This is a genomic window from Brevundimonas sp. (assembly GCF_041919755.1).
Classification (GTDB): Bacteria; Pseudomonadota; Alphaproteobacteria; order Caulobacterales; family Caulobacteraceae; genus Brevundimonas.
The window spans coordinates 1-57671 of the sequence record NZ_JAYRTD010000007.1 but is presented as its reverse complement, the minus strand read 5'-3'; the positions used below and the strand labels follow the sequence as shown (position 1 = coordinate 57671).

General features: G+C 66.4%; 49 protein-coding genes and 1 riboswitch (1 of these 50 running past the window's edge). Of the genes, 26 read left to right on the top strand and 23 right to left on the bottom strand.

The features are described 5' to 3' along the window. Positions 1-941, top strand: partial view of a DEAD/DEAH box helicase gene (locus ACE3TH_RS10160; protein WP_374599638.1) — the 3' portion only. 574 nt of this gene lie to the left of the window's left edge; 941 of the gene's 1515 nt are visible here — the last part of the coding sequence; the start codon falls outside the window, past its left edge; its stop codon occupies positions 939-941. 152 nt (positions 942-1093) lie between these two features. Then, the gene (locus ACE3TH_RS10155; RefSeq protein ID WP_374599637.1) at positions 1094-1720 is read left to right on the top strand and encodes a tetratricopeptide repeat protein; all 627 of its coding nucleotides are present in this window, start codon (positions 1094-1096) and stop codon (positions 1718-1720) included. Positions 1721-1836: 116 nt separating this feature from the next. On the opposite strand, the gene ACE3TH_RS10150 is transcribed toward ACE3TH_RS10155, so the two are convergent. Further along, positions 1837-3126, bottom strand: a complete 1290-nt coding sequence (locus ACE3TH_RS10150) for an OmpP1/FadL family transporter (RefSeq protein WP_374599636.1) — start codon at positions 3124-3126, stop codon at positions 1837-1839. Between the two features lie 1027 nt (positions 3127-4153). Continuing rightward, positions 4154-4861: a response regulator transcription factor CtrA gene (gene ctrA, locus ACE3TH_RS10145; protein WP_374599635.1), complete on the bottom strand. Its 708-nt coding sequence runs from the start codon at positions 4859-4861 to the stop codon at positions 4154-4156. Positions 4862-5166: 305 nt separating this feature from the next. Here ctrA and ACE3TH_RS10140 point away from each other — a divergent pair, with 305 nt between their 5' ends. Together ACE3TH_RS10140 and ACE3TH_RS10135 are read left to right on the top strand one after the other, a co-directional pair. Continuing rightward, positions 5167-5523 carry a chromosomal replication initiator DnaA gene (locus ACE3TH_RS10140; RefSeq protein WP_374599634.1) on the top strand — a complete coding sequence of 119 codons (357 nt, stop codon included), beginning with the start codon at positions 5167-5169 and terminating at the stop codon, positions 5521-5523. After that, positions 5520-6230: a DUF6456 domain-containing protein gene (locus ACE3TH_RS10135; RefSeq protein WP_374599633.1), complete on the top strand. Its 711-nt coding sequence runs from the start codon at positions 5520-5522 to the stop codon at positions 6228-6230. The genes ACE3TH_RS10140 and ACE3TH_RS10135 overlap by 4 nt, the downstream gene beginning before the upstream one ends. On the opposite strand, the gene ACE3TH_RS10130 is transcribed toward ACE3TH_RS10135, so the two are convergent. Continuing rightward, on the bottom strand, positions 6231-6671 hold the full coding sequence (locus tag ACE3TH_RS10130) for a SufE family protein (protein WP_374599632.1): 441 nt from the start codon (positions 6669-6671) through the stop codon (positions 6231-6233). 173 nt (positions 6672-6844) lie between these two features. On the opposite strand from ACE3TH_RS10130, the gene ACE3TH_RS10125 reads away from it, so the two are divergent. After that, complete coding sequence (locus tag ACE3TH_RS10125) at positions 6845-8548, top strand: ATP-binding protein (protein WP_374599631.1); 1704 nt, start codon at positions 6845-6847, stop codon at positions 8546-8548. Here the strand turns inward: ACE3TH_RS10125 and ACE3TH_RS10120 are convergent. Next, positions 8545-9417: a hypothetical protein gene (locus tag ACE3TH_RS10120; RefSeq protein ID WP_374599630.1), complete on the bottom strand. Its 873-nt coding sequence runs from the start codon at positions 9415-9417 to the stop codon at positions 8545-8547. The genes ACE3TH_RS10125 and ACE3TH_RS10120 overlap by 4 nt on opposite strands. Positions 9418-9474: 57 nt before the next feature. On the opposite strand from ACE3TH_RS10120, the gene ACE3TH_RS10115 reads away from it, so the two are divergent. The 3 genes from ACE3TH_RS10115 to ACE3TH_RS10105 all read left to right on the top strand — a co-directional run bounded on the left by ACE3TH_RS10115 (position 9475) and on the right by ACE3TH_RS10105 (position 12038). Continuing rightward, positions 9475-9813 carry a DUF1491 family protein gene (locus ACE3TH_RS10115; RefSeq protein WP_374599735.1) on the top strand — a complete coding sequence of 113 codons (339 nt, stop codon included), beginning with the start codon at positions 9475-9477 and terminating at the stop codon, positions 9811-9813. Between the two features lie 126 nt (positions 9814-9939). Beyond that, the gene (locus ACE3TH_RS10110) at positions 9940-10320 is read left to right on the top strand and encodes a hypothetical protein (RefSeq protein ID WP_374599629.1); all 381 of its coding nucleotides are present in this window, start codon (positions 9940-9942) and stop codon (positions 10318-10320) included. 53 nt (positions 10321-10373) lie between these two features. Then, positions 10374-12038: a DUF1570 domain-containing protein gene (locus ACE3TH_RS10105; protein ID WP_374599628.1), complete on the top strand. Its 1665-nt coding sequence runs from the start codon at positions 10374-10376 to the stop codon at positions 12036-12038. 55 nt (positions 12039-12093) lie between these two features. Here ACE3TH_RS10105 and ACE3TH_RS10100 read toward each other — a convergent pair whose 3' ends face one another. After that, positions 12094-12231 (bottom strand): hypothetical protein, encoded by a 138-nt coding sequence (locus ACE3TH_RS10100; protein ID WP_374599627.1) that lies wholly within the window; start codon positions 12229-12231, stop codon positions 12094-12096. A gap of 190 nt (positions 12232-12421) precedes the next feature. On the opposite strand from ACE3TH_RS10100, the gene ACE3TH_RS10095 reads away from it, so the two are divergent. From ACE3TH_RS10095 to ACE3TH_RS10080, 4 genes are all read left to right on the top strand, one after another. Then, entirely contained in the window at positions 12422-14068 is a 1647-nt protein-coding gene (locus ACE3TH_RS10095; protein ID WP_374599626.1) for a peptide chain release factor 3, read from the top strand. Between the two features lie 85 nt (positions 14069-14153). Next, entirely contained in the window at positions 14154-14504 is a 351-nt protein-coding gene (locus ACE3TH_RS10090; protein WP_374599625.1) for a hypothetical protein, read from the top strand. 124 nt (positions 14505-14628) lie between these two features. Next, on the top strand, positions 14629-15126 hold the full coding sequence (locus tag ACE3TH_RS10085) for a YbjN domain-containing protein (RefSeq protein ID WP_374599624.1): 498 nt from the start codon (positions 14629-14631) through the stop codon (positions 15124-15126). A gap of 105 nt (positions 15127-15231) precedes the next feature. Then, entirely contained in the window at positions 15232-16473 is a 1242-nt protein-coding gene (locus ACE3TH_RS10080) for a hypothetical protein (protein WP_374599623.1), read from the top strand. Here ACE3TH_RS10080 and cysQ read toward each other — a convergent pair. Next, on the bottom strand, positions 16470-17270 hold the full coding sequence (cysQ, locus tag ACE3TH_RS10075) for a 3'(2'),5'-bisphosphate nucleotidase CysQ (protein WP_374599622.1): 801 nt from the start codon (positions 17268-17270) through the stop codon (positions 16470-16472). The genes ACE3TH_RS10080 and cysQ overlap by 4 nt on opposite strands. A gap of 93 nt (positions 17271-17363) precedes the next feature. Between cysQ and chpT the strand changes: the two genes are divergently transcribed. The 4 genes from chpT to ACE3TH_RS10055 all read left to right on the top strand — a co-directional run bounded on the left by chpT (position 17364) and on the right by ACE3TH_RS10055 (position 21314). Further along, positions 17364-18041: a histidine phosphotransferase ChpT gene (gene chpT / locus ACE3TH_RS10070; protein ID WP_374599621.1), complete on the top strand. Its 678-nt coding sequence runs from the start codon at positions 17364-17366 to the stop codon at positions 18039-18041. A 101-nt stretch (positions 18042-18142) separates the two neighbouring features. Next, entirely contained in the window at positions 18143-18514 is a 372-nt protein-coding gene (locus tag ACE3TH_RS10065) for a response regulator (RefSeq protein ID WP_292170556.1), read from the top strand. A 4-nt stretch (positions 18515-18518) separates the two neighbouring features. Further along, positions 18519-19334 (top strand): protein-glutamate O-methyltransferase CheR, encoded by an 816-nt coding sequence (locus ACE3TH_RS10060; protein ID WP_374599620.1) that lies wholly within the window; start codon positions 18519-18521, stop codon positions 19332-19334. Between the two features lie 81 nt (positions 19335-19415). Then, on the top strand, positions 19416-21314 hold the full coding sequence (locus ACE3TH_RS10055) for a M20/M25/M40 family metallo-hydrolase (protein ID WP_374599619.1): 1899 nt from the start codon (positions 19416-19418) through the stop codon (positions 21312-21314). Here ACE3TH_RS10055 and ACE3TH_RS10050 read toward each other — a convergent pair. Then, on the bottom strand, positions 21284-22834 hold the full coding sequence (locus ACE3TH_RS10050; protein WP_374599618.1) for a GNAT family N-acetyltransferase: 1551 nt from the start codon (positions 22832-22834) through the stop codon (positions 21284-21286). The genes ACE3TH_RS10055 and ACE3TH_RS10050 overlap by 31 nt on opposite strands. Before the next feature lie 225 nt (positions 22835-23059). On the opposite strand from ACE3TH_RS10050, the gene recA reads away from it, so the two are divergent. Continuing rightward, the gene (gene recA, locus ACE3TH_RS10045) at positions 23060-24142 is read left to right on the top strand and encodes a recombinase RecA (RefSeq protein WP_296166533.1); all 1083 of its coding nucleotides are present in this window, start codon (positions 23060-23062) and stop codon (positions 24140-24142) included. A 310-nt stretch (positions 24143-24452) separates the two neighbouring features. Here recA and ACE3TH_RS10040 read toward each other — a convergent pair whose 3' ends face one another. Further along, on the bottom strand, positions 24453-24782 hold the full coding sequence (locus ACE3TH_RS10040; RefSeq protein WP_374599617.1) for a hypothetical protein: 330 nt from the start codon (positions 24780-24782) through the stop codon (positions 24453-24455). 241 nt (positions 24783-25023) lie between these two features. Here ACE3TH_RS10040 and alaS point away from each other — a divergent pair, with 241 nt between their 5' ends. Next, the gene (gene alaS, locus ACE3TH_RS10035) at positions 25024-27669 is read left to right on the top strand and encodes an alanine--tRNA ligase (RefSeq protein WP_374599616.1); all 2646 of its coding nucleotides are present in this window, start codon (positions 25024-25026) and stop codon (positions 27667-27669) included. Between the two features lie 6 nt (positions 27670-27675). On the opposite strand, the gene ACE3TH_RS10030 is transcribed toward alaS, so the two are convergent. The 3 genes from ACE3TH_RS10030 to ACE3TH_RS10020 form a co-directional block, all read right to left on the bottom strand. Further along, positions 27676-28224, bottom strand: coding sequence for a DUF2939 domain-containing protein (locus tag ACE3TH_RS10030; RefSeq protein WP_374599615.1), 549 nt, complete (start codon positions 28222-28224; stop codon positions 27676-27678). Positions 28225-28299: 75 nt separating this feature from the next. Beyond that, complete coding sequence (locus tag ACE3TH_RS10025) at positions 28300-28863, bottom strand: DUF2939 domain-containing protein (RefSeq protein ID WP_374599614.1); 564 nt, start codon at positions 28861-28863, stop codon at positions 28300-28302. Between the two features lie 250 nt (positions 28864-29113). Then, a complete protein-coding gene (locus tag ACE3TH_RS10020; protein ID WP_374599613.1) occupies positions 29114-30328 on the bottom strand; it encodes an NADP-dependent isocitrate dehydrogenase in 1215 nt (404 codons plus the stop codon). Positions 30329-30529: 201 nt separating this feature from the next. Between ACE3TH_RS10020 and ACE3TH_RS10015 the strand changes: the two genes are divergently transcribed. Beyond that, a complete protein-coding gene (locus ACE3TH_RS10015; protein ID WP_374599612.1) occupies positions 30530-30685 on the top strand; it encodes a hypothetical protein in 156 nt (51 codons plus the stop codon). Positions 30686-30739: 54 nt separating this feature from the next. Beyond that, positions 30740-30952 carry a DUF2945 domain-containing protein gene (locus tag ACE3TH_RS10010; RefSeq protein WP_374599611.1) on the top strand — a complete coding sequence of 71 codons (213 nt, stop codon included), beginning with the start codon at positions 30740-30742 and terminating at the stop codon, positions 30950-30952. Positions 30953-31115: 163 nt separating this feature from the next. Here the strand turns inward: ACE3TH_RS10010 and ACE3TH_RS10005 are convergent, their stop codons facing one another. The 7 genes from ACE3TH_RS10005 to ACE3TH_RS09975 form a co-directional block, all read right to left on the bottom strand. Next, complete coding sequence (locus ACE3TH_RS10005; protein WP_374599610.1) at positions 31116-32957, bottom strand: DUF885 family protein; 1842 nt, start codon at positions 32955-32957, stop codon at positions 31116-31118. A 90-nt stretch (positions 32958-33047) separates the two neighbouring features. Next, positions 33048-34094 carry a serine hydrolase domain-containing protein gene (locus tag ACE3TH_RS10000; protein ID WP_374599609.1) on the bottom strand — a complete coding sequence of 349 codons (1047 nt, stop codon included), beginning with the start codon at positions 34092-34094 and terminating at the stop codon, positions 33048-33050. 40 nt (positions 34095-34134) lie between these two features. Next, the gene (gene cckA, locus ACE3TH_RS09995) at positions 34135-36183 is read right to left on the bottom strand and encodes a cell cycle histidine kinase CckA (protein ID WP_374599608.1); all 2049 of its coding nucleotides are present in this window, start codon (positions 36181-36183) and stop codon (positions 34135-34137) included. 86 nt (positions 36184-36269) lie between these two features. After that, positions 36270-37367: a Glu/Leu/Phe/Val dehydrogenase gene (locus ACE3TH_RS09990; protein ID WP_374599607.1), complete on the bottom strand. Its 1098-nt coding sequence runs from the start codon at positions 37365-37367 to the stop codon at positions 36270-36272. Positions 37368-37448: 81 nt separating this feature from the next. Then, positions 37449-38462, bottom strand: a complete 1014-nt coding sequence (locus ACE3TH_RS09985) for an alpha/beta fold hydrolase (RefSeq protein ID WP_374599606.1) — start codon at positions 38460-38462, stop codon at positions 37449-37451. Next, a complete protein-coding gene (locus ACE3TH_RS09980) occupies positions 38459-39070 on the bottom strand; it encodes a uracil-DNA glycosylase family protein (RefSeq protein WP_374599605.1) in 612 nt (203 codons plus the stop codon). Before ACE3TH_RS09980 ends, ACE3TH_RS09985 begins: the two co-directional genes overlap by 4 nt. Next, entirely contained in the window at positions 39054-39374 is a 321-nt protein-coding gene (locus ACE3TH_RS09975) for a DUF3253 domain-containing protein (protein ID WP_374599604.1), read from the bottom strand. Before ACE3TH_RS09975 ends, ACE3TH_RS09980 begins: the two co-directional genes overlap by 17 nt. A gap of 71 nt (positions 39375-39445) precedes the next feature. Between ACE3TH_RS09975 and ACE3TH_RS09970 the strand changes: the two genes are divergently transcribed. After that, on the top strand, positions 39446-39880 hold the full coding sequence (locus ACE3TH_RS09970; RefSeq protein ID WP_374599603.1) for a PaaI family thioesterase: 435 nt from the start codon (positions 39446-39448) through the stop codon (positions 39878-39880). On the opposite strand, the gene ACE3TH_RS09965 is transcribed toward ACE3TH_RS09970, so the two are convergent. Then, entirely contained in the window at positions 39864-40496 is a 633-nt protein-coding gene (locus ACE3TH_RS09965; RefSeq protein WP_374599602.1) for a TetR/AcrR family transcriptional regulator, read from the bottom strand. The two genes, ACE3TH_RS09970 and ACE3TH_RS09965, sit on opposite strands and share 17 nt — an antisense overlap. A gap of 123 nt (positions 40497-40619) precedes the next feature. Here ACE3TH_RS09965 and ACE3TH_RS09960 point away from each other — a divergent pair, with 123 nt between their 5' ends. Genes ACE3TH_RS09960 through ACE3TH_RS09950 form a run of 3 tightly spaced genes read left to right on the top strand, consistent with a single transcriptional unit; the run spans position 40620 to position 46523 of the window. Continuing rightward, positions 40620-41816, top strand: coding sequence for an efflux RND transporter periplasmic adaptor subunit (locus tag ACE3TH_RS09960; RefSeq protein WP_374599601.1), 1197 nt, complete (start codon positions 40620-40622; stop codon positions 41814-41816). 7 nt (positions 41817-41823) lie between these two features. Continuing rightward, a complete protein-coding gene (locus ACE3TH_RS09955) occupies positions 41824-45081 on the top strand; it encodes an efflux RND transporter permease subunit (RefSeq protein WP_374599600.1) in 3258 nt (1085 codons plus the stop codon). Further along, positions 45081-46523 carry an efflux transporter outer membrane subunit gene (locus tag ACE3TH_RS09950; protein WP_374599599.1) on the top strand — a complete coding sequence of 481 codons (1443 nt, stop codon included), beginning with the start codon at positions 45081-45083 and terminating at the stop codon, positions 46521-46523. Before ACE3TH_RS09955 ends, ACE3TH_RS09950 begins: the two co-directional genes overlap by 1 nt. A 35-nt stretch (positions 46524-46558) precedes the next feature. On the opposite strand, the gene gltB is transcribed toward ACE3TH_RS09950, so the two are convergent. The 4 genes from gltB to ACE3TH_RS09930 form a co-directional block, all read right to left on the bottom strand. Then, positions 46559-51037, bottom strand: a complete 4479-nt coding sequence (gltB, locus tag ACE3TH_RS09945) for a glutamate synthase large subunit (RefSeq protein WP_374599598.1) — start codon at positions 51035-51037, stop codon at positions 46559-46561. Continuing rightward, positions 51034-52479: an NAD(P)-dependent oxidoreductase gene (locus tag ACE3TH_RS09940; protein WP_374599597.1), complete on the bottom strand. Its 1446-nt coding sequence runs from the start codon at positions 52477-52479 to the stop codon at positions 51034-51036. Before ACE3TH_RS09940 ends, gltB begins: the two co-directional genes overlap by 4 nt. 173 nt (positions 52480-52652) lie before the next feature. After that, positions 52653-53327 carry a TorF family putative porin gene (locus ACE3TH_RS09935; protein ID WP_374599596.1) on the bottom strand — a complete coding sequence of 225 codons (675 nt, stop codon included), beginning with the start codon at positions 53325-53327 and terminating at the stop codon, positions 52653-52655. Positions 53328-53420: 93 nt separating this feature from the next. Then, complete coding sequence (locus tag ACE3TH_RS09930) at positions 53421-54776, bottom strand: ammonium transporter (protein ID WP_374599595.1); 1356 nt, start codon at positions 54774-54776, stop codon at positions 53421-53423. A gap of 264 nt (positions 54777-55040) precedes the next feature. Then, positions 55041-55163, top strand: a riboswitch (SAM riboswitch). Between the two features lie 101 nt (positions 55164-55264). On the opposite strand from ACE3TH_RS09930, the gene ACE3TH_RS09925 reads away from it, so the two are divergent. Beyond that, a complete protein-coding gene (locus ACE3TH_RS09925) occupies positions 55265-56275 on the top strand; it encodes a homoserine O-succinyltransferase (RefSeq protein ID WP_374599594.1) in 1011 nt (336 codons plus the stop codon). Then, positions 56272-57468 (top strand): cystathionine gamma-synthase, encoded by a 1197-nt coding sequence (gene metB, locus ACE3TH_RS09920; RefSeq protein ID WP_374599593.1) that lies wholly within the window; start codon positions 56272-56274, stop codon positions 57466-57468. The genes ACE3TH_RS09925 and metB overlap by 4 nt, the downstream gene beginning before the upstream one ends. The last annotated feature ends 203 nt before the right edge of the window (positions 57469-57671 follow it).

Here is a 57671-nt window from a genome sequence, read left to right as displayed (position 1 = left end):
TGCCCAGCGAGATCGGCAAGCTGGCGGGCGAACTGCTGAAGGATCCGGTCAAGGTCCAGGTCACGCCCCAGTCCACGACGGTCGAGCGCATCAACCAGTCGATCATCCACATCGAACAGGGCAAGAAGCGCGCCCTGCTGACCGAGATGTTTGCCGATCCGGAATATACGCGCTGCCTGGTCTTCACCAAGACCAAGCACGGGGCCGACAAGGTGGCGGCCTATCTGGAAGCCGGCGGCGTCGAGGCCGGGGCCATCCACGGCAACAAGAGCCAGCCCCAGCGTGAACGCACCCTGGCCGCCTTCAAGGCCGGCAAGCTGCGCGTCCTGGTCGCCACCGACATCGCCGCGCGCGGCATCGACGTGGACGGCGTCTCGCACGTCGTGAACTTCGAGCTGCCGCATGTGCCCGAAAGCTATGTGCACCGCATCGGCCGGACCGCGCGGGCGGGCAAGGACGGCTCGGCCGTCAGCTTCGTGGCCGGCGACGAGATGAAGCTGCTGCGTGACATCGAAAAGGTCACGCGCCAGAAGATCCCGGCCACCGACCGTCGCAACGACAGGTCGCTGGCCCTGCTGGACCAGTCGATCATGGCCTCGGGCGTCAAGTCCAAGGCCTCCATGCCCGACGACGGGCGTGGCGATCGCCAGCAGCAGCACAGGTCCCGCAATCCACGCCGGGATGGCATCAAGCTGGAAGGCGGCGGTCAACCCCACCGCGTCCGCAAGGGCCGCGCCGCCGAGGCCCGCCCGACGCCGGAACGCGCCTTCGATCCGATGGCCAAGGAACGGGGGGCAAGAGAACGCGGCCGCCAGACGAACAATGACCCGCGCCACACCTCGGCCCCCGCCGCCGAGGCCAAGCCCGAGGGCCAGTTCAAGCGCCGCCCCCGCAACCGCCGCCCCTCCAACGGCGGCAAGGGCTATGCCGCCAAGGGCTGATCGCCTTGAAGTGACCTGAGAACAGCAACGCCCGCCGGAGCGACCCGGCGGGCGTTGTCGTGTCTGCGATCAGGAGCCGAGGTCAGCCTTCGACCGATTGCGGACATTCGACGCCACTTGGAAATCTCAAGCGACTATGATCTGAAAGTGTGATGATCGACGCCGTCGAGCTTTATGGTTTGGAAGCACTGAACGATCCCTTTCGCGAGGACTTCGAACGTGCTCGCGCGCTGCTCGACGGCCCAGAGTGGGAGCGTGGTCTAGAAGAGCTCGAGATGCTCGCACACGCCGGTTCGATGCTCAGCACTATTTGTGTGGCGGGCTGTATGACGAAGGGTTGGTACGATCATAAAGATTTTGCCGGTGCCGAAGCTTGGTACCGAGTTGCGGCGGAAGCGGGCTACGCCGCAGGGCACTTCGGGCTGGGCGTCACTTATCATCAGATGGGCCGCTTCTCGGATGCGTCGGTTGAGTTTCAAGAAGCGGCGTCTAGAGATTACGGCCCGGCCTACAACGCGCTCGCGCACCTTTACTCGCGCGGAGAAGGCGTGGCGCTTGATCGACGAAAAGCTTTAGCTCTCTTGAGGACGGGCGCTTCTCGAGGTCATCAGCGAGCCAAGGCCTCCTTGGCCAAGGCGCTTATTCATGGCTACGGAGGAATCCGGGGCCGCTTTGAGGGACTCGCTCGACTATTCCAATTGTTCGCAGAGGTTTGGCGGCAAACTGGTGCCGAAGAGAGCGCGGTAAAGCGGATGACGCCGCTTCCTACCGTTCATTGAACGTCGGCTCCCCACCCACAGCGGACATTCAACACCCCGCTCTCTGCCCCACTCCGCACGCGAAAACGCCCGCCGGAGCGATCCGGCGGGCGTCGTCGCGTCGGGTCTGTGGTCGTCTAGAACGCCCAGCGCGTGCCCAGCGACCAGGCCAGGCCATAGCCTTCGGCGGTGCCGCGCAGGCTGGACAGGGTGGCGGCGGGGGTGCCGGCGTACAGGGTGCGGTCGCTGAAGATGTCGCCATCCTCGAAGGCGACATAGGTCAGGCCCAGGTCCATCGTCAGCCGGTCGGTCGCCTTGACCGAGACGCCTCCCGAAACCAGCCAGCGGTTGGCGTCGGGGATGCGGGCTGTGCGTTCGGTGTCGCGCGTCGGGGTCGGCGTATAGCCCACCCCGCCCCGGAAGGTCAGGGTGTCGGTCGCGGCATAGTCGAAGCCGACCGCGCCGGTCGTGACGTCCTTGTAGTCCTGAACGATGGTCTGGCCGCCGGTCGGATAGACCACGCGAATGGCGTCGAACTCTGACCAGCCGATGCGGTTGACCTGGGCATTCAGGGTCAGCCTGTCCGTCGCGCGATAGCGGACCGAGGCGGCGAGGAAGGACGGCACGCTGAAACCGGCGGTGCCCGCCGTGTCGACATTGGCAGTCTCCAGCGGCCCGACCAGGCCGGAGATCAGGACGTCGCCGTCCAGCTCATGTTCGATGGACGATCGGTAGCTGAGCCCCAGGTCGAAGCGACCAAAGCGGGCTTGCGCCCCCACGTTCCAGCCATAGGCGATGCCGTCGCCTTCCAGCGAGGAGAACCCGTCCGGCAGCGCGGGCGACAGATTGGGCAGGGCCGAGGTCAGCTTGGCCTTGGCATACTGGGCGTCGAAGCCCGCGCCGATATCCAGCCAGTCCGTCACCTTCATCGCCCCGACCAGGCCGATGTTGGCCGAGCGCAGTTCGGACGTCAGGGCGTCGTAGCGGGCGAAGGCCTCCGGCTGATATTTGGTGGTGAAGTTGTAGGGCGCGGCGACGGCCAGGCCGACGGCGAAGCGGTCGCCGACGGGCGTGGCGATGGCGAAGTTGGGCACCAGGCCGCTCTCGATCGGGCTGTTGGCATTGTTGCCCGCGACCGGCACGGTGATGTCGCCGGGATAGGTCAGGGTCGAGCCCGTGTTCTTCACCTCGGAGCCGACGGCCACGGCATGGATGCCGGCCGTGACCTCGCGTCCGCTGCGGGCGATGGCGGCAGGGTTCCACCACAGCGACGACACACCGGTATCGGCCGCCTCGCCCGAATAGGCCCGACCGGCGGCGCGGGCGGACTGTTCCTGCAGATAGTAGGCCTGGGCGGCGGCAGGCGATGCGGCGGCGACGGCGACGACCGAGGCCGCGCCGGCCAGTAGGAGTCGGGACGTTTTCATGGGACTGACTTTCGGAAACGCGGCACCGATCGGATCGGCGGCGGGACTGGAACTGTGCCGGGGAGGCCCGCGTGGAATGAGGGACCGCGCTACAGGCCGCAATGCCTGCGCGGCCGTCTCGCGCGAAGGTGATCGATGTTTAGTGGGTCACCGAACGATGGGCGCTGGGTGGGCGCAAGTTGGCCAAAATGTCTTGCTGCGGAAGGCAACGAAAAGACCGCTTTCGACCCGTTGCGGACATTGCAGTCTGTGATCGGGTCGTGCTCAATCCAACAATGCCGACCACGGTTTCCAGAAGCGTACATCACCACGGCAAGCGCCATCGCTTCGCCGTGACCCCGAAAGACGAAAGTTCTGCGGCCTTTAAAGCTGCTCTAGTCGAGTTGGATGAACAGGTGCGCGCCTTCACTGCGGCCAAGGCGAAGGACGTGGGACGGAAATCCTACCGCAAGCCAAAGAGCGGGTAGCGGGAAGGTCTGTTTTGTTTCCCGTCGCATCCGTCCGCTCTCGACCGTTGCGGACATCTGCTTAAGCGGGGCGTCGCCATTGTAGGGGCAGTTCGACCTCCTGCCCAACGTGCGCGTCATCGGCCACAAATCGTGCTGACATGCACATTCCCCACTCTCCAAGCCTGACGTTGGTGGTGCTGCGAACGACGCATCGTTCCAACTCTCCGCCTTCACCAACTCGACAACGGAGAAGGGCCAAGCCGTCTGGAATGTCGGTGACGAATGGCTGGCAGCGAGCGATTTCGTCAGGCGTGGGAGTGCGTTTCCATCGCGTGGATGCTGGCTGGTCCTGAACCGCAGCCAAGGCAGACCCGCAGCCGGTGAGTAGAACCACCAGAGCCGCGACCCGAACAGGAAAACGCCGTCTCATCGTGAGAGCATAGGCACACCGAAGGTCCACTTTCCACCCTTAGCGGACATTCAGCCCGTCCGCTTTCCGGCCCAACCCGCACACACCAAAACGCCCGCCGGAGCGATCCGGCGGGCGTGGGTCGTTTCTGGTGTTTCGTCCCTGAAGATCAGGCCGCGGCGCTGGTGGGCTGCTGACCTTCCGACGGGTCGCGCAGGACGTAGCCCCGGCCCCAGACAGTCTCGATGTAGTGCTTGCCGCCTGCCGCCGTCGCCAGCTTCTTGCGCAGCTTGCAGATGAAGACGTCGATGATCTTCAGCTCGGGCTCGTCCATGCCGCCGTACAGGTGGTTCAGGAACATTTCCTTGGTCAGGGTGGTGCCTTTGCGGAGCGAGAGCAGCTCCAGCATCTGGTATTCCTTGCCCGTCAGATGGACGCGGTGACCGTTCACCTCGACCGTCTTGCCGTCCAGGTTCACGGCGATCTCGCCGGTGTGGATGATGGCCTGGGCGTGACCCTTGGAGCGGCGGACCACGGCGTGGGTGCGCGCGATCAGCTCGTCCTTGTGGAACGGTTTGGTCATATAGTCGTCGGCACCGCCGCCGAAGGTCTTGACCTTGGTTTCGATCTCGGTCGAGCCCGACAGGATCATGACCGGCGTGTTGACCTTGCCGACGCGCAGCTGGCGCAGAACTTCCAGGCCGTTCATGTCGGGCAGGTTGAGGTCCAGAAGGATCAGGTCGTAGTCATAGATCTTGCCCAGATCGATGCCTTCTTCACCCAGATCGGTCGTGTAGACGTTGAAGCCTTCCGACTTCAGCATCAGCTCGATGCTTTGCGCGGTCGCGTGATCGTCTTCGATAAGCAGAACGCGCATTCAAGCCCCTCCAGGCCAAGCTCAGCCGTATGAATATGGTCCCGCTTAACGGGTAACCTTGTTCGCACGTTAATCTCTCAAAACCTTAAGAAAGGTTAACGGCGTCCCGATATGAGAATCACTAGGCTGATTTGCGAATCGCCGTCGAGACTCCGCGAGTCAATCCAGCGCATATTTTTCGATCCACGCCCCTCCTGCGGCCTGTCGACCGGCTACGTCCGAAACTGACGTAGCAGGACTATATTCCTATTCAAGCGACCGGCGCATGTGAATGACCGGGCGATCAGTGAAAGAGGGGTGTATCGATGACGCAGGCGTATCGGGTTCAGGTGACGGTCGCGGACCGCATCAAGGCAGGGCTGGCCCTGCAGATGGTGGCGGCCACGACGGGCGTGCCGGTGGAGGTCATGACGGCGCGGGCGCGCCTGTCGGGAGCGGCATGCAAGGCGCGGTGGCTGGCCATGTATCTGGCCCATGTGACTTTTAGCTGGACGTTGGATCATGTGGGACATGCGTTCGGCCTGAACCGCACGACGGCGGCGGCGGCCTGTCGCTGGGCCGAGGACGAACGGGACCAGCCTGGCCTGGACCGTCTGATGGACCGGCTGGAACGCAGCCTGCGCGATGTGCTGGAGGCCCCGCGCTGCGAGCTGTCGGCATGAGCGATCTGGCCAGGGCGAGGTGGCTGCTGGGGCGCAAGGGAGCCTGGATCGATGCGGTCAAGGACGGCTATGGCCTGCGCATCGGGGCGACGCGCCGGACGCGGGTGCTGCTGACCTTCAACGAAGCGCTGTTCCGCGCGCTCGTGGTCCAGCCCGGCCTGAGGGTCCGCCCCGGCGGCGGATGGGTGGCGAGAACCGCGCGGGCCGACGTCGACGGCATCGCCCCTGAACCCGGTCGGCCCGGCCTGATCGAGGGTACGACCCTGATCGCCAACAGCGACGGGCGGCTGACCCCTCGCCGCGCCAATCTGGGCCAGTCGCCGATCGCCTGGCTGGCCCGGCGCAAGGATGAGACCGGCCGGCCCTGGCTGTCGCCTGCCCAGGTCGCGGCGGCGGGCCGACTGGCGACGGAGGCGGAGGCGGCGATGCGCGGACCATCCTTGACCATGCGATGGGACGCCCTGCCCAGATCCGGCGGCGGATCGGCGACGCGGGCGGAACCGGGCGATGCCGCCCTGGCCGCCGGTCAGCGGGTCGAGCGGGCCCTGGCGGCCTGTGGTCCGGCCCGCGGCATGGTCGATCGCATCTGTGTGCGGGCATCGTCCCTGCAACTGGCCGAACAGGACCTGGGCCTGCGACGCCGCACGGGCAAGGTCCTGCTGATCCAGGGACTGACGGCCCTGGCGGCGCACTACCGTATCGGGTGATCAGGCCGCCGTCTGCGCCGCCGCGCGGATGCGTCCGACCATATTGTTCAGACCATTGGCACGTTGAGGCGTCAGGGCTTGGGGCAGGCCTAGCCGATCCAAGGCTGCTCGCGCGTCAAAGGCCAGGATTTCGTCCGGGGTCCGATCGGAATAGAGGCTGAGCAACAGGGCGATGTTGCCCTTGGAGATGGCGCTGTCGCTGTCGGCAGTGAAGACCAGGCGGTCGCCGGTTGGATGCACGGCCAGCCAGACCTGGGCCGCGCAGCCAGGCACCTTGTTCGCCTCGATCCGATCCGCATCAGCCAGCGGGGCCAGATCCTTGCCCAGGTCGATGACGTATTCGATCCGCCCCTCCCAGTCTCCCAGCAGATCGAGCTCCTCGACCAGTTCGGCCAGGGTGTCGTCGATGGACTTGCGGTCCCGTGAAGCGGTCGAGGTCATGAGCGGCAGATAGGCTCATCGATCATTAACGACAACCGCCAGAACGCTCCCCGAAAATCGGCACCGGCGGGCTTGAACCAGTCGCCTGTGGCGGGAACCGCCTTGGGGCGACTCACCCCCTTCGCTAACCTGCAAGCACCGGAGATTTCGTCCGGGCACGACATGACGCCGACTTGACCCCACAGCCGAAGCCCGATCTCGCGCCGATACGCCCCCTCGCCGGTTCACTCCGCGCCGAGGATGGACCGGCGCTGGCCGCCTGGCATGCGGCCTGGGCGGTGGCGGCGGCCCTGCTGGCGCTGGGTGGACGCTGGCTGGGGGCGGTCGACGGGGCGATCTTCTACGGCATCGTGGCCATGGTGTTGCCCGGCCTGATCGGAGTGGGCCTGCTGATCCGCAACGGCCAGGCCGAGCGTCTGCTGCTGCTGGCGGCCTGGGGACTGGCGGCGGTCATGGCGGCCGCGTTCTCGGGCGGACTGAGCGGGCCTCTGGCCGGCTTCGCCTTCCTGCCGCTGGCGGCCGGCCTGGCCATGGGCGGGTCGCGGGCGGTTCAGATCGGGGCGCTTGGGGTGGCTCTGGCGGTGCTGTCGGGCCTGTTCTCCAACCTGCTGGTCGCGGTCGGGCCGCACCGGCCCGTGCTAGCGACGGTCGCGGCTCTGCTGACGGCGGGGGCGGCCATACCGGCGGTGCGTTTGTCATGGCGTCAGGGCGAAAGACGGCTGAGCCGCGCCGAAGCCGAGGCGCAGCGTCTGGAGCGTCTGCTGGCGGCGCAGGGCAGTCTGACGCTCGTCGTCTCCCCCGATGGTCAGGTGCGTGCCGCCTATGGCCAGCCGCCGGCGGGGGTGGCGGTTGACCCCCTGTTTGCCGAGGGCTTGATCGCCACGGCCCATGCGCCCGACCGACCCGCCTTGCTGGCGGCGATGTCGAAAGCTCTGGCGGGTCATGACGCGACGGTGCGGATCGCGCCGCGCGGGGCCCTGGACCGCCGTCTGCAACTGCACCTGAGCCGGATGGACGAGACCGATGGCCCGCGCCTGCTCGTCCAGGCTTTCGACGCCACGCCGCAGTATGCCCATGAGCTGGGTCTGGAGGCCGCCCGGTTCGAGGCCGAGACGCGCGAGGCGGGCAAGACGCGCTTCCTGGCCAATATGAGCCACGAACTGCGCACGCCGCTGAATGCCGTACTGGGCTTTGCCGACATGATGCGCCAGCGCCTGTTCGGCCCCCTGCCCGAGCGTTACGGCGAATATGCCGACAACATCCATGAGGCGGGCGGGCATCTGCTGGACCTGATCAACGATGTGCTGGACGTCTCCAAGATCGAGGCAGAACGCTACACCCTGTCGCTGGAGCGGTTCGACGCGCGCGAAATCCTGTCGGCCGCCGTGGCCCTCGTGAGGGTCACCGCCGACGAGCGGGGCGTGAACCTGTCGGCCATCCTGCCGTCCGAGACGATCGAGGTGTCCGCCGACAAGCGGGCGCTGAAGCAGATCACGCTGAACCTGCTGTCCAATGCGGTGAAGTTTACGCCCGCGGGCGGGGCCGTAACCATCACCAGCGAAGCTGTCGGATCTTGGCTGGAACTGGCGGTCGCCGACACCGGCGTGGGTATCGCGCCGGAAGACGTAAAACGGCTGGGCCGTCCGTTCGAACAGGCCGGGGCCATCGAACAGCGCCGTCAGGGCACCGGTCTGGGCCTGTCACTGGTGCGGGCGCTTGCCGAGCTGCATGGCGGACAGATGAGCATCGACAGCACCCTGGGCGAAGGCACTGCTGTGACGGTGCGTATGCCCGTGGCTGTTCCTGCACGTGCGCCGGTGCCAGAAGGCGGTGCTGAGATTATCGCCCTTCCGCTGGCGAATGGCGGATCTGCCTAAAGGCTGCCCATCGCCAGGAACGCCCGCCCGGCGCTGAAATCACCGGCGGTGAACCGCGCCGTGGCCACGCTACCGTCGCGGAAGTGGAACTCGACCAGGAAGGGCTCGCGGGGGTCCAGGGCCGCCAGCGCCAAGGTCGTATGGGCCGGGAAGCGCCAAGCCTCGCCGGAGCGGCGCTCGGCGGCCAGCAGGCCCTCGTCCGCAGGCGACACGCCAGTCGCCCACAGACTGGTGCGCACCGAGACGGGCGGCAGGGCGTCGTTCAACAGCCACGGGCGTGGCAATAGGGTCGCGTCCCGCATGACGACACGCGCGGCGACCGGGCGGGGCTTGCCCGGGAAGGAGACGACCGCGCTGAGCACCGGATCGGTGCCGCCGAACCCGAACTGAACCGGGGCGGCGCCGCTGGCCGAGGCCTGCATCAGACGCCAGGTCGGGGTGGAGTAAACACTACGATTGGCGGACCAGCCCTCGAAATCCATGCGCGGCATACGCGACCAGCCGGCAAAGGCATGGTCGACGCGGGCCCGCACCGTCTTGAGATCGGGATTGGCGCACGAGATCGAGGCCGCGCGCGAGCGCGCCCGGGCGGCGGTCGCGCTGAGATCGGCATGCGCCGCGCCCGAACGCAGGGCCGCGCCCCGGGCCTGATAGGCAGCGGCGATCAGGGCAGCATTGACGCGGGGCTGGAACAGGTCGCAGCGGGCATCGGCGGCCAGAACGAAGCTGCGCTCATAATAGGTCTGCGCCGGATCAGCCCAGGCGGGGCCCGCCATTGCCAGCAGTCCGCCCGCCAGCAGTGTGGCACGTGCAGCGCGCGCCAATGATCCGTCGCGCTTCGTCTTTTCGGCGTTCTGCCCTATCGTCATGGGGCGACCCTTAGACGCCCATGCGTTCCGGTCCGGTTTCCGAGCAGGGTGAACGAATTGCTTCTGTCCAGCGATCTGTGGGTCTCCGCCCTGATCCGTCGCGCCGAACTGGCGGGAGCGTTCGCGACCGTGGCGCGCAAGGGCGACGCGCGCGCCGGCACCGTCATCGTCAAGGCCTTCGACACCTCTACCCGCCGAGCCCGTCTTTACAGCGAGGCTTTCGGCCCCGACGGCGAGCGCTTGTGGATGCAGCCGGTCGAGAGCGAGGTCGAAAGCGACCTGGATGCCTATGTCCAGCGCCAGATCGGCTATGATCCCGACGTCTGGGTGGTCGAGATCGAGGACCGCGAGGGACGGCATTTCATCACGGAAAAGGTGGCGAGTGACGTCGGCTGATCCGGTGGCGGTGTCTTCCCGCCCGGTGCGAAATTCTTAACCGCGTTCGCAAACGGAACCGCAAGTGCATCGCCTTAGGGTCACCCCAACGGGCCAGAACGGTCCGGCCTGTGGTGGTGTGTCCCGATGCTGTTTCTTCTGAACGACGTGGTGTTCGACCTGGACGCGGCCTGCCCGGTCACGCCCGGCGACGCGCGCCGTTTCGAAACGCTGGGGCTGGACTATGTGCTGGAGCTCGGCTGCGAGCTGTTCGCCGAGGACCCGCTGCTGCATCTGAACGACCCGCAGCGCGCACGCCGTCTGGCCTGGCTGATCCACGACCGCAGTCCGGAGGTGAACGCCGCCCTGTTCGCCGCACCAGAGGCCGGATGCGATCCCGACCTGGTCGAGCCGCGCTTCTGCGCCCTGCCCGACGTCGTTCTGGGACAGCTCCAGCGCAAGAACGCGCTTGGCAAGCTGGACGCCGTCACCGCCGACCGCGCCGTCTGGAACCGCCTAGCGGCCTGATCAGTCCTGTCGGCGAATGGCGTAGCGAGGTGGGTTGAACCTCAGCGCGTCAAATGCCTATTCTGACGCAACTTGAGCGCGTTGGGGGCATCGCATTGTCTATTCGGTCTATCGGGATCGCTTTAGTGGCTATTGTAGCCACTACTTTCGGCTTTACGGGCTCAGTTCACGCGGAGTGGCTGAAAGCAGAGACGAAGCACTTCATCATATACGGCGACACCAGCGAAAGATCGATGCGCGCCTATGCCGAGAAGGTCGAACGCTTCGACACCTTCCTTCGGACTTACTATCCGGTGCAGTCAGAATACGAGATTCCCAAGCTGGAAATTTATCTGGCGAACGGCCGACGCGACATGCTGCGGGCTGAACCTCGCATCGGTCCTTCGGTCGCTGGATTCTATTCGCCAAACTCAGGCAGGATTCACGCCGTTGTAAATGCAGAAAGCAGAGGAGGTGATCTCACTCTGTTTCACGAGTACGGCCATCACTTCATGTATCAGATGGCAGCGAATGCCTATCCCTCATGGTTTGTTGAGGGATTTGCCGAATACTATTCTACAGCCGACGTCCGACCCGACCGGATTCAGTTTGGCCGGCATGACGAAGGCAGGATGACTTATTTTGTCCAGCTTCCAGCAAATAGCTGGGCACCAATGGCTGATGTTCTGCAGTGGAAAATCTCGGACTCAGGTCGTTACCGCGCAGGCGACTATTACGCCCAGGCCTGGGGGTTGACGCATTACTTTATGAGCACGCCGGAGCGCACACGCATGCTGGGACTTTACCTGGCGGCTGTGACCAACGGCGAGGATTCGGTTCAGGCTATGGAGCGCATCACTGGACGAAGCACCTCGCAGTTGCAGGACGACATGCGCCTTTATCTGTCCGGGGCCATCCAGATTCACACCCCGCAAATCCAGTTTCCGACTCCAGAGGTGGCAGTCTCACGTCTCTCTCGTGAACAAGCCGAGCTTCTCTGGCTTGATCTCAGGTTGGACCGCGAACCAGTGAAGGTGGAGGTAGCAGACCCACCAGAAGGTGAGACCGACCGCGCTCGCCAACGTAGGGAGATGCTGATCAGAGAAAGCGCCGAGGATCGGGCCCAACTGATACAGGACGCACTCGGAGCAGGCGTTGGCAGCGGAAACGAGTTGCTGCGCCTTCGCGTTGTCGCCAGAGGCCATAGGCTTGCTGGTAATTCTAGGGAAGGGTTCCGCGTGCTGGAGCCGCATCTGACGCGGGATCAAGCTGACCCCGACCTACTCCGCCTTGCGGCGGAACTTCTGATGGATGAGACAGATCAGGATACGGAAGCGTCCGAGGCTCGCGGTAACCGACGTGAGGCCATCACCTATCTCGCCCGCTCTTTGGACGCCGACCCTCTGAACTTTCTGACGTACCGCGCGCTCAACGAAACGCGACGAGGAGAGCCCGGATATCCCAGCGACAATGACATTTCCACGCTGGATGTTGCGTTCAAGCTGGCTCCCCAATCCTTCGACATCCGCATGCGGCTGGCGCAGGCCTACATGTCACGGGCCAGATATGACGAAGCCATCGAAGTACTTCGCCCAGTAGCAAACAGTCCCCACGGGGGATCGTGGTCACGACGGGCCAAGGCACTTGTGGCTACGGCTCAGGCAGAGTCGGGCCAAGCCGTAAATCCCGTTAGCCAGGCTCCCGAGGAAGCAACGGCTATCGAGGCTCCGACCGAGTGATGCGTCCAAACCTACCCTGCTCATCAAAGAGCGGAAGATCCTCTAGCAGGTGACGTCAAAGCACCAGGTTGAAGACGATATGCACGATCACCGCCGCGGCAATGATCACGCCAAAGCCTGCGGCCAGGCAAATTGCGGGATGCGGGCCATCGCGATGGGCTTGAGGGGGTTTGTGGTCGTGGATCAGGGCCATGTCCGTTCCTTCGTTTCCAAAGGCGGCGCCCGATTGCGTGACCGGAACGTCTCGCCTGTCAGGACACTGGACCCGATAACCCTGCCTTGCCAAGGGGTATTCGCTTTAATCGACAGACCGGGCCTGCGTCCGCGCATCGGGTGACTTTTCAGGCAGTCCGCGCTAGGTCGCGCGGCTCCAAGGAACATCCATGTCGAAACTGACCATCGAACAGGAGGCCCTGCGTCGCAGGACCTTCGCCATCATCGCTCACCCGGACGCGGGCAAGACGACCCTGACCGAGCATATCCTGCTGGCGGGAGGGGCGATCCGTGCGGCCGGGGCGGTGCGGGCGCGAGGCGAGAACCGGCGCACCCAGTCCGACTGGATGAAGATCGAAAAGGAGCGCGGCATTTCGGTCAGCGCCTCGGTCATGACGTTCGAACACACCACCTCGGACGGCGTGGCCAAGATGTTCAACCTGCTGGACACGCCTGGGCACGAGGACTTTTCGGAGGATACCTATCGCACCCTGACCGCCGCGGACTGCGCCATCATGGTGCTGGACGCCGCCAAGGGCATCGAGCCGCAGACGCTGAAGCTGTTCGAGGTGTGCCGCCTGCGCGACATCCCGATCATCACCTTCATCAACAAGCTGGACCGCGAAGCCCAGGATCCGATGGCGCTGCTGGACGAGATCGCGTCCCGCCTGCAGCTTGACCCTGCCCCCATCTGGTGGCCGGCCCAGAGCGGCAACCGCCTGCGCGGCATGGTCGAGATGGGCACCGGACTGTTCCAGCCGTATGCCAAGAAGCCTGCGGGATCCAAGGATGACGTGCCTCATCCCGAGGCCCTGCCCCTGGCCGAGGCCGCCCACTTTTTCGAGGAGGGCGAGCATCAGGAGATGATCGAGGCGCAGGAGCTGGTGGAGGCCGGCTATCCCACCTTCGACCGTCAGTCCTTCCTGGAAGGGCATATGACGCCGGTGCTGTGGGGCTCGGCCCTGCGCCATTTCGGCATCGACGAACTGCTGGCCGCCATCGGAGAATGGGCCCCGCCGCCCAAGGTCATGAAGGCCCAGAAGGCGGCCCCGCCCGAGACCCGCAATGCGCCCGCGCCTGTCGATCTGACGGTCGATCCTGGCAGCAGCGAGGTCACCGGCTTCGTCTTCAAGGTGCAGGCCAATATGGACCCCAACCACCGCGACCGCATCGCCATGTTCCGCATGGCCTCGGGCAGCTTCAAGCGCGGCATGAAGCTGAAGGTCCAGAACACTGGCAAGCAGCTGTCGGTCAACGCCCCCATCATGTTCTTCGCCAGCGACCGCGAACTGGCCGAGGACGCCTTTGCCGGCGACGTGATCGGCATTCCGAACCACGGCGTGCTGCGCGTCGGCGACAGCCTGTCCGAAAGCGGCATGATCCGGTTCGCGGGCCTGCCCAACTTTGCGCCTGAGATCCTTCAGCGCGTCCGGGTCAAGGACCCGCTGAAGGCCAAGCACCTGAAGAAGGCTCTGGACGGCCTGGCCGAGGAAGGCGTCACCCAGCTGTTCCGCCCCGAGCTGGGTTCGGACTTCATCGTCGGGGCCGTCGGCCAGTTGCAGTTCGAGGTCATGGCTGACCGACTTGGCGAGGAATACGGCCTGGAAGTCATCTTTGAACCCAGCCCCTACGCCGAAGCCCGCTGGGTCGGCGGACCCAAGGCCGACGTCGAAGACTTCGCCGCCAAATACCGGCCCCAGATGGCCACCGACATCGACAACGACCCCGTCTTCCTGGCCAAGTCCAGCTGGGAAACCGGCTATGTCGGCGAACGGTTTCCGAGGGTGGCGTTCACGCGCACGAAGGAGCGGGGCTAGAGCCCGAACCACTTTCGCCTTTTCCATGCCGCCTCCCTGTGGTGTTGTGCGGCCCGAAGACGCCATCGATGGCGTGGAGTTCTGAATGCTGGTCGCGGCTTTGATAGGCTGGAGCGTTATGCAGACGCAGGCGGCCGCGGCCCCGCGTCCGACACCACCCACCTATGCCGAGGCTCTGCGCTGTTCGGGCCTGACCCAGGCGGCTTCGGAGCTGGAGGGCGGGGAGAGCGACGAAGGTCAGGCGCTGTATGACGCGGCATTGTACTGGTCGCTGACCACCATCCAGTCCGGTCAGGCCGCACGGCGTCCGACGGCGACGGTGGAGGCCGAGATGACGCGCTCGCGCGTGCAGGCGGTGCGTGAGCTGACGGCCCGGAATGAGGCTGCGCTGACCGCCCTGCGCGCTTGCCGCGCCCGCACCCCCTCTCTCGGCTGACGCTTCGAGCTGCCCGGTTCGCTTCGCCCCGGGAGATTGTGTCTGCTCGAAACTCTAGGCTATGTGAAGTCTGGGGCGGGGAACTCGTGGCATGCGATTTTTTGTTACGGCGGCAGGGCTGTCGGTGGTTCTGGTCCTGGCAGCAAACTCGCCAGCGATGAGTGCTCAGGACAAGGCCCCGCCGGCTCGCACAGAGACCGCCACGATCTACAGATCGCTCACGGCTGTGGAACTTAGGGGCGTGCTGGACCGCCAGGGCTACAAGTCGGTCGCCAAGCAGAATGAGACGGATTTCGCCGTCACGACGACAAGCGGGTTTCAATTCAGCGCATTGCTGATGACCTGCAACATCGAGGGCGAGCCTTCGGGCTGCCTTGGACTCATGTTGCGCGCGAGGTGGACGATCGAACCCGGGGATGAAGTAAAGATCATTCCGGTGGTCCAGGATTTCAACAATCGATTCCGAATCGGCAAAGCCTTGATCGAAGAAGACTCTGTCTACCTCGAGCGCTATGCGATCACCGACGGCGGCGTGACTCTGGATCACATCGGTGAAGAGGTGGACGAGTTTCTGGGCTCGGCGGACGCCCTGCAATCCAATATGTTTGACGCTCTGAAATAGACTTCCCTACGGCCAAGCCGAACCGCCGGGTTGGCGTCGCGTTTGCGTGGGACAGCCCGGGGCGCATCCTTCGTCCCGAACCGGGATAACGGAGTCGCATCGCCCATGTTCGAGTTCGGTCGTGATCTGCGCAAGCTGTTCGAAAAGGCGCGCGAGAGCGACGATCTGGGCTGGCTGGAACTGATCGGGGCGGACCTGATCGAGGCCGAGGCCCGGCGCGAGACAACCGATGCGGGCCGGGTATCCTGCGCCCGTCCTTTCGAGGCCTGGATGCGGGCGTCGCATCTCTGGCGGGATCATGCGCGGCGGACCGGGGCGGCGGCTTCGCTGGCCAAAGCCGCATCCTGTGCATCGGATGCGACGAGGCACGCCCGGACGACCGATCAGACAGCGGCTGCGGGGCTGGAAGCGGCAGAGATCCATCTGGCGCGCTTCGATCTGTTCGGCGGACCGGAACGTTTGATCGCGGCCACCAGCGACGTTCAGGCCCTGAACCCGGACCGTACCAGAACCCATGCCTGGGCCGTGGCGCTGAGCGCACGGCTGGCCGCGCGTCGCAGCGAGGTGAGCCCATCGCAGGAAACAGCCACTGCGGCACTCGCGCTATGCGATGCCGGCCGTCGCGAGCAGCGCCACCTGCCCCCCACCGTCGCCGACGAACTGACCTTGGACTGGGCCGGGTTGGGCCTGCGTGTCGGTATCGAGAACCGCGACATCGTCCTGCTGGACCGCGTTGGTCAGGAGCTGCGTGCCCTGGTCGAAGCCTCGGCACCCGAGCAGCGCCCGATCACGCGGGCGCGGGCCCTGACACTGGCGGCGGTCGGGCTGAAGGCGCTGGCCGGCCTGGCAGGAGATACAACGGCTGAGGCGCAGGGTCAGGCCCTGTTCAATGCTGCGGTCGATCAGTTCACGCCTGACCACAGCCCGCTGGACTGGGTGGCGGTGCAGCTGGCGCAGGGGCCGACCCAGACGCCGCTGCTGATCCTGGCTCAGGCCGAGGCGATGACGCGCGAGCCGGGACTGATCCTGGGGGCCATGGCCCGCGAACGTCGGCTGTCCGCCGAGGCGTCGCTGGCCGAGGCCATGGGCGATGTGAAGGCGATCCAAGGTCTGGAGGCGATGGTGCATCGTCGCCTTGCCGCACCCGTCAGCCGACCGCCGCTGGACTGGGCGGCCGACCAGATCGGCATGGCGCATCTGATGCTGGCGCGAGCACGTCTGATCGGTACGACAGCGGGTGCCGTGGGCATGATGCTGGCCGAAGCCGCCACGACCGCTCGGGAATGGGGCGCGACGGCCCTCGCCGAACGCGCCGAGCAGGTGTCGATCAGGATGGCGCGCGCCTAGCCGCCGACCGCCACAAAGCCTCCGTTCAGAAACCCCGGCTTGCCATAGCGAAACGGCGAGCCGTCCTCGGCCATCACCCGCCCGCCGGCCGCTTCCAGCACGGCCTGGCCCGCCGCGGTGTCCCATTCCGAGGTCGGGCCGGTGCGGGGATAGGCGTCATACCGTCCCTCGGCGATCAGACAGAACTTCAGCGATGAATCCGTGCCCTGCCAGTCCATGCAGCCGTGGCGTGAGGCTAGGCGCTGGGCCTCCTCGTCCGTCAGGCTATGGCTCATGACCGCGACGGGTCTGGCGGGGCGGTCGCGGACCCTGATGGCCTGCCAGCCCTCGCCGAAGCGGCGGCGGAAAGCCCCGCCGTCGGGATGCGGTCCGCTGCGCCAGGTGGTCGAGGTCGCGGGTGCTGTCACCACCCCGGCGACCACCGCTTCGCCACGCACCAGGGCGATGTTGACGGTGAAACTCTCCTTGCCCGCCACGAAGCCGCGCGTGCCGTCCAGCGGATCGATCAGCCAGAACCAATCGCCGGTGATGACGGGCGCACCGCCGTCGGCGACCGCTTCCTCGGCCACGGCCTCCACCTCGGGATAGATGTCCTTCAGTCGCGACAGGATCAGGGCTTCCGCCTGCTGATCGGCCAGGGTGACAGGGCTGTCATCGGCCTTGGTGGTCGCCACCGTGCCAGTCCGCCAGTAGGGCAGAATGATCCGCGCGGCGTCCTCGGCGATGTCGGCCAGGGCTTCGGTCAGGGCCCCGGAGGCTAGGTCTGCGATCAGGTCGGGTTTGGCGGCGGCGATCATTCGCGCTGCGATAGAGCATCCGCACGGTTTCATGAACCGGCAAATCAGGGCAGCGTCGCCGCATCTCCTCAAGTGATCCGTTTTCAAGGCCCGATGACCGATACCGATACGCTCGACGCCCCTGCTCGCCCTGCCGCCGACATGCCCGATGGCCAGGCCCTGGCCGCCCTGATCGCGGGCAAGCTGTGCCACGACTTCATCAGCCCGGCGGGGGCGATTTCGTCCGGTCTGGACCTGCTGAAGGATCCCTCGGCCCAGGACATGCGCGACGATGCCATGGGCCTGATCGAGGCTAGTGCGGCCAAGATGGTCGCCCTGGTGGCGTTCGCCCGTGTCGCCTTCGGGGCGGCCACGACGTCTGAGACGTTTTCGGGCGGCGAGCTGGGCGGGATCGTCGACGCCCTGACCGGCGGCGGCCGCGCCAGCCTGGTCTGGAAGGTGCCGGACCAGACCTGGTCCAAGGCCCAGTCGAGAGCGCTGGTCAATCTGGCCTATCTGACCATGGCGGCCCTGCCGTCCGGCGGCATCGCCACGGTGTCCAGCCGCGTCGAGGACGACATGGTCGTGTTCGAGGGCCTGGCCGAGGGCACGCGTGCGCGCCTGAAACCCGAGGCGATCGCCGGCCTGGCGGGTCAACCGCTGACCGAGGGTCTTCAGGGCCAGTGGATCCAGCCCTATTGGTTGTGGCTGACGGCTCACGATGTCGGTGGGAGCCTGACGGTTCAGGCCGAAGAGGGGCGAGTTATCCTCACCGTCACAATACCCGCGTAATGTCTTAACGCGGCTTGCCAAGGTTCCGTTAACCGGCTCCAACGATCATAGAGGCGTCGCACACGCAAACGTTGTGGACACCCTGTCGGAGTGACGCTGTCTTGACCCCCAGAACCTGTCTGATCGTCGACGACAGCCGCATCATCCGCAAGGTGGCGCGCCGCATCGTCGAGGGTCTGGGCTTTGAGGTCGACGAGGCAGGCGACGGTGCGGAGGCCCTGATCTTCTGCTCGTCCTCCATGCCCGAGGTCATCCTGCTGGACTGGTCCATGCCGGTGATGGACGGGATGGCCTTTCTGCGTCGGCTGCGCACCCTGCCCGGCGGTGGTGCGCCAAAGGTCCTGTTCTGTACCATCGAGACCCGCGCCGAGCGCATCGCCGAGGCCCTGTCCGCCGGGGCCGACGACTATGTGATGAAGCCGTTCGACGGCGACATCCTGACCTCCAAATTCGCCGAAGTGGGAGCCGTCTGACCTGATGTCTCCAGACGACTTCGATCGCCTGCAAGCTCTGATGTCCTCGCGTGCGGGGATGCGGCTGACGCGCGAGCGGATGAAGCTGGTCGAGCATCGGCTGGGCCCGGTGGCGCGGGCGCAATCGTTCGAGAGCGTCGAGACCATGCTGGCCGCCCTGTGGGCCAAGCCGGTGGCCTCGCTGGGCTGGGCGGTGATCGAGGCCCTGCTGACACCAGAGACATGGTTTCGGCGTGATCGCACGTCTTTCGACACCTTTTCCGGCGAGCTGTTGCCCGCCCTGTCGGCCGCGCGTGGCGGCGCCCCCGTCACGGTCTGGTCTGCGGGTTGTTCGACGGGTCAGGAAGCCTGGTCCCTGGCCATGCCGGCGCTGGAACAGGGGCTGGCCATCGAGGTCACGGGCACCGACCTGTCACGCCGGGCGCTGGAGAAGGCCAAGTCCGGGGCCTATACCGGTTTTGAGATCCAGCGGGGGCTGAAGGCCCAGACCATGCTGCGCTGGTTCGATCAGGTCGAGGACACATGGGTGGCCAAGCCCCAGCTGAAGGCCGTGGTCCAGTTCGCCCGCTCCAACCTGGTCGAGCCGCCCAAGGACGACTACCGCTTCGACGTCATCTTCTGCCGCCATGTGCTCAGCGATGCCGAGCCGTCGCGGCGGGGCGACATCCTGGACAATCTGGAGCGGCGGCTGGTTGACGACGGTTGCCTGTTCCTGGGTCCGGACGAGCAGCTCGCCGGCGACAGCGTTGCCTTCCGACCGGTGGCGGGCCGCAAGGGACTGTACGTCAAGGCCCCGTCGGCGCTGAGGCGCGCGGCCTAGATTCGACCTGACCGCTCGTCCCGGGATGACGCTGCTTCAATAGCCCGCTACCTTGCGGTCCTCTCGGGGGAGGAACTGCGCATGCGCCTGGTCGCACTGACTGGATCATTGGCTCTGGCCTTGCTGCTAGCCGTGCTGGCCTTGCAGAGCCCGTCGCCGCGCGGGGCCGATGCGCCGGCAGACACATTCTCCGCGTCCCGCGCCATGGTGGACATCCGCGAGATCGCGCAGCGACCCCATCCCATTGGCTCGGCGGACCATGCGCGGGTACAAGCCCTGCTGGTCCGGCGCATGCAGGCGCTGGGCCTGGAAGTCTCGGCCCAGCGCGGGCCGCTGTCGCCCCGGGCGGTGCAGCGGATCGAGCGTTCGGGCATGACCCTGCCGCCCGAGGCCCTGACGGCGACCAATCTGATCGGCGTACTGCCCGGCAGCCGCCCCGAGCTGCCTGCCGTCGCCATGATGGCCCACTATGACACCGTGCCCGACAGCCCCGGTGCGGCGGACGACACCGCGGGCGTGGCCGCCATTCTGGAGAGCGTGCGCGCCATCCGTGCGCGCGGCCCGGCGGAGCGGACGCTGGTGGTCATCCTGACCGACGCCGAGGAGCTGAACCTGGATGGAGCCCGTATCTTCTGGGGCGGGCATCCCTTGCGGGACCGCATCGGAGCCGTGGTCAATCTGGAGGCGCGCGGCGGCGGCGGACGGGCCATGATGTTCGAGACCGGGCGCGGCAATGCCCAGACCGTCGACCTGTTCGCCGATATCGCCAGACGGGTGGATGGCGGCGTCACCTCCAACGCCCTGGCGGTCTTCGTCTACAGCGTTATGCCGAACGGCACCGACTTCACCGTGCCGCGCGAGCGGGGCGTGCAGGGCATCAACCTGGCCTTTATTGGGCGACCGGACCAGTATCACGCCCAGGCCTCCACGCCCGACGCCCTGGATCAGGGCAGCGTCCAGCATATCGGCAGCCAGGCGCTGGAGATGACCGATGCGCTGCTGAGGGCCGAGGCTCTCCCTGTCTCCTCCTACGACACCGTCTACGCCGACGTCTTCGGGCGGGCCGTGATCGGCCATCATCCGGCCTGGGGCTGGAGCCTGCTTCTGCTCGCCATCGGCGCGCTGGGCACCGCAGTCTGGCGGGCGCGGTCGCATGCGGGCCTGACCCTGGCCGACAGCGGGCGGGGCGTCATCGAGGCGATCTGGTTCGTTTCGACCGGCATCGTCCTGACCCAGGCCGTGCGCCTGCTGGCCGGGCCGCTGTCTGCCCGCGCCGAGAGTGCGGAGGCCTATTACATCCTGCTGGCCCGCCTGCCCTGGATCGAGGCGGGAGCGGTGCTGACGGTTCTGGCTGTGGGGCTGGCGGTGCTGGGCGGACGGGCCCGCTCCGACCCGCGCGTGACGGCGGGCGGCATCGCCCTGGCTGCACTGGTGACCATCGGCCTGGGCGGCGTGGACTATGTGGTCATCGGTGCCGCCGCCGTCGCCATCACCCTGTCCTTCCTGCCCAGGCTGGCGGTGAAGACCGTCTGGGGTGGATGGAGCGGCCTGATCGGGCTGGTCGTCGTGCTGGCGGGTCTGGCCCAGTTCGCCGCGCCGCAGACGGCCTTCCTGTTCCTGTGGCCCGCCCTGCTGGCTGGCGTGGTCGCCCTGATCGTCGCCTTCATCGATCCCGGTCTGATCCGGCGGCAGAGCCTGATCCCCATCGCGATCGGAGCCGTTGTCGGGGTCGGCTGGCTGATGACCCTGGCCCATCCCGTCTTCCTGGGCATCGGCATGGACCTGCCGGCCGTGCTGGTTCTGCTAGGCCTGCTGATGCTGATGTTCGTCAGGCCTCTGTCGCCCGAGCAGACGTCCGTGCGTCCGCTGCTTGCGGTGGGCCTGATCGCTCTCATGCTGGGCGGAGCCTTGTCGCTGGCCAGCCGGATCGCCGAGCCCTCACAGGCTCCTCAGCCGCCGTCGGTCCAGACCGTCTTGTAGAGGTCGAAGCGGCGGTCGCGCAGATTGCGCACAGTTCCCTGCGACTTGGCCCAGGCCAGGTCGGACAGGTCCAGATCGGCGACAGTCACCGTCTCCACATTCTCGGACGCTTCGGCCGCGATGCCGTCGCGCGCGAAGGGGAAGTCGCACGGCGTCAGGATGCAGGACTGGGCATACTGGATGTCCATGTTCTCGACATTGGGGAGGTTGCCGACATTGCCCGACATGGTGACATAGCACTGGTTCTCGATGGCCCGAGCCTGCGAACAGTACCGCACGCGCAGATAGCCCTGCCGGTTGTCGGTGCAGAAGGGCACGAAGAGCAGCCGCGCCCCCTCGTCCACCAGCCGCCGCGCCAGCTCCGGAAATTCGCTGTCGTAACAGATCAGCACCCCGATCGGCCCGCAGTCGGTCGGGATGGCATGGACCCGGTCGCCGCCCTTGATGTTCCACCAGTGCCGCTCGTTCGGCGTGGGGTGGATCTTCTCCTGCTCGTGCACCGAGCCGTCGCGCAGGAAGACATAGGCGACGTTCTGAATGTCGCCGTCCTCGGCCCGCGTCGGGTGCGAACCGCCGATGATGTTGATGTTATATTCCACCGCCATCTTCCTCAGGGCCTCGACGAAACGCGGCGTATAGCGGGTCAGGGCCTCGATCGACTCCTGGGGCGTCAGCTTCTTCTTCTCCAGCGACAGCAGCTGGAGGGTGAACAGCTCCGGAAAGACCACGAAGTCCGACCGGTAATCCGAGGTCACATCGACGAAATATTCGACGTTGGCGATGAACTCCTCGAAGCTCTCGACCTTGCGCGCCTGGAGCTGCACGGTCGCGACACGCACCGTCTCCTTGGTGGCGAAGGCCGCACCCTTGCCCCGCGCCTCGACGTGATAGGGATTGCGCCAGACCATATGGGCCGCATGGCCCATCGAGGCGGTGTCGGAGGCCATATAGTTTTCCAGCACCCCGACCGGCTCGAACCCGCCGCGCAGGTGAAAGCCGATGACCGGATCATTCAGCTGGCGCGCCGTCACCGCATCCAGATAATCCCGGGCCTGGGGGTAGGCTCCCTTCTTCTTCGCCAGTCCCGGCATGCGGCCCCCGAACACGATGCCTTTGAGGTTTTCGGCCTCACACAGTTCGCGCCGGGCATCGTAAAGCCTCTGGCCGATACGCAGGCGGCGGCGGCTGGGGTCGACACAGACCTCCATGCCATAGAACCAGTCGCCGTTGGGATCGTGGCGGGCCGCATAGCCGTTGCCTGTGATCTGGTCCCAGGTGTGCGGGGCCATGGCCACGGCCTCGTCGATGCGGAAACCGGCGGCATAGCCGACGATGGCCCCCTCATATTCCACCACGAACTGCCCTTCGGGATAGGTGGCGATCTGTCCGCGCAGCATGCCCGGCGTCAGGGACATGCCACCCTGCCGGTAGACCTTGGTCCCCAGTCGGGTAATGGCCGGCACATCGGCGGGCACGGCGTTGCGGATGCTCAGAACGGGCGGCTTGGCGGTCTTTGTCATGCGCCCCTAACGCTCAGCTTGGCCATTGGATCAGTGCTTTGGACGGAAATCCGATGCGTCAGAAATGGTCGTATCGCTCAGCGCTCCGAAAAGAACATATTGGCAACCGGAACAAACCGTGCACATAGTCCCTCTCACAGGGAGCGGGTCACGATCACAGGATCGAAGGCGGGCCTCTCCCTCTACGGGTACCGAACGGGAATCATGGCAAGGGAGAGTGGTAAGGTGGCAGCACAGGCGGCATTGAAGTTGGTGGGCAAGGACGACGGCGACAAGCAACGCGCCCTGGAGGCGGCGATCGCACAGATCGATCGTGCCTTTGGCAAGGGCTCGGTCATGAAGCTGGGCAAGAACGGCACGACCGAGGCCATTCCCTCGGTCTCGACCGGGTCGCTGGGTCTGGACATGGCCCTAGGCATCGGCGGCCTGCCGCGCGGGCGGGTGATCGAGGTGTTCGGGCCAGAAAGCTCCGGCAAGACCACCCTGGCCCTGCACACGGTGGCCGAGATCCAGAAGGCCGGCGGTGTCGCCGCCTTCGTGGACGCCGAGCACGCGCTGGATCCCGGCTATGCCCAGAAGCTGGGCGTCAATCTGGACGACCTGCTGGTCTCGCAACCCGACACTGGCGAACAGGCGCTGGAGATCGTCGACACCCTGGTGCGCTCGGGTGCCGTGGACATCGTGGTGGTCGATTCGGTCGCGGCGCTGACGCCCCGGGCCGAAATCGAGGGCGAAATGGGCGACAGCCTGCCCGGTCTTCAGGCCCGTCTGATGAGCCAGGCCCTGCGCAAGCTGACCGGCTCGATCAACAAGACCCAGTGCCTCGTGCTGTTCATCAACCAGATCCGGCACAAGATCGGCGTCATGTACGGCAGCCCGGAGACGACGACGGGCGGCAATGCGCTGAAGTTCTACGCCTCAGTCCGTCTCGACATCCGCCGTACGGGCGCGATCAAGGACCGCGACGAGGTCGTGGGCAACACCACCCGCGTCAAGGTGGTCAAGAACAAGGTCGCCCCCCCGTTTCGCGAAGTCATCTTCGACATCATGTATGGCGAGGGCATTTCGAAGCTGGGCGAGATCATCGACCTGGGCGTCAAGGCGGGCGTTGTCGAGAAGTCCGGCAGCTGGTTCTCCTACGACAGCCAGCGGATCGGCCAAGGGCGCGAGAATGTGCGCAACTTCCTGAAGGCCAACCCCGATGTCGCCGAGTCGATCGAAAAGGCCGTGCGCGCCTCCACCAACAAGATCGCCGACGAACTGCTGGGCACGCCCGAGCCGGACGAGGGTCAGGATCTGGAGGGCTGATCAACCGCGCTAAAGTAGCGAGCCGCCGCGCGGCGAGCGATAGCGCATCAATGACGGCGCTCACGTAGCGATCCGCCGCGTGGGAAGCGATAGCGCCAAAAGAATGATCAGCCTGATCTGACTTTGCATTTTTTGGACCCGGTTTTTCGGAGTCCAAACCACCTTCTCCGGTCGGGTCCAGGCGACCCGCCATGACCCTGCCAGGCCAGGCCGGACGAAGCGGCCGCCCGATCTCACGCGGATCGGGCGGCCTTTTTTCTCATGCGGAATTCATATCGCCGAAGATGGTAGGCGATGATGGCGGCCGATCTTACCAGTCGGGCGGCAGATAGGGCCCGAAGCCGCTGCACACATACATCGGTGTCGCGACCTCGAAACCGGTCGGGAGCTGAGGCGATGTGACATAGATCTGGTTGCCAGCTCCCACACAGTTGTCGGACCCCTCCCCGATCAGATTAGTTAGTTCGGGGTCGGAAAAGACCTGCCGCGAATAGGCGATGGGATAGCATTGATCATAGCCGAAACAGTAGACTCCCGGACCCGGGTAATACTGCTGCACAGCCGGCACCGGAGCTGCGGCACCCAGCGAAACAGACATCGTCAGCCCGGCAAGCACTACCCCAAGGACTTTGTTACGCATCACACCCTCCATCGGGACCGGAATGGCCCCAAAGCGATAAGGGCGCGAAACGCGCACCACTAGAAGTCACATTCATGTGTCGTTAAAGCGCGTTAAGGTTGACGCATTGATCGGCAGCAAATCCCTCTCTCTCCGCGCCGCCTTCCGATGCGAACGCCCGATGGCGCGGAGGATGCACCGCCTCGAAAAACCCTGTAAGAGGCGCGACTTCTCCCAATCCCCGCGCGTCAGACGAACACCCATGACCAGCCTGAAACAGATCCGTTCGACCTTCCTCGACTTCTTCGCGGCGGATGCGCACACCAAGGTCCACTCCGCGCCGCTGGTGCCGCAGAACGATCCGACTCTGATGTTCGTCAATGCGGGCATGGTGCCGTTCAAGGACTATTTCACCGGCGCGGCGACCCCTCCCTACCCCCGCGCCACGAGCAGCCAGAAATGCGTCCGCGCCGGGGGCAAGCACAACGACCTGGACAACGTCGGCTATACCGCCCGCCACCTGACCTTCTTCGAGATGCTGGGCAACTTCAGCTTCGGGGACTACTTCAAGGAGCACGCCATCGAGCAGGCGTGGAAGCTGGTGACGCAAGGCTACGGCTTGGATGCCAAGCGCCTGCTGGTCACCGTCTATATCGACGATGACGAGGCCGCCGCGATCTGGAAGAAGGTCACGGGCTTCAGTGACGACAAGATCATCCGCATCGCCGGTGCCGACAACTTCTGGGCCATGGGCGACAGCGGCCCCTGCGGTCCCTGCACCGAGATCTTCTGGGACTACGGCGACCATGTGCCCGGCGGCCCTCCCGGCTCGCCAGACGAGGATGGCGACCGGTTCGTCGAGATCTGGAACAACGTCTTCATGCAGTTCGAGAAGGAGAACGACGAGATCGTCCGTTCCCTGCCCAAGCCCAGCGTCGACACCGGCATGGGCCTGGAGCGCATGACCTCGGTGCTGCAGGGCAAGAACTCGGTCTTCGACACCGATCTGTTCCAGACCCTGATCGCGGCCTCCGAAGACGCCACCTCGACGAAGGCCGAAGGCGACCGCGCCGCCAGCCACCGCGTCATCGCCGACCACCTGCGCAGCTCGTCCTTCCTGATCGCCGATGGCGTCACCCCGTCGAATGAAGGCCGCGGCTATGTCCTGCGCCGCATCATGCGCCGCGCGATGCGCCACGCTCACCTGCTGGGGGCCGGTGATCCCCTGATGCACCGGCTGGTGCCGACGCTGGTCAGCGAAATGGGCGAGGCCTATCCCGAACTGGCCCGCGCCCAGGCAACCATCGAGCACACGCTGAAGCAGGAAGAAATCCGTTTCCGCACCACCCTGGGCCGCGGCATGGGCCTCTTGGAAGACGCCACGCGCGACCTGTCCGAAGGCGGGGTTATCCCCGGCCAGACGGCCTTCACCCTCTATGACACCTATGGCTTCCCGCTGGACCTGACCCAGGACGAGGCCCGCCGTCGCGGCTTCACCGTCGACACCGCCGCCTTCGACGCGGCCATGGAAGAGCAGAAGACGCGCGGCAAGGCCAACTGGAAGGGCTCGGGCCAGACCGCCTCGACCGGCGAATGGCTGGCGCTGAAGGACCGTCTGGGGCCGACCGTCTTCACCGGATATGACGCCGTCGACGGCTCGGGCGAGGTGCTGGCGATCCTGAAGGATGGCAGCCAGGCCGACAGCGTCGAGACCGGCGAAACGGCCGAGGTCCTGTTCGACCAGACCCCCTTCTATGGCGAGGGCGGTGGCCAGGCCGGCGACAAGGGCGAAATCGAATGGGAGGGCGGCAGCGCCCGCGTGCTGGATGTGCAGAAGCCCACCGGCGATCTGTATGCACACACGATCGAGGTTACGTCAGGCATCCTGACCAACGGCACACGCGCCCAGCTTCGCGCCGCGCCGGACGCTCGCCTGACCACCCGCGCCAACCACTCTGCGGCCCACCTCGTGCACGCCGCCCTGAAGAATGTGCTGGGCCCCCACGTGGCGCAGAAGGGCCAGCTGGTCGATGCCGAACGCATGCGTTTCGACTTCAGCCACAACGCCCCGGTAACCCAGGCCCAGATCGAGGCCATCGAGGCCGAGGTCAATGCTGTCATTCGTCAAAATCTGCCCGCCGAAACGAAACTGATGGCCCCGCAGGAGGCCATCGAGGCCGGGGCCGTCGCCCTGTTCGGCGAGAAGTATGGCGAAGAAGTCCGTGTCCTGACGCTCGGCAAATCCCTGACCGACGACAAACCCTATTCGGTCGAGCTGTGCGGCGGCACCCATGTGGCCCGCACCGGCGACATCGGCCTGTTCAAGATCACGTCCGAGACCGGCATCGCCGCCGGCATCCGCCGCGTCGAGGCCCTGACCGGCGAGGCCGCGCGCCAGTATCTGGAAGGCCAGGCCGGGGTCGCGCGCAAGCTGGCTCAGACCTTCAAGATCCAGCCGCTGGACGTCCCTGCCCGTGTCGAGGCCCTGACTACCGAACGCAAGGCGCTGGAGAAACAGGTCGCCGACCTGAAGAAGCAGCTGGCACTCGGTGGCGGCGGATCGGCCAATGCCGCGCCGGAAGAGATCAACGGCATCAAGCTGATCGCCCGCGTCCTCGACGGCGTGGACGGCAAGGGCTTGCGCGGCGTGGCCGAGGATTTCCGCAAACAGGTCGGCTCGGGCGTCGTCGCCCTGATCGGCATCACCGACGGCAAGGCCGCGATTACTGTTGCCGCGACCTCGGACGTGACGGATCGCGTCAACGCCGCCGACCTGGCCCGCGCCGCCGTTCTGGCACTGGGCGGTCAGGGGGCTGGTGGCAAGCCGGACTTCGCCCAAGGCGGAGCGCCGGACGGCGCGCGAGCCGAAGAGGGTCTGGCGGCGGTGCGGGCGGCGCTGGCGGGCTGATCCCGCCTATTCCGTCCGCAGGTCCACCGCCGCCAGTCGCCAGGTGAACAGGCCTCGCCGTTGCAGCAGCAGGGCCAGGCTGTTCTCCGGCCGGTCGCGGTCGGTCAGGGTGACGGCAAAGACATCCAGGCTGCGATAGCCCCAGGCCTTGTGCAGGTCGGGCTCGTCACGCCCCCTAGCGGGCTCTGACGGCGCAGCACCGTCCGCCTCCGGGGCCTTGGCGGTGGTCACCATGGCGGCCACGCCCTGTGGCGTCACCACCGTATCGACCGCGCCCGAGATGAACATCGGGCCCAGCATGGTGGCCAGACCACCCAAATTGTTCTCGACCACGCGCGGGTCGCTGCGCATCTCGGCGACCAGGAGGTCGTTCAGCTCACCCTTCATGCTTTCGCGCAGGGCCGGAAAGTCGACCAGCCGCTCCAGCGCGGCCGCGTCCCCGCGCTCGGCGGCGCGAATGATGGCGTGGCCGGTCAGGACGGGCGCGGCCGCCCAGTAGCCCGCGAGGCCGATGACGGCGGCGATCACGACGCCGGTAAGCAACTTCTTGATCATGCATCCCTCTGGCGTCAAAACGCCCCCTGACGGTCAGGGTTGCCAGAAGTCAGGCTCCTGCGCCAGTGGCGAGGCTCAGGGTGCGGATGCCGTCGGCACGGTGGGCTCGACAGGTGGCAGGCCGATGTGCACCAGCCGCCAGTCGAACGGGCCCTTGCGTTCGAATGTGAAGATGGTCTGGGCCCTGGATGGATCGCGCACCGCCAGTCGCGTGCGATTTACCCCCCAATAAGCCAGGCGCGGCAGGGGATCGCGGCGGTCGGGCGAAACGGCGTCACTACGCGACGCGCCCCGGCCCTCGCCCCGCGTCAGGGCTGCCAGAGCAGCGGGGCTCAGATAGAGGTCGGGATTGGGCCGAGCCGCGACGGGCCGCACCTGCTCGAACTGACGCCGCATGGCCTCGATGGGATTTTCCAGAAAGGACGGCGCGGGCGCGACGATGGCGGCGTTGCCCTCACCCAGTTGCGGCCGCAGGCTGCGGCGCACCTCGGCGAAGTCGATCAGCCGGACCAGTCCCTGTTCGTCGCGCGCATCCGCCGCCGACCGGATGCCATAGAAGGCCACGACCGGGGCGATGAAGAAACTGACCCCTGCCACGATGACGGCCAGCAGCAGCAGATTGCGGATCAGTCGGCCCAAGTGCTCGCCCTCTTCGCCTCCACCAGCGGAAGCGTGACCACAACGCGCCCAATGGTGACCCGTTCAAACACGAACCCCGCCGGACGCGCATCCGGCGGGGTTGAATGACGTCTCGCGCTCAAGCAGCGAGCCACCGCGTGGCGAGCGATAGCGCAAAAAGAGCTCAAGCAGCGAGCCACCGCGTGGCGAGCGATAGCGCAAAAAGAGCTCAAGCAGCGAGCCACCGCGTGGCGAGCGGTAGCGCGCTACATCAAGCCGCCATCGCCTTGGTCAGGTTCTCGGCGACCTTGTCGATGAAGCCTTCGGTCGTCAGCCAGCCTTGCTGATCGCCGACCAGCAGGGCCAGGTCCTTGGTCATGTGACCGGCCTCGACCGTCTCGACCACGACGCGCTCGAGCGTGTCGGCGAAGTCGATCAGGTCCTGATTGCCGTCCAGCTTGCCGCGGTGGGCGAAGCCGCGCGTCCAGGCATAGATGGAGGCGATGGAGTTGGTCGAGGTGGCCTCGCCCTTCTGATGCTGGCGATAGTGGCGGGTCACGGTGCCGTGGGCGGCCTCGGATTCCAGCACCTTGCCGTCCGGCGTCATCAGGACCGACGTCATCAGGCCCAGCGAGCCGAAGCCTTGGGCCACGATATCGGACTGGACGTCGCCGTCGTAATTCTTGCACGCCCAGACGAAGCCACCGGACCACTTGATGGCCGCCGCCACCATGTCGTCGATCAGGCGATGCTCATAGGTCAGGCCCTTGGCCTTGAAGTCGGCGGCGAATTCCTTGTCGAACACGTCCTGGAAGATGTCCTTGAAGCGCCCGTCATAGGCTTTCAGGATGGTGTTCTTAGTCGACAGATAGACCGGATAGTTGCGCTGCAGGCCGAACGAGAAGCTGGCGCGGGCAAACTCGGTGATCGAGTCATCCAGGTTGTACATGCCCATGGCCACGCCGGCCGACGGCGACTTGAACACTTCGTGCTCGATCACCTGGCCGTCGTCGCCGACGAACTTGATCGACAGGGTGCCGGCACCGGGCATCAGGAAGTCGGTGGCCTTGTACTGGTCGCCGAAGGCATGGCGGCCGACGACGATGGGCTGGGTCCAGCCGGGCACCAGGCGCGGCACGTTTGAGCAGATGATCGGCTCACGGAAGACGACGCCGCCCAGAATGTTGCGGATGGTGCCGTTGGGCGACTTCCACATCTTCTTCAGGCCGAACTCCTGAACGCGGGCCTCGTCCGGCGTGATGGTGGCGCATTTGACGCCGACGCCGTGCTTCTGGATCGCCTTGGCCGCGTCGATCGTCACCTGATCGTCGGTGGCGTCGCGGTTCTCCATACCGAGGTCGTAATAGTCGAGTTCCAGATCCAGGAACGGAAAGACCAGCTTGTCCTTGATCATCTGCCAGATGATGCGGGTCATTTCGTCGCCGTCGATGTCGACGATGGGATTGGCGACCTTGATCTTGGCCATGCGCGGATTGCCTCTGACTGATGGGGAGTTAGGCGGGCGGTATAGCGGTCGGGGGCGCGGGCGCAAACCCCGGCGGTTCATCAGGCGAGAACAGCGTTAACCCTGCCCAGAAAAAGCCGCCCACAGCCAAGGTGAACGCCGACAGAGTGGCACCGTTCTACCGCCATGAACGTGCCTGGTGGTCCTCCGATGGACGAAGAGATGCAGCGGCTGGTCGATCGATGGGTCGCGGTTTTCCTGGAAATGCCCGTCCTGCTGGACGCCAGCCTGATGCGGCCCATGCTGGTCGAGGCCGAGCGTCGGCTGGCAGAAGAGTCTGGGGTCGCCGAGCAGAAGATGGCGGCGACAGGTCGCTGAACGCTTGACCTGCATCGGCGTTGATCCGTTTGATCATCACGCAGGACCCCGATCATGACCGAGAAAACCTTCAAGGCCGGCGATGCCGTCAAGTGGGACCACAGCCAGGGCACGACCAAAGGCAAGGTGGTCAAGAAAGTCACCAGCCCCACGGAGATCAAGGGTCACAAGGTCGCCGCCTCCAAGGACAACCCCGAATACGTCGTCAAGAGCGACAAGACCGGATCCAAGGCCGCGCACAAGCCCTCAGAACTGCGCAAGGCCTGACACCGCGACGAGCACCAGGAAGCAGGGTTCCGGGCGGAGCTTGGAGAGGGGGCACAGGCCCCGCCCGGGCCGGTGTTGATGCGGGCCCTCCGTTTTCGAAATGCCCGCAGCGGATACCGACTGAAGATTCTACGAAATGACGAGGCGTGCGGATGCAGCAGACTCAGGCCCGCTGCGTTTCCGTCCACTGCTCGACGACATCGGCCAGCACTTCCAGCGGCATGCCGCCGGAGGCCAGCGCAGTGTCGTGGAAGCCCTTGATGTCAAACCGGTCGCCCAGAGCCGAGCGGGCCTGATCGCGCAGGCGCAGCCATTCGGTGTGACCGATCTTGTAACTGGAGGCTTGGCCTGGCCAGACACAGTAGCGTTCGACCTCGGTGGTCACGCTGGATTCCTGATCGCCCAGGGTATCGACCATATAGCGAATGGCCTGTTCGCGGCTCCAGCGCTTGTGGTGCAGGCCGGAATCGACGACCAGCCGGGTGGCGCGGAACAGCAGGGATTGCAGATAGCCCAGTTGCCCCCAGGGATCGCCCTCATAGACGCCCATCTCGTCGGCCAGTTGTTCGGCATAGAGGGCCCAGCCTTCCGAATAGGCCGAAAAGCCCAAGATGCGCCGGATCATCGGGATGCCTTGCGCCTCGGTCTGGATGGCGATCTGGAAATGGTGACCGGGAATGGCCTCGTGATAGGTCAGGGTCGGCAGGGTCCATTTGGGCCATTCGGCCGTGTCACGCAGGTTGATGTAATAGGCCCCCGGCCGGGTCCCATCCAGGGACGGCCCCTGATAGTAGCCGCCGGGCGCACCGGCCTCGATGGCCGGCGGGACGCGGCGGATGTCGACCGTGGACTTGGGCAGGGTACCGAACATTTCAGGCAGGCGAGCCTGCATGGCCGCGGTCTGGGTATTCAGATCGGCCAGCAGTTCGGCCTTGCCCGCATCGGTGTTGGGATAGACGAACTGCGGCTCCTTACCGAGCGCGGACAGTCGCTCGCCGACCGTCCCTTCGCTGCGGCCGTTGGCCTTCAGGATGGCATCCGCGCGGGCCGTGATCTCGGCCACCTGAGCCAGACCCAGCTCATGGACTTCGTCGCCGGACAGGGACGTCGTCGTATAGTTGCGGATGCCGAAGGCATAGTAGCCGTCGGCATTGGGCAGCCGCCAGACCCCCGCGTCATGCGTGGCCGTCGGACGCTGGGCCTCCAGCAGGGCGATCTGGCGATCCGTCGCGGGATAGATGCGGTCGGTGACAATGGCCGTGGCGCGGGCCGCCCAGTCGCCGGCCAGCCCCTTCTCGCCCGTGCGCCGTACCAGCGAGCCGACCAGGCCGTTTTCCGCCGGAGACGGTTCCTTGAACGACCGCAGTTGCGCCACGGTACGATCCAGCACGAAGTCCGGCGGCACCACGCCCTTGGCGATGTCGGCGGTGACCAGAGCCGTTTCCTGATCCATCAGCTTTGCCATGCCTTCCAGACGCGACAAATAAGCCTCGGCATCCTCGACCGTTTCGATGGTGTGCATGGTGTTGAGAAAGTCGGGGATGTCGCGGTAGGCCCCGCCCAGCTGATGCAGCCAGTACGGATTGGCCCCGGCCCGATTGCCGAAATCATAGCGGTCGTAGCCGATAAGCTGGGTGCCGCCGGCATACAGCAGGGTCGCCAGATTGACGGCATCCATGCCGCTCAGCTTGGAAGCGTCAATGGCCTCCAGATCGGCCTGGGCCTTGCGTGTCATGGCCTCGTTGCGCGCCAATGTCTCAGGGCTGAGGCTGTCGAGCTGTCGCTTGGCCGAAGCGTTCTCGCCCTTGTCCAGACCCAGATAGGTGGCCAGGAATGGAGAGCTGGCCAGGCTTTCGGCAAAGATGCGATCCAGCAGAGCATTCAACTTGGCGGCCTCGGCTGGATCGGAAGCGGACTGCATGCGCGGCGAGGCGGTCGCGATCCCCGATGCTGCCAGCGCGGCCCCGGCGGCGGCGAAGGCAAGAAGGTGGCGGCGATGCAGCATGTTGATCTCCCGAGAATCCTGTCGAGGTAGCAACGACGTCCAGAACGATCTGGCAAGCCATTGCTGCGCGGATGGCCTCCGTACCTGGCGTCAAAGCAGCAGCAGACTCAGGAAGTCGGCGTCCGACCAGGACAATCCCTGCCCTCTCGCCTGGCGCAGGATGCCGTCCGCCTGGCGCACGATCAGCAGGTCACGCTCCGGCACCAGATAGAGCCTCTGGTTGCCTGCACCCGCCGCCATGCGGACATCGGGCAGTCGGGCCAGCTTATCCGGCGCGGCGTCGATCCGTGACGTCGGAGCCGGCGGGATCAGACCGGGACGCAACAGCCACCAGCTCATCCCATAGCCGGGATTGGCCGCCGACGGCTGAAAGTTGTCCGCCAGGGCCGCGGCATCCAGCCTCGCTTGGCCGTCGACGATCCCGCCATCCAGGACGAAGCGCCCAAACCGTGCCCAGTCGCGCGCCGTGAGCTGCGCCCCCGAGGGCAGGGTCGGCTGGCCGTCCCGCCGCCGCCAGTTGCCGATACTGACGCCTGCGGGCTCCAGAATACGCGACTGCATCCAGCCCAGGACGTCGTCGTCCAGACCGGCGGCGATCAGTTTCCTGCGAACAATCTCGCCGAAGATCTGAAACGGCGCAGGCCCATAGCGGAACGTCCCGGCGGGCCCGGCGAAGGGCGCGGCCACCGAGCCGGCATAGGTGTCGGGACGCCCGATGGCACCGCCGCCGGCACCGGACTCCAGCGACAGCAGGCTGCGGATGGTGGCCGTACGTTTCACGGCATCGGCCCGCCATTCCGTCAAGGTGTCGGCACAGGCTTCGTCGAGCGTCAGAAGGCCGTCCTGAACGAGGGCGGCCGCCATGATGCCGCTGAAGCTTTTGGTGCCGCTGGCCAGTTCGTAGAAACGTTCCGGGCCCCCGCGCGGATAGTCCTCGAACAGGGTCTCACGGCCTTGCATGACCAGCAGCGAGACGCCGCTGCGTTCGGCGGAATAGCGAGCGGCAGCGGCAAAATCAGCGACGGCCTCGGCTGGCCGGCTCACGGCCGGAAACGGAATGGCCGACAGTCCGGCCGTGACCAGACTTCCGGTCAGGAGGGCGCGACGATCCAGACGCATGGGATGGTCCTTCGACATGGCGACCTCAATCCAACGCGCCAAAGGCCAAGCTCCGTCGCTAGTCTCCTCGCAGCTGTTGTTTGACCCGTTCGGCCAGGGTCTTGATGTCCAGCGGTTTGGGCAGGAAGGAGACGCCGGTCTCGTCCTGAAGCAGGTCCGAGAAGTCGCTCTCGGCATAGCCGGAGATGAACATGACCGGCGCATCGCCCAAGTACGGACGGGCCTTCTTGAGCAGGCTCGGGCCGTCCAGACCGGGCATGATGACATCCGAGATCATCATGTCGATCGTGCTCGCATGTTCCTCTGCCAGCAGCAGCGCCTCCTCGCCGTCCGACGCCTCGATCACCTCATAGCCACGCTGGCGCAGCAGCTTGGCCGCGATCAGCCGCACTGAAGCCTCATCCTCGACGAACAGAATGCGGCCCGTCCCGGAGACGTCGCGCGGAGCCTTGCCCTTGACCTCGACCGGCGCGATCAGGGCCAGCTCGGCCTCCGCCGCCTCGGGCAGGAAGATGCGGAAGGCCGCACCGGCTCCGTCCAGATTGGTCACAGCGATGTGGCCGCCCGCCTGTTCGACGATGCCGTAGACGGTGGCCAGGCCCATGCCGGTGCCCTCGTTGACGGCCTTGGTCGTGAAGAAGGGCTCGAAGATCTTGTCCAGCAGCTCGGGCGGCACGCCGGGGCCGGTATCCGACACCTCGATCAGGGCGACGGCCTCGGTCGTCGGTGCGGCCCAGCCAAGGGTGCGGGCCGCATCGGCGGTCAGGCGCCGGGTTTTGATGGTCACGACCCCTGCGCCCGGCTCGACCACGCCGCGCATGGCGTCGCGGGCGTTGACGGCCAAGTTCATCACCGCCGTCTCCAGCTGGCTCTTGTCCGCCAGCACTACCGGCAGGTCGCGGCCGTAGTCGGTTTCCAGCCGCACGTCCTCGCGAAGCAGGCGACGCAGCAAAACCGCAAACTCCCCGACCAGTTCACCCAGATCCAGCCGCTCGCGCCGCACGGTCGACTTGCGCGAGAAAGCCAGCAGCTTGCGCACCAGATCGGCGGCGCGGATGCCTGTCTGGCGGATCTGGTTCAGGCCGTCGTAGGAGGGGTCGCCGACCGGGTGCCGCTCCAGCAGTTCCGACAGCTGAAGCTGGATGGCGGTCAGCAGGTTGTTGAAATCGTGGGCCACCCCGCCCGCCAGCTGCCCCACGGCCTGCATCTTCTGGGCCTGGGACAGCTGAAGCTCCATCGACTTCTGAGCCGAGACGTCGAACAGCCAGACCCGACGTCCCTCGCCCTCCGGTGCGACATACAGGTGCAGCATGCGGTCGGGAAAGGCACGGGCCACCAGCTCGATCGGGCCGGACGATCCTTCCTCCAGACGGCTTCGCGCCTCTGCGACACCCGTCGGTTCGAACAGATGGCCGAAGGCGGCGTCCGCGGCACTGGCCGGCCCTGTCAGCAGGGCGAGCGCGGCATTGGCCTGTTCGACCTTGCCGGAGAACAGGTCGTCGGCCGCGATGACCGCCGAGCCAAAGGGAGCGCCTGCCGCCATGGCGCGGCTCTCTGCGGGATTGGACGCGTTGGAGGCAGCTACGGTGCCCTGCGCAGGCGCGGGTGCAGGGATGGCTGTGTCCGGGGCTGCCCTTACGAGGAAACGCCCCTCCCCGGCCTGGGCGATCAGAACCTCCTGCTCGCGCTCGCCGATGACGACGATGGCCCGGCCCTGATGCCCGGCGCGGGCCTGGGCGAAGGCGATGTAGAGGGCTGAGGCGGACTTGCCCTTGGGCAGGGCCGACATCGTGCCGTTGGCCTCGGACCAGGCCCGGTTGCAAGCCAGCACCTGGCCGGTCGCCCAGACGACGACGGCAGGTTCGCTCAGGGCATCCAGCATCTGGCGCAGGGTTTCGTCGGCCGCAGGCTTCCGGTCGGCCCGCGCGAACGCCAGCATGCCCAGAAGCGTCACCGTACCCACCGCCGTGATCAGGATCAGGCCGGGTGCGCTGGCAGGGTCCGCCCTCAAGGCCGGATAGGCCAGGGCCGCCGTGGCCAGCACAAAGCCCACCACCATCAGCGGCAGAAGGATATCCAGCCTGGGCTTGGGTTCGGTCCGGGTCATGTCGGCTCTGGCAGTCTCCGGCCCGAATCAGAAGGCCGCAGGCGATAGTGAGCCGTCAGGTCGCCGGTTGCGAATCCGGCGTGGCCTCAGGCCGCTCGCTGCAGTTCGGCCTTGGCATCCGCCGCCGCCTGGATGCGGGCCTCGGCGATGGCGTCGGCGATCAGATGGGTCGAGCGGCCTTCGGCGGCGGAGCGGTCCAGAATCTCTTCGAAGGTCTCGATCAGGCGGGCCAGCTTGGCCTCGACCCAGGCCGGGTCATAGGCGCCACCAGACAGGCGCGCGTTCATCTCTGCCGCCACATTGATGATGCCGCCGCCATTGACGACATAGTCGGGTGCGTACAGCACGCCGCGTTGGAACAGGATGTCGCCGATGTCCGGCGTGGCCAGCTGATTGTTCGCGGCACCGACCACCGCCTTGACCGTCAGCCGGTCCAGAGTCTGGGGGTTCAGCGTCGCGCCCAGGGCGCAGGGGGCATAGATGTCGGCCTTGACGTCATAGATGGCGTCGGGGGCCACGATCTCGGCATTGGTGCGGGCCGCGACCTCGGCCAGCAGGGCGGTGTTGACATCGGTCATGACCAGCTTCGCACCCGCCGCATGCAGCTTGTCGGCCAGATAACCACCAACGTGACCGATGCCTTGCAGGGCGACGGTCAGGCCGGTCAGGTCGTCCTGTTTCCAGAGGCGGCGCGCCACGACCAGTGTCGAGCGGAACACGCCCTCGGCCGTCACCGGGCTGGGGTCGCCCGACGCCTCGGGGCCGTCGGACAGGCCCAGCACATAGGGGGTGACCTTGCGGGCCTCGGCGATGTCGGACACCGACACCCCGACGTCTTCCGCCGCATAATAGATGCCGCCCAAGGTATCGACCGCACGACCGAAGGCGTGGAACAGTTCGGGCGTCTTCTGGGTCTTGGAATCGCCGATGATGACCGACTTGCCGCCGCCCATCTCCAGATCGGCGATGGCGTTCTTGTAGCTCATGCCCTTGGACAGACGCAGCACATCCTCCAGCGCCTCTTCGGCCGAGGCATAGTTCCACATGCGCGTCCCGCCACAGGCCGGGCCCCGCGCGGTCGAGTGGACGGCGACGATGGCCTTCAGACCGGTCTTCTCGTCGGTAAAGGCGTGGACGCCTTCATGGTTCGCAAACGACGGCGAATCGAAGAGGGTCTTGCCCATAAGCGGATACTCCCGGGGTATTTTATTGTTGGCGCGCGTTTACGCCGGGGCGCTTAACACGGCAAGCATGGCGGTTTCGCGTCAGCGTCGCCGCGCCGCTTCCAGCGCCGGCAGCACCGGCTCCGCTCCCGACGGCAGGGGCGCATTGGCATTCCTCAGCCAAGCCTCGACGTCGCGGTACATGGTCTCGGCCTGCAGGTCGCGGTTCAGGATGTGCCAGCCGTCGGGATAGTAGCCCGTGCGGAAACCGGGGCGTTCACCGGCCTGTTCCAGGGCGCGGCGCATGGGGGCCTTTTCGATGACGTTGTCGGAGGCCCCGTACAGCAGCAGGGTCGGGGCCTGGATGCGTGCCAGCTTGACCGAGGCGCTCTGCATCAGGTCGACCAGGCCATACAGGGTGTCGAAGCGGGTGGAGATGATGCTGTTCGGATCGCGGCCGTTGCGGAACAACTCCAGTCGGTTGTCCGACGCCGGGTGGTCGCGGATGGCCCATTCGGGGGCCTCGACCGCACGCGGGCCGGCGACCCGGGCGGCGATCCACAGGGCACTGGAGCTCAGCGGGCCTTGAGCGGACCAGCCCCAGACGCCGGGGGCCAGCAGGATGACACGGTCCGCCTGCGGCGGGCGGTTCGAGCCGAAGGCGGCGACGGCGACCGAGCCGCCCATGCTCTCGCCCACGACTGCGATGGTGGCGCGAGGATGCCGGGCGCGGGCCAGGAGGACGGCGGTGCGCACGTCCTCGGTCATCCGCGCCTCTCCGGCCCAGACCCCGCGACCGGGGGCCTGACCGAAGCCGCGCTGGTCGATGGCCCAGGTCTCGATTCCCCGCTCGGCCCACCACGGCCCGGCCAGGCGGAATGAGGCGCGGCTGTCGTTCATGCCGTGCAGGGCGATCAACACAGCCCAGGGTTCGGAGCCATCGGTCGGGGCCCAGCGCGCGAGCGGGAGACGCGCCCCGTCATCCATGACCATGGCGCGGTCCTCGACGGCGGGCCCAGCGAAGGTTGCGGGGGGTGTCAGCGGCGGCTGAATCGCAGGCGTGGCGCAGGCGGCTAGGACAAGGGTGCAGAACAGGGCAGCCAGCAAGCGGATCATTCGCCCAGAATGCCACGCACCCTCTGGCGAAGATACGGCACGACCTCGTCCTCGAACCACGGATTTCTGCGCAGCCATGCCGTGTTGCGCCACGACGGATGCGGCAGGGGCAGGATGGTCGGCGCAAAGTCGCCCCAGGCGCGCACGGTCTCGGTCATGTTCATCTTCGCCCGCTCGCCCAAAGCCCAGACCTGGGCATAGCCACCGACCAGCAGGGTCAGTTCGACCTCGGGCAGTTCGGCCAGCAGTTGCGGACGCCACAGTTCGGCGCAGCGTTTGGGCGGTGGATAGTCGCCGCCTTTCGGCGCGGTTCCGGGATAGCAGAAGGCCTGGGCCGCGACGCCCAGACGACGGTCGGCATAGAAGGTTTCGTAGTCCACCCCCATCCAGTCGCGCAGGCGATCGCCGGACGGGTCGGTGAAGGGCAGGCCACTTTCGTGGACGCGGCGGCCGGGGGCCTGGCCGCAGATCAGCAGACGGGTCTCGGGAAAGACGCGGACGACCGGGCGCGGCGTATGCGGTAGCTGGCCCAGACAGGCGCGACAGGCGCGGATGTCGGAGAGGACCGCGTCGAGGGCAGTCCCGGCCCGTTCAGATGAAGTCGTCATCGTCCTGAGGCGCGGGCGGCAGGGCCGCCACGGCCGCCGCCGTCTCGGCCTCGGTCGGCAGGCGCAGGCGGATGACGCCCTTGACGGCGTTCGGATCGACGGGCTTGCCCTTCTTGGTGATGGTCAGCCTGCCCTGCCGCATCAGGCCCAGCGCCACGCCGCGCACCTTGGGCAGCATGCGTTGCCATTGTTCGGGCTGCAGTGCCTTTGCCACTTCGGCCGGTTCGATACTCTTGCCGCCGACGCCCTTGGGGTCGGCCTTCGCCAGTTTTTCGAAGATGGCGGTTTCGATGGGGTCGCTCATCGTGCCTATATGCTGCATTGCGAGACGAACACCAAGGCATCGAGCCGACAGCGGTAGCGCACGAGGGACAGATGGTAGCGAAGATCACGGTAGCGGAGGGCGAATTCGCGGGCTGGCAGACCTACGACCTGCACGGCACCTTCGACACGGTGGTGGGCCCATTCTATTTCAGGCCGGATCCCGACGGGCGGATGCGGTGTGCTTTCAGAGCCGAGGCCAAGCACATGAATGCCGGGCATCGCATGCATGGCGGCTGCCTGATGACGTTCGCCGACATCGCCCTGTTTCAGACCGCCTATCAGGAGATGGAGGGCGCGTCGGGCGTGACCGTGTCGCTGGACTCGACCTTCATCGACGGCGCCTATGAAGGCGAACTGGTCGAGGCGATGGGCGAGGTGGTGCGGGCGGGCAAGAGCCTGATCTTCGTGCGCGGCCAGATCAGCACCGGCGAGCGCATCCTGATGACCTATTCCGGCGTGATCCGGAAGTTCACGCCGCGCAGCTGACCGTCTGGCCGTCGATGATGTCCTGGAGAATCCTCGCCATCCGCCGGTGAAGTTCGGCGCACTGATCGTCGGTCAGGTCGTCGGCGCTGAGTTCGCCGCCGATCGACATGCCCATCATGAAGCCGGCCGCAAGACGGGCGCGGATCGGCGCATCGTCGCCGCCCAGCCAGCTTTCGAACGGGCCAAAGAAGCACTGCTGGCTGTTGCGCTGAACCAGTTCGGCCGCCTTGGCAGACCCGACAGAGCGCAGCAGGATCAGCATATGCTCTAGCTTGCCCTGGTCCTTCTTCGTATAAATCGCGTCGTGCGCGATGCGATCCCCGAAGTCGGCGCGGTCGATCTCCATGAACCAGCTCTTGTCGCCGATTGAGTTCAGAACGGCGATGAACAGATCTTCCTTCGACCCGAAATAACGGGAGATCAGAGCCGCATCGACGCCGACGTCGCCGGCGATGTCACGCATGCCGACGTAATCATAGCTTTCACGCGAGAAACGGTTTGTCGCCGCTTGCAGGATGGCCGCACGGGTGGCCTCGGCATTACGCGGTCGCGGCGCGACGTTACATAACAATATGTGATCTCCTGAATCGCCCCACCGCCAATATGGCCTTGTCATCATCTGTTGACAAGCGCGAGCAGGTTCACCATTAAGTCACCGGGCGTTGACTAACGGCTTCCTCCTCGATCGCCGTGGTCGACAATGACAGGGGTCGTTCCCTACTTCTGGAGACTATCGTTCATGCGCACGGTGAAGATCGTGGCCGCGTCCGCCCTTGTGGCGGCCGCGCTCTATGGCTGTTCCCCCCGGAGCGAAGCCCAGGCCCCGCCCGCCCCCGCCGTGACGGTGGCGACGCCGCTGATCCAGACCATCCAGGACTGGGACGAGTTCACCGGCCGCTTCGAAGCGACGCAGGACGTCGAGGTCCGCGCCCGCGTCGGCGGCTATATTTCGGCTGTCCATTTCCGCGATGGCGACTTCGTTCGGCGCGGGCAGTTGCTTTTCACACTCGACCCCCGCCCAGCCCAGGCCGCCCTGGCCTCGGCGCGCGCCACCCTGGCTCAGGCCCAGGCCGAGCTGACCCTGGCGCGCAGCGAATATGCGCGGGCCCAGACCCTGCTGGAATCCCAGGCGGTATCTCAGGCCGAGGCCGAGACGCGCCGTGGCGCCGTCCTGACGGCCGAGGCCGCCGTCGCGGCCGCCAACGCCGGCATTCGCGCCCGGCAGCTGGACCTGGAGTTCACTCGGGTTGTAGCTCCGATCTCGGGCCGGGTGTCCGATCGCCGCGTCGATCCGGGTAATCTGATCGGCGGTGGCTCGTCCGCTGGCGACATCCTGACGACCATCGTCTCCAGCGCCCCGATCTACTTCACCTTCGACGGCTCCGAAGCCGTGATGCTGAAGTATCAGCGTCAGGCCCGGAACGGTGCGGCCCCCATTCAGGTCCGCCTGCAGGACGAGAGCACCTACAGCCGGTCCGGCACGCTGGACTTCACCGACAACGCCATCGACACTGCGTCCGGCGTCATTCGCCTGCGGGCCGTGGTGCCCAATGCCGACGGCTTTTTGAAGCCTGGCATGTTCGGCCAGGCCCGTCTGGCCGGGTCCGGCAGCTATCAGGCCATGCTGGTGCCGGACGCCGCCGTCGCGACCGATCAGGCGCGACGCGTGGTCTATGTCGTCGCCGCCGATGGATCGGTGACGCCCAAGGCCGTGGTCCTCGGACCGCTGGTCGACGGCCTGAGGGTCGTGCGTTCAGGGCTGGCACCGACGGATCGTGTCATCATCAACGGCGTCCAGCGTGTTCAACAGCCGGGCATCAAGGTGCAGGCCAAGACCGGCCGCATCCAGCCGGTCGCGCAGCAGAACGAGGCCCCTGTGACCACGGTGGCCCCGGCTTCCAGCGCCACCTTCGCCAACAGCGTCTCGGGCGACTGATCGCACCATGAACATTTCACGCTTCTTCATCGACCGGCCGATCTTTGCGGCCGTAATCGCGGTGTTCATCACCCTGATCGGCATCTTCGCCTATCCGCTACTGCCGCTGTCGCAGTATCCGGAGATCGCGCCGCCGACGATCACCATCAATACCGCCTTCCCCGGAGCCTCGGCCGAGACGGTGGCCGAGACCGTGTCCGCCCCCATCGAGCAGGAGGTGAACGGCGTCGAAGGCATGCTGTATCTGTCGTCCTCGTCCACCTCGGATGGGACGGTGGCGATCACTGTGACTTTCAATCCGGGCACCGATCTGGATGCGGCCCAGGTGCTGGTTCAGAACCGGGTGGCCCTGGCCGAGCCGCGCTTGCCGGCCTCCGTGCGCCAGATCGGCGTGACGGTGAACAAGCAGGAGAGCGGCTTCCTGATGATCCTGGGCCTGACGTCGCCCAACGGGTCGCTGGATAACGACTATGTCGGCAACTATGCCAACTCCACACTGCGCGACCGCCTGCTGCGGGTCGAAGGCGTCGGTGCCGTGCAGATCTTCGGCGGCGGCAACTATTCCATGCGGGTCTGGATCGACCCGGCCAAGGCCGCCGAGCGCAATCTGACGGGCTCGGACATCGTAGCGGCCCTGCAGTCCCAGAACGTTCAGGCGGCCGCCGGTGCCATCGGCCAGCCGCCGTTCGCGACCAATGCCTCGGCCTTCCAGTTGCCGGTGCAGGTCCAGGGACGTCTGTCCGATCCGGACGAGTTCGCCAACATCGTCATCAAGACCGATGCCGAAGGCCGCGTGACACGCGTCCGCGATGTCGCCCGCGTTGAACTCGGGGCCCAAGACTACGGCATCCAGGGCTATTTCGACGGGCAGCGTGGCGTCGGCATGGCCATCATCCAGCAGCCGGGAGCCAACGCCCTGGGCACAGCCGAGCGCGTGCTGGCCGAGGTCGAGGCCTTCAAGGCCGAACTGCCGGCGGGGATGGACATCTCCGTGCCCTACAACCCCACCGAATTCGTCGCTGCCTCGGTCGAGTCGGTCCAGCACACCCTCTTGGAAGCGGTCGTGCTGGTTGTGCTGGTCGTCGTGGTCTTCCTGCAGACCTGGCGGGCCGCCATCATCCCGATCGTGGCCATCCCGGTTTCGCTGGTGGCGACCTTCGCGGTGCAGCTGGCGCTGGGCTATTCGATCAACTCGCTGTCACTGTTCGCCCTGGTGTTGGCCATTGGTATCGTGGTCGATGACGCCATCGTCGTGGTCGAGAATGTGGAGCGCTATATCCGCGAGGGCATGACCCCCAAGGAGGCGGCCTATCGCTCCATGAAGGAGGTGTCCGGCGCCCTGATCTCCATTGGGCTGGTGCTGGTCTCTGTGTTCGTGCCGACGATGTTCGTGCCGGGCATTCCCGGCATCTTCTATCGCGAGTTCGCCATCGTCATCACCACGGCTTCGGTGGTTTCGTTGCTGGTCTCGCTGACGCTTTCTCCTGCCATGGCCGCCCTGCTGCTGAAGCCGCACAAGGAACACGACAACGTCCGCAAGCCCGGCGCTGTGGGCACCGCCACCTATTACGTCGGCTGGGCGGGTCGCAAGTTCAACGAGGGGTTCGACTGGTTGTCGGACAAATACGGTCGAGCAACCGCCTGGCTGGTGCGCAAGGTGGTGCTGGTGCTGGGCATCTATGCCGTCCTGCTGGTCGGCACGGGCTTCACCCTGTTCAACACCCCGTCAGGCTTCATTCCGGAGCAGGATCAGGGCTTCCTGATCGGCGTCGTGCAGTTGCCCGCGGGTGCGTCGCTGGAGCGGACCCAGGCCGTCATGAGCCGTGCCGCCCAGATCATCAAGGATACCGAAGGTGTCGACGGCACCGTGGCTTTTGCCGGTCTGGACGGGACCAGCTTCTCGTTCGGTTCCAATGCCGCGACCATATTCGTGCGCTTGAACGCGTTCGACGATCGCAAGACCGCCGAACAGGGGGCCGCAGCCTTGGCCGGAGCCATCACGGGGGCCACCTTCGGCATCGAGGACGCCAACATCTTCGTCATCGCCCCGCCTGCGGTTCAGGGCCTGGGCAACGGCAACGGCTTCCAGATGATGGTCCAGGACCGGACCGGCGAAGGGTACCGTGCGCTGGAAGGCGCGACCTTCGCGATGATGGGGGCCGCCGCCGGGGCGCCCGATCAGGTGCAGCAGGTGTTTTCGACCTACAATACCGGCTCGCCGCGCATCGCTGCCGACGTCGATCGCGACAAGGCGCTGATGATGGGGGTCCAGCCGGGCTCGGTCTTCGACACCCTGGGCGTCTATCTGGGCTCGGCCTACGTCAACGACTTCAACTATTTGGGCCGGACCTTCCGGGTGACGGCCCAGGCGGAGCCGGCGGCGCGCGACGACATCGCCGATATCGCCAACCTGAAGACCCGTTCGGAAACCGGGGCCATGGTGCCGATCGGTTCTGTCGCCACCCTGCGCGAGGATTCCGGTCCGGCGCGGATCGTCCGCTACAACCTGTTCCCTGCGGCCGAACTGCAGGGTCAGGCGGCACCGGGCGTATCGTCCGGTCAGGCCATCGCGTCGATGGAAGAGCTGGCCGAGGCCACCCTGCCGCCCGGATTCTCCTATGAATGGACCGGTCTGGCCCTGCAGGAGAAGCAGGCGTCGGGCGGGGCGACCATCGTCTTCATGATGGCGGTCGTCCTGGTCTTCCTGGTGCTGGCGGCCCAGTACGAGGCCTTCACCCTGCCGTTCGCGGTCGTGCTGATCGTGCCGATGTGCATTCTGGCGGCCATGATCGGGGTCACTCTCAGAGGGCTGGACAACAACATCCTGGTCCAGATCGGTCTGGTCGTTCTGATCGCCCTGGCGGCCAAGAACGCCATCCTGATCGTGGAGTTCGCCAAACAGGCCGAGGATGAGGGCATGAACCGCTGGGATGCGGCGGTCAGCGCCGCGCGGACCCGTCTGCGCCCGATCCTGATGACGTCCTTTGCCTTCATCTTCGGCGTCGTGCCGCTGATGCTGGCGACCGGAGCCGGTGCCGAGATGCGCCAGTCCCTGGGTACGGCGGTCTTCTCGGGCATGCTGGGGGTGACCTTCTTCGGCCTGATCTTCACGCCGGTCTTCTATGTCGTGATGCGCTGGGTGGCCTCCAAGCTGCCGGGTGCGCCCAAGGCGAAGACCGACAACATCACCACCGGCGGCCTGCCGCCCCACGACCGGACCCCGGGTTCGCCCGCACCGGTCAGCCCGCGTCTGGGAGACGCCTGATGATCTCTGTTCCTAACCCCCGGATCCTGACCACCACCGCGTTCTCAGCCCTGCTGCTGGCGTCGTGCGCGGTCGGGCCGAAAGCGCCCGACGCCACCCTTCCCCCCCTCGCGTCGGGTGCTTTCGTGGGCTCCACCAGTGCGTCCGTGTCGGCGGCGACGCCGGCGCGCGACGACTGGTGGCGGCTGTACAACGACCCCGTGCTGGACGGCCTGGTCACCCAGGCCCTGACCGAGAACAATGAGCTGGAGGCGGCTGCCGCCAATCTGCGTCGCGTCCGCGCGTCGCTGAGCGAGGCCCGTACCGGTCGCCTGCCGACCACTACCACCTCGGCCAGCTATACGAACACCCAGCCTTCGGCCGCCAGCGTTCCGGCGGGCACCCTGCCGCCCGGCACCGACGCGCCAGAGGTCGAGACGTATGACGCCGGTCTGGACGTCTCCTACGAGATCGACCTGTTCGGTCGCGTGGGATCGACCATCCGCGCCGCCCGCGCCGATGCGGATGCCGCCGCCGCCGCGCTCGACATCGTCCGCGTGACTGTGGCGGCCGAGACGGCGCGCGCCTATGCCGACGCCTGTTCGGCCAATGCCCAGATCGATGTGGCCCAGCGCACCATCGAACTGCAGTCCTCGACCGCAGACCTGACCCAGCGTCTGCTGGATGCCGGGTCCGGCAATGGGCTGGACACGGCCCGCGCCCGCTCGGCCCTGGAAAGCAGCCGCGCCAGCTTGCCGCCCTTGCGGGCCCAGCGCGACGAGGCCCTGTTCCGCCTGGCCACCCTGACCGGACGCACGCCCGCCGAGGTCAGCGAGGCCGCCCGTGCCTGTGGCCGCCCCCCGCAACTGGCCCAGCCGATCCCCATCGGTGACGGTGCCGCCCTGCTGGCCCGTCGCCCCGACGTGCGTCAGGCCGAGCGCAACCTGGCCGCCGCCGCCGCCCGCGTGAATGTGGCGACAGCGGACCTGTACCCCCGCATCACGCTCGGCGGATCGCTGGGCGCCACGGCGCTGGACGCCAGCGGTCTGGGTGACAGCGAGAATTTCCGCTTCTCGTTCGGCCCCTTGATCAGCTGGTCCTTCCCCAATGTCTTCGCCGCCCGCGCGCGGATCGAACAGGCGGATGCGTCTTCAGATGCGGCCCTGGCCACGTTCGACCAGACAGTGCTGACCGCGCTTCAGGAAACCGAGACGGCCCTGGCCAACTATGCCAATGAGCTGGACCGCCGCGCCGCCCTGCAAGCTGCCCGCGACCAGGCCGCCACAGCCGCCCGCCTGTCACGCCTGCGCTTCGATGCGGGTGCCGACAGCTTCCTGACCGTGCTGGATGCAGAGCGCACCCTGGCCGGAGCCGACGCGCAGCTGGCGGCATCGGATGCCCTGGTCACCACCTACCAGATCGCCCTGTTCAAGGCGCTGGCAGGCGGGTGGAGCGAGGTCTGATACGGCTGTTCCTTCTCCCCTTGCGGGAGAAGGGTTTAAGCCCGCTTCACCGCCGCCTGTGCCGATTCTTCCCGCGGCAGCACATGCCGGAAGTGCGTGACCGCCACCGGCCAGGTCTCGAGCAGCCGCTTCGCCAGGGGTGAGCCCGTCTCCCTGGCATGGCGGCTGACGAGGGCATGCAGCCGCTGGGCCGCCTCGCCCATTACCACTCCCGGCACGACCGAGGCGGTGTTGAAGCGGACGTGGGCGGTGCCCTCGGGATCGTGGACGAAGGCCTCGCCGCCGCTCATGCCGGCGCCGAAGTTCCAGCCCGTGGTGCCCAGGATGACCACCGCGCCGCCGGTCATGTATTCGCAGCCGTGCGCGCCGCAGCCCTCGACGACGGCCGTGACGCCGGAGTTTCGCACCGCAAACCGTTCGCCCGCCGCACCGGCGGCCAGAAGGGTTCCGCTGGTGGCCCCATAAAGGCAGGTGTTGCCGATCAGGGCCTGACCGGCGGCCCAGGCCGAAGGGCGCACGATGATCTCGGCACCCGACAGGCCCTTGCCGACATAGTCGTTGGCCTCTCCGTCCAGGACGATGCGCAGGCCCTTCATGCCGAAGGCCGCCAGTGACTGACCCGCCGCGCCGCGCAGGTTCAGCGTCAGATGCCCGTCGGGCAGGTCCGAGCCATAGCGACGCACGATGTGCGAGGACATGCGCGTGCCGATGGCGCGCTGGGTATTGGCCACCGAATAGGTCAGCGACATCTTTTCACGCCGCTCAAGGAACGGCGTGGCGTCGCGCACGATCCGGGCGTCCAGCGCATCGGGCACGGCGTTGAGCGGAGCCTCCGTGGAGCGCACGTCCCCCTCGCCCACCCGCACCAGCAGGGGGTTCAGATCGAGGTCGTCCAGTTGCGCCCCGCCGCGCGAGACCTGGCGCAGCAGGTCGGTGCGGCCCACCGCCTCATCCAGCGAACGCAGGCCCAGCGACGCCAGGATTTCGCGCGTCTCCTCGGCGATGAAGGTGAAAAGGTTCACCACCTTGTCCGCGGTGCCGGTGAACATGGCGCGTAGCCGTTCGTCCTGGACGCAGACCCCGACCGGGCAGGTGTTGGAGTGGCACTGGCGCACCATCAGGCAGCCGACGGCGATAAGACTGGCTGTGCCGATGCCGTACTCCTCAGCCCCCAGCATGGCGGCGACGACGACGTCGCGCCCCGTCTTGATGCCGCCGTCGGTGCGCAGACGGACGTGGCCGCGAAGGCCGTTCAGGCTGAGCACCTGATGCGCCTCCGACAGGCCCATCTCCCACGGCATGCCGGCGTGCTTGATCGACCCCAGGGCCGAGGCCCCCGTGCCGCCGTTGTGGCCTGCGACCAGGATGATGTCGGCCTTGGCCTTGGCGACGCCTGCCGCCACGGCCCCGATGCCGGACGAGGCCACCAGCTTGACCGTCACCCGCGCGTCCGGATTGATCTGCTTCAGGTCATAGATCAGCTGGGCCAGGTCCTCGATCGAATAGATGTCGTGGTGCGGCGGCGGGCTGATCAGGCCGATGCCGGGCGTGGCATGGCGCATGCGGGCGATGAATTCGGTGACCTTGAAGCCCGGTAACTGGCCGCCCTCTCCGGGCTTGGCCCCCTGCGCGACCTTGATCTCGATCTCGCGGCACTGGTTCAGATATTCGGCGGTGACGCCGAACCGGCCCGAGGCGATCTGCTTGACCGCCGAGTTGGGATTGTCGCCGTTGGGGCGCGGCCGATACCGCTCCGGATCCTCGCCGCCCTCGCCGGACGCGGAGCGGGCACCGATACGATTCATGGCGATGTTCAGCGTCTCGTGCGCCTCAGGACTGAGGGCCCCCAGCGACATGCCCGGTGTGACGAACCGCTTGCGGATTTCGTTGACGCTCTCGATCTCGTCCAGCGGGATCGGCACAGCCTCGCGGAAATCCAGCAGGTCGCGCAGGGCGGTGGACGGGATCTCACGCTGACGGCGGGAATAGGCCTTGTAGCGCTTGTAGTCATTGCGGGTCGTGGCGTCCTGCAGCCGATGGATCGTCTCGGCGTCCCAGGCGTGGGTCTCTTCGCCCGCACGGATGCGGTGCGAGCCTCCGATGCGCAGGCCCGGGCGCGCGACGGAAAAGCCCTTGCCCGCGCGATTGACGGCCCGGGTCTCGATCCCCGCCAGGCCCACGCCGGAGATGCGCGAGGTCATGCCCCGGAAGAACTCGGCCACCAGGGCGCGCGAGAGGCCCAGGGCCTCGAACTCCAGCGCGCCGCGATAGGCGGAGATGACGGAGATGCCCTTCTTGGCCAGGATCTTCATCAGCCCGGCCTCGACCGCAGCCCGATGATTCAGGCAGGCGTCGCGCAGCGACAGGCCGGGATAGCGACCGCTTTCCAGCCGCTCCAGGAAGCTCTCCTGCGCCAGCCAAGCATTGACGGCGGTGGCCCCGCAGCCGACCAGGACGGCAAAGGCATGAGCGTCAATCGCCTCGGCCGAGCGCACCACCAAGGAGATAAAGCTGCGCAGGCCCTCGTCCACAAGTCGGCCATGCACGGCCGAGGTGGCCAGGATCATGGGGATCAGCGGACGATCCTCGCCCGCCCGCTCGTCGGTCAGGACGATCAGACCCGCCCCGCCCCGCGCGGCGGCCACGGCCTCGTCGCGGATGCGATCCAGCGCGGCCTTCAGCGCCTCGCCCCGGGTCGCGCCGACGTCGGGGGCCGGGAAGGTGCAGTCGATGACCGTGGTGGCACCCGCGCCCACGACGCCCAGCATCCGCTCGTACATGCCGGTCGTCAGGACGGGGCTGTCGAGCACGAAGACCCGCGTCTGGGTCTCGTCCTGGGCCAGGATGTTGCCCAGGTTCTTGAACCGGGTCCGCAGGGACATGGCCCCGGCTTCACGCAGACTGTCGATCGGCGGATTGGTGACCTGGGCAAAGGCCTGGCGGAAATAGTGTGCAAAGGGCCGATCCTGACGCGACAGGACGGCGGGCGGGGCGTCGTCGCCCATCGACGCCACCGCCTCCTTGCCCTCTGCGGCCATGGGGTCCAGCAGGGCGTCGATGTCTTCCTGGGTCCAGCCGACGGCGGCCTGGAACCGGGTCAGGGCCTCGCCCGACAGACGGCGCGGCTCTTCGCCGGGGCCGACCAACGGCTCGAGCTCGACCATGTTCGACAGCCAGTCGCGGTAGGGATGCTCGGCCGCCAGCCGGTCGATGGTCTGGGTCTCGTCGTAGAGAACGCCCGCCTCCAGATCGACGGAGATCATCCGCCCGCCGCCGATGTGCAGACGACGCGCGATCCGGTCCTCAGCCACGCCGGTCATACCGGCCTCCGAGCCGCAGATCAGCAGGCCGTCGACGGTTTCGGCGACGCGAAGCGGCCGCAACCCATTGCGGTCCTTGCCCGCCACGACCCAGCGACCATCGGTGGCGCAGATGGCGGCGGGGCCGTCCCACGGCTCCATAACCGCATTGCAGTAGGCATAGAGGGCGCGGTGATCGTCGGAAATCACGCCGTCGATCGGTGCCTCGGGGATCAGCAAGGCCTTGACCATGGGTGCGGGCCGACCGGCACGGACCAGGACCTCGAAGACATTATCGAGAGCGGCCGAATCCGATCCGCCAGACTGGATCACCGGTTTGACGGTCGCATCGTCGGCCCCGAAGGCCTCGGCGGTCATGCGGATTTCGTGGCTGCGCATCCAGTTGGCATTGCCGCGCAGGGTGTTGATCTCGCCGTTGTGGGCCAGCATCCGGAACGGCTGGGCCAGCCGCCATTCGGGAAAGGTGTTGGTCGAATAACGCTGATGGAACAGGGCGACATTGGCCTCGACCCGCGCATCGTTCAGATCGGGATAGAAGTCGCCCAGCGCCTCGGCCAGCATCATCCCCTTGTAGATCACAGAGCGGGCCGACAGGGAGCAGATGTAGAAATGCTGCAGATTGGCGGCGGTCGCCCGCGCCTCGATGCGGCGACGCAGCAGATAAAGCGCGCGCTCCAGCGCCTCGCCCTCCAGCCCATCCGGAGCGGACAACATGATCTGCTCGATCTCGGGGCGAGTGGCGGCAGCGCGCTGGCCCAGCACCTCGACGCGGGTCGGCACCTGACGCCAGCCATAGAGCCAGAAACCGGCGGCCAGGACCTCGCGCTCCACGATAGTGCGGGCCACTTCCTGAGCACCCTGATCCAGGCGCGGCAGGAAGACCATGCCGACGGCCAGAGGGCCCGGACGCGGCTCATGACCGGCATCCCGCACCTGGGCCTCGAAGAAGGCGCGGGGCAGGCCGATCAGAATCCCCGCCCCATCGCCGGACTTGCCGTCGGCATCGACGGCACCGCGGTGCCAGATAGCCTTCAGCGACTTTAGGGCCAGATCGACGACCTCGCGGCACGGAGCCCCGTCGATGGCGGCGACCAGGCCGACGCCGCAGGCATCGCGCTCCGAGCCCGGATCATAGGCATGGGCGTCGATCAGCCACTGTCGATCGGCCTGATACTGGATGGGGTCGAAGGTCATGCGGCCACCCTCTGGCGGCTGTTCAGCCAGACGTCGATCTCGGCCGCTGCGTCCTGCCCGTCGCGCACGGCCCAGACGACCAGCGAGGCCCCGCGCACGATGTCGCCGGCGGCGAAGACGCCCTCCAGGGTGGTCGCCTTGGTATGACCCGCCGTGCGGATGGTGTTCCAGTCGGTCAGGGCCAGGTCGGGCTCGGCGAACAGGCCAGGGATGTCCTCGGGCTCGAATCCCAGGGCCTCGATGACCAGATCGGCAGCGACGTCGAACTCTCCGCCCGGCACCGGCTCGACCGACCAGCGACCGTCGGTGCCCTGGGCCGCCAAGGCCATGCGCTGGACCCGGACGCCGGTCACGCCCGAGGCCCCCCCCAGCACGGCGCGGGGCGAGGCCAGCCACTCGAAGACGACGCCTTCTTCTTCGGCATTGGCGACCTCTCGGGCGCTGCCCGGCATATTGTCCCGGTCGCGGCGGTACAGGCAGGTGACCGAGGTCGCGCCCTGACGCACCGCAGTGCGGACGCAGTCCATGGCGGTGTCGCCGCCGCCGATGACGACGACCCGGCGGTCCGCCGCGTTCAGCGTGCCATCTTCAAACGCCGCGACGTCATCGCCCAGGCCGACCCGGTTGGAGCTGATGAGATAGTCCAGCGCCGCGACCACGCCGTCGGAGCCACAGCCCGGCGCGGTCAGGCGGCGCGCCTGATAGACACCGGTCGCGATCAGGACGGCATCATGGGCGGCACGCACCTCGGCAAAGGGCATGGCCCCCTCTCCATCGCCGCCGACATCGACGCCCAGACGGATCTCGACCCCGCCGTTGATCAGCCGGTCCAGACGCCTCTGGACAACATTTTTTTCAAGCTTGAAGCCCGGGATGCCGTACATCAGCAGGCCGCCCGCGCGGTCGTGGCGGTCGTAGAGCGTCACCGCATAGCCCGCGGAGCGCAGGCGATCCGCCGCCGCCATGCCCGCAGGCCCTGCCCCCACGATGCCGACCGACAGGCCGTTCTCGGCGATGGGTCGGATCGGTGTGACCCAGCCGTTTTCGAACGCCATGTCGCCCAGCCAGCGCTCGACCGATCCGATGGTGACCGTCTCCCAGCCCGACTGTTCCAGAGTGCAGGCCCCTTCGCAAAGCCGGTCCTGCGGACAGGTGCGGCCGCAGATTTCCGGCATGGTCGAGGTCGCCTCGGACTGACGCCAGGCCTCTTCGGCGCGGCCCTCGGCGGCCAGCTTCAGCCAGTCGGGGATGTTGTTCTCCAGCGGACAGCCGGACTGGCAGAAGGGTACGCCGCACTGGGCGCAGCGGCTGGACTGTTCGCCGCCGGCAGGCACGGTGAAGTCCGCATAGATTTCATCGAACCCGCGCACGCGATCGGAGGCCGCCGCCTTGGCGGGTCCAATACGGGGGGTGATGACAAATCTCTGGTTCACGGACGCCAACGCACGTCTTCCTTTTCGCTGCTGCACACAGGTGTATGGGGCGAGAGCCGCGGCGGCAAGTTGTGCCTTTTGACTTCGGAATTGAGCCTAATGGGTAGATAAAAAAACCGGCACGGCGCTCATGAGAGCAAAGCCGTGCCGTTTGTCATGCTGCGGGGCCGAACAGCCCGCGCTCAGAAGCTGTACTTCAGCGACCCCACGATACGGTCATCGGACAACGGGCCATCCACGTCCGTGTCGAAGTAGCGGACATCCAGACCCAGCCCCTCAACAAGGGTGTAGGTCACCCCGGCGTTCCAGGTCGTGTAGTCGTCATTGACGTCCAGCGCCTGATACCCAAGCGCACCTGATGCCGCCCATTTGTCGGCGAACGCCCAGGCCAGGTTGCCCTCCACATAGGTGGCTTCCTCATCGAGGCCGAAGAAGTCGGGCGAGTAGTAGACGACCGCCCCCGCCGTCACCGGCCCGATGGCCCGCGACGCCGCCGCCTTGAACTCCACATAGTCGTAGTCTGCACCACTGGGTTGATTGACGTAGAAATAGCCGACCACGCCGAAGTCCAGCGCATAACCCGCTGCCTCCGTGCGGAAGCCGCCGTAGACGTCGATCTCCGCATCGGTGTCGTCGCCGAAATCGACGTTCGACGCCCAGGCCCCGGCGTAGAAGGAGCCGGCGGTCAGGTCGACGCCCCCTTGCAGCGCCGGGTCCTCATTGGTCTGGCTGAAGCCGCGGAAGACATAGTCGCTGAAGACGCCGACGTTGAAGGCGACCTCGGCATCCTGGGCCGAGGCAGTGGAGGCGGTGGACAGGGCGGCCATGACGGCCAGACACGCGAAAGCCCGTTTCATCTTCTTATCCCCTTGTTTTCGATGATGTCAGTCGAACGCCTACTGAAGGCCGGACGCGAAGGCAGAGCCCCACGCCCGGCCCGTCGTCTCGCTTCAGTGGGCCTCCAGCGCCTCCCCGTGCAGGTGGGTGTCCAGCCCCTCCTCTTCCTGCGCTTCGGTGACGCGCAGGCCGGTGGTGAACTTGCAGATCACCAGAATGACGAAGGTGCCCGCAGCGCTGTAGGCGATGGTCCACAACAGGCCGACCAGCTGGGTCCAGACATTGGCCCCCTCCGAAAGGCTGTTGATCGTGGTGGTGGCGAAGATGCCGGTCAGCAGCGCCCCGACGAGACCGCCGGCACCATGCAGGCCGAAGGCGTCCAGGCTGTCATCGTACTTCAGCAGTTTCTTGATCCAGATCGAAGCGGCATAGCAGGCCGGACCGGCGATCAGGCCGATGATCACCGCCCCCTTGGGATCGACGAAACCGGCGGCCGGCGTGATGGCGACCAGACCGGCCACGACGCCCGACAGCATACCGATCAGGGAGACCTTCTTTTTCTCGAGGACCTCGATCAGCTTCCACGACAGGGCCGCGGCCGCGGCGGCCAGGATGGTGTTGAGGAGAGCCACGGCCATCAGGCCATTGGCCGCCCCGGCCGAGCCGGCATTGAAGCCGATCCAGCCGACCAGCAGCAGGGAGGCTCCGATCATGGTCAGGACGGGGTTGTGCGGGTTTATCGGGTCGATGCCATAGCCCTTGCGACGCCCCAGGAAGAGGGCACAGACCAGACCCGCGACACCCGAGTTCACGTGCACGACCGCGCCCCCTGCAAAGTCCAGCACGCCCGCCGAGCCCAAGAAGCCCCCGCCCCAGACCCAGTGGGCGATCGGGGCATAGATGAACAGCGACCACAGGGCGGTGAACAGCAGCAAGGCGCTGTATTTGAACCGCTCCGCGAACGCCCCGGTGATCAGCGCCGGGGTGATGATGGCGAACGTCAGCTGGAAGGAGATGAACAGGAACTCGGGAATGCCGGGCAGCAGGCTGTGCGCCGTCTCCAGCGTCACGCCGCTCAGGAACAGCGATTCCAGACCGCCCACGACGGTGTTCAGGCTCTCCGTCGGCGCGGTGCCGAAGGCGATGGAATAGCCCGCGATGAACCAGGCCAGGGTGACCACGGCAAACACGCCAACCGACTGGGTGATGGTGGCGATGACATTCTTGCGCCGCACCATGCCGCCGTAAAACAAAGCCAGACCCGGCAGAGTCATGAGCAGAACCAGGGCAGTCGAAACGCCCAGCCAACCCGTGCCCGCCGCGTCCAGATCCAGCGCCGCCTGGTGGCCCAGAAGCACAGGAGCCGCCGCAGCCGGTGCCGCGGCGGCTCCACTGGCCACTGCCGTCGTCAAAAGGCCGAGCGCCCAGAGCGCGCCCCTACCAGCGGTATCCCCATGAAGTCGTGTCATCGTTCCTAACCCCCTTGGCTGCGACGGAATGCGATCTCGCATTTGCGAAATGTTTACCGCATCCGCGAAATGCGCAAGTGGGCGGACGAACATTTGTGGAAGTTTCTTGCGCTAGTTGACGCGGCGTCAGCCATCTTAGCAATGTGGTTTCTTTGTGGATGCTGAGTCCGCACGGTCATACCTGACGGTGCATTTTGCGGCGCAACAAGATTCCGCGTGAAAAATCTGCCTTGACGGTCCCGCCCGTCACATGCAGCTTAAGGCCACTCATCAAGACCGGCGGAGGGATAGGCCCTTTGATGCCGGGGCAACCTTCCAAGGTCCACCCGACCCTGGAGATGGTGCCAACTCCTGCGAGGCCCCTCGAAAGGCCGCGAGAGATGAGTGAAGGGAATGGCTCTCCGTTGGAGGACCGTCGTCTTCACGGGTCTTCACCACAGGATTTGGCCGCCCCGCCCGCGCTCGATGATCGAGAACGGAGCGGACCTGTGTCGTCCCACGCCTGGCCCATCGACGAAGCCCCCGGATGGGACGTCGCCGCGCCCATTCCCGCAGACTTCCGTCTGGCCTCGGGCGAGACCCTGGCGGCGAGCGAAGTCATCGGACGGCTGCATGGTCCGGTCGAAGGCCCGCTGGTGGTCGTCATGGGCGGGATTTCCAGCGGGCGTTTTGTCGGCCAGTGGTGGCCCTGGGCCGTGCGTCCCGGCGGTCCCATCGACCTGAACCGCGTCCGCGTCCTCGCCATCGACCTGCTGCCGGGCCGGACCGATCCGGGCGTCACCATCACGACCCACGATCAGGCGCGGCTGCTGCTTCTTTTGCTGGACGCCATCGGAGAGGTCCAGATCGAGGCCTTTGTGGGCGCGTCCTACGGCGGCTGCGTGGGTCTGGCCCTGGCCGAAACGCAGCCTGACCGTATCGGCCACCTGGTGGTGATTTCTGCCACCCATCGCGCCCATCCCGCTGCCACGGCCTGGCGCGGTGTCCAGCGCCGCCTGCTGACCTTTGCCCGCGACACCGGACGTGAGGCCGAAGGTATCGCCCTGGCCCGCGAACTGGCCATGACCACCTATCGCACGGCCGAGGAGTTCGACCTGCGCTTTGCCGCCACCCCGCCCGAGCAGGCCGGTGGACCATACCCTGTCTGCGACTACCTGACGTCTCGCGGCGACGGCTATGACGCGGTGACCAGCGCCGCCCGCTGGATCAGCCTGTCGGACTCGCTGGACCGGCACGCAGTCGTGCCCGAGGCGATCCAATGCCCCCTGACCGTCGTCGGCTTCACCTCCGACCGGCTGGTGCCGATCCAGGACAGCCGCGACCTGGCCGCTCGCGCACCGCGTCTGACCCGTCTTGTGGAGGCCGGGTCAATCTTCGGCCACGACGCCTTTCTGAAGGAGCGCGAGGTCGTGGGCCGTGCCCTGCACGATGCCCTGGGTCCGCTCTACGCCGCCACCTCCAACACACCCTTCACGCCTGCCAGAGAGTTCGCCGCATGACTGCCCCCGTCGACGCCCATCCTTGTACCACTGCCGCCCGTCACGGCGTGAACAGCGACCCGGCGCATGGCGCGGTGATGCCGCCCCTCTATCTGTCGTCCAACTACAGTTTCGACGGCTTGGAGGGTAAGCGGAAGTATGACTACACCCGCTCGGGCAATCCCACACGCGACGTGCTGAGCGAAACCCTGGCGAAGCTGGAGGGGGGCTGCGGCGCGGTGGTCACGGCAACCGGCATGGCGGCAGTCGACCTGGCGCTGTTCTCGCTGGAGCCCGGCGACCTGCTGGTCGCACCGCACGATCTGTATGGCGGCACACACCGCCTGTTGTGCGCCCGGGCCAAACGCGGCCATTTCGACGTGCAGTTCGTCGATCAGAACGACCGCGCGGCGCTGGATGCCGCCTTCGCGCTGAACCCCAAACTGATCCTGATCGAGACCCCGTCCAACCCCCTGATGCGGATCGTGGACGTGGCCGACATTTGTGCCCGCGCGCGCGCCGTGGGCTGCAAGTCAGCGGTGGACAACACCTTCCTGTCGCCCGCCCTGCAACAGCCGCTGACCTTGGGCGCGGACCTGGTGATCCACTCGACCACCAAATACATCAACGGTCACTCCGACGTTGTCGGCGGCTGCGTCGTGGCCAAGTCGCAGGACGACCTGCAACAGTTAACATGGTGGGCCAACTGCCTGGGCGTGACGGGGTCGCCGTTCGACGCCTATCTGACCCTGCGAGGCGTTCGCACCCTGTATACCCGCGTCGAGCGCCAGCAGGCGACGGCGGCCCGTGTGGCCGAATGGCTTCAGGCGCATTCGGCAGTCAGGGCCGTCCACTATCCGGGCCTGAAGAGCCATCCGGGACACGCCATTGCGGCGCGTCAGCAGTCGGGGTTTGGAGCCATGCTCAGCTTTGACCTGCACGACATCGAGGCCGTGCGGACTTTGGTGGATGGGCTGGAGATATTCACCCTGGCCGAGTCGCTCGGCGGGGTCGAAAGCCTGATCGCCCATCCGGCCCTGATGACGCACGCCGCCATGACGCCGGAGGCACGAAAGGTGGCAGGCATATCCGATGGCCTAGTGCGGCTGTCGGTAGGGCTGGAGCACCCGGAGGATTTGTTAGACGATCTCGAACGTGGCCTTGCGACTGTTCGGATATCCAACTCGCAACACGCCGGGTCCGCGGCCGCTTAGGGCAAACGGCAGTCGATGTACCAAGGCCAAACAAAGGACCCCGCCGTCTGAAAGACAGCGGGGTTTTGTTGGGATCACCCCCACAGGTCCGGGTCGGTGGTGGGATTGTGGAAGATGCGGGCTTCGAGGTCGTTCAGTGCGAGATTGTGATCTGATCTGGACAGGCCGGAGAGCAGTTCCAGCATGGACGATCCCTGTCCGCC

Bases quoted from the DNA above. Each gene is read 5' to 3' on its own strand.
- ACE3TH_RS10155 (WP_374599637.1), top strand. From the start codon at position 1,094: ATGATCGACGCCGTCGAGCTTTATGGTTTGGAAGCACTGAACGATCCC.
- ACE3TH_RS10150 (WP_374599636.1), bottom strand. From the start codon at position 3,126: ATGAAAACGTCCCGACTCCTACTGGCCGGCGCGGCCTCGGTCGTCGCC.
- ctrA (WP_374599635.1), bottom strand. From the start codon at position 4,861: ATGCGCGTTCTGCTTATCGAAGACGATCACGCGACCGCGCAAAGCATC.
- ACE3TH_RS10140 (WP_374599634.1), top strand. From the start codon at position 5,167: ATGACGCAGGCGTATCGGGTTCAGGTGACGGTCGCGGACCGCATCAAG.
- ACE3TH_RS10135 (WP_374599633.1), top strand. From the start codon at position 5,520: ATGAGCGATCTGGCCAGGGCGAGGTGGCTGCTGGGGCGCAAGGGAGCC.
- ACE3TH_RS10130 (WP_374599632.1), bottom strand. From the start codon at position 6,671: ATGACCTCGACCGCTTCACGGGACCGCAAGTCCATCGACGACACCCTG.
- ACE3TH_RS10120 (WP_374599630.1), bottom strand. From the start codon at position 9,417: ATGACGATAGGGCAGAACGCCGAAAAGACGAAGCGCGACGGATCATTG.
- ACE3TH_RS10110 (WP_374599629.1), top strand. From the start codon at position 9,940: ATGCTGTTTCTTCTGAACGACGTGGTGTTCGACCTGGACGCGGCCTGC.
- ACE3TH_RS10105 (WP_374599628.1), top strand. From the start codon at position 10,374: ATGCCTATTCTGACGCAACTTGAGCGCGTTGGGGGCATCGCATTGTCT.
- ACE3TH_RS10100 (WP_374599627.1), bottom strand. From the start codon at position 12,231: ATGGCCCTGATCCACGACCACAAACCCCCTCAAGCCCATCGCGATGGC.
- ACE3TH_RS10095 (WP_374599626.1), top strand. From the start codon at position 12,422: ATGTCGAAACTGACCATCGAACAGGAGGCCCTGCGTCGCAGGACCTTC.
- ACE3TH_RS10090 (WP_374599625.1), top strand. From the start codon at position 14,154: ATGCTGGTCGCGGCTTTGATAGGCTGGAGCGTTATGCAGACGCAGGCG.
- ACE3TH_RS10080 (WP_374599623.1), top strand. From the start codon at position 15,232: ATGTTCGAGTTCGGTCGTGATCTGCGCAAGCTGTTCGAAAAGGCGCGC.
- cysQ (WP_374599622.1), bottom strand. From the start codon at position 17,270: ATGATCGCCGCCGCCAAACCCGACCTGATCGCAGACCTAGCCTCCGGG.
- chpT (WP_374599621.1), top strand. From the start codon at position 17,364: ATGACCGATACCGATACGCTCGACGCCCCTGCTCGCCCTGCCGCCGAC.
- ACE3TH_RS10060 (WP_374599620.1), top strand. From the start codon at position 18,519: ATGTCTCCAGACGACTTCGATCGCCTGCAAGCTCTGATGTCCTCGCGT.
- ACE3TH_RS10055 (WP_374599619.1), top strand. From the start codon at position 19,416: ATGCGCCTGGTCGCACTGACTGGATCATTGGCTCTGGCCTTGCTGCTA.
- ACE3TH_RS10050 (WP_374599618.1), bottom strand. From the start codon at position 22,834: ATGACAAAGACCGCCAAGCCGCCCGTTCTGAGCATCCGCAACGCCGTG.
- ACE3TH_RS10040 (WP_374599617.1), bottom strand. From the start codon at position 24,782: ATGCGTAACAAAGTCCTTGGGGTAGTGCTTGCCGGGCTGACGATGTCT.
- alaS (WP_374599616.1), top strand. From the start codon at position 25,024: ATGACCAGCCTGAAACAGATCCGTTCGACCTTCCTCGACTTCTTCGCG.
- ACE3TH_RS10030 (WP_374599615.1), bottom strand. From the start codon at position 28,224: ATGATCAAGAAGTTGCTTACCGGCGTCGTGATCGCCGCCGTCATCGGC.
- ACE3TH_RS10020 (WP_374599613.1), bottom strand. From the start codon at position 30,328: ATGGCCAAGATCAAGGTCGCCAATCCCATCGTCGACATCGACGGCGAC.
- ACE3TH_RS10015 (WP_374599612.1), top strand. From the start codon at position 30,530: ATGCAGCGGCTGGTCGATCGATGGGTCGCGGTTTTCCTGGAAATGCCC.
- ACE3TH_RS10010 (WP_374599611.1), top strand. From the start codon at position 30,740: ATGACCGAGAAAACCTTCAAGGCCGGCGATGCCGTCAAGTGGGACCAC.
- ACE3TH_RS10005 (WP_374599610.1), bottom strand. From the start codon at position 32,957: ATGCTGCATCGCCGCCACCTTCTTGCCTTCGCCGCCGCCGGGGCCGCG.
- ACE3TH_RS10000 (WP_374599609.1), bottom strand. From the start codon at position 34,094: ATGTCGAAGGACCATCCCATGCGTCTGGATCGTCGCGCCCTCCTGACC.
- cckA (WP_374599608.1), bottom strand. From the start codon at position 36,183: ATGACCCGGACCGAACCCAAGCCCAGGCTGGATATCCTTCTGCCGCTG.
- ACE3TH_RS09990 (WP_374599607.1), bottom strand. From the start codon at position 37,367: ATGGGCAAGACCCTCTTCGATTCGCCGTCGTTTGCGAACCATGAAGGC.
- ACE3TH_RS09985 (WP_374599606.1), bottom strand. From the start codon at position 38,462: ATGATCCGCTTGCTGGCTGCCCTGTTCTGCACCCTTGTCCTAGCCGCC.
- ACE3TH_RS09980 (WP_374599605.1), bottom strand. From the start codon at position 39,070: ATGACGACTTCATCTGAACGGGCCGGGACTGCCCTCGACGCGGTCCTC.
- ACE3TH_RS09975 (WP_374599604.1), bottom strand. From the start codon at position 39,374: ATGAGCGACCCCATCGAAACCGCCATCTTCGAAAAACTGGCGAAGGCC.
- ACE3TH_RS09970 (WP_374599603.1), top strand. From the start codon at position 39,446: ATGGTAGCGAAGATCACGGTAGCGGAGGGCGAATTCGCGGGCTGGCAG.
- ACE3TH_RS09965 (WP_374599602.1), bottom strand. From the start codon at position 40,496: ATGACAAGGCCATATTGGCGGTGGGGCGATTCAGGAGATCACATATTG.
- ACE3TH_RS09960 (WP_374599601.1), top strand. From the start codon at position 40,620: ATGCGCACGGTGAAGATCGTGGCCGCGTCCGCCCTTGTGGCGGCCGCG.
- ACE3TH_RS09955 (WP_374599600.1), top strand. From the start codon at position 41,824: ATGAACATTTCACGCTTCTTCATCGACCGGCCGATCTTTGCGGCCGTA.
- ACE3TH_RS09950 (WP_374599599.1), top strand. From the start codon at position 45,081: ATGATCTCTGTTCCTAACCCCCGGATCCTGACCACCACCGCGTTCTCA.
- gltB (WP_374599598.1), bottom strand. From the start codon at position 51,037: ATGACCTTCGACCCCATCCAGTATCAGGCCGATCGACAGTGGCTGATC.
- ACE3TH_RS09935 (WP_374599596.1), bottom strand. From the start codon at position 53,327: ATGAAACGGGCTTTCGCGTGTCTGGCCGTCATGGCCGCCCTGTCCACC.
- ACE3TH_RS09930 (WP_374599595.1), bottom strand. From the start codon at position 54,776: ATGACACGACTTCATGGGGATACCGCTGGTAGGGGCGCGCTCTGGGCG.
- metB (WP_374599593.1), top strand. From the start codon at position 56,272: ATGACTGCCCCCGTCGACGCCCATCCTTGTACCACTGCCGCCCGTCAC.